Annotated in this window: 39 protein-coding genes, 1 tRNA gene and 3 pseudogenes; 10 read left to right on the top strand and 33 right to left on the bottom strand. The window is 54.1% G+C overall.

Annotation, left to right across the window (positions count from 1 at the left end; translation table 11 throughout):
- The 26 genes and pseudogenes from ACLJQD_RS22550 to tssH form a co-directional block, all read right to left on the bottom strand.
- The coding region (locus ACLJQD_RS22550) for a DUF6531 domain-containing protein (protein WP_410967631.1) at positions 1-3,865 on the bottom strand (3,865 nt) is incomplete at its 3' end.
- A 15-nt stretch (positions 3,866-3,880) separates the two neighbouring features.
- Entirely contained in the window at positions 3,881-4,339 is a 459-nt protein-coding gene (locus ACLJQD_RS22545) for a DcrB-related protein (RefSeq protein WP_000186513.1), read from the bottom strand.
- A gap of 59 nt (positions 4,340-4,398) precedes the next feature.
- Positions 4,399-6,633: a type VI secretion system Vgr family protein gene (locus ACLJQD_RS22540; RefSeq protein ID WP_017442160.1), complete on the bottom strand. Its 2,235-nt coding sequence runs from the start codon at positions 6,631-6,633 to the stop codon at positions 4,399-4,401.
- Positions 6,634-7,028: 395 nt separating this feature from the next.
- On the bottom strand, positions 7,029-7,550 hold the full coding sequence (locus tag ACLJQD_RS22535) for a DUF2778 domain-containing protein (protein WP_077907259.1): 522 nt from the start codon (positions 7,548-7,550) through the stop codon (positions 7,029-7,031).
- A 23-nt stretch (positions 7,551-7,573) separates the two neighbouring features.
- Entirely contained in the window at positions 7,574-7,990 is a 417-nt protein-coding gene (locus tag ACLJQD_RS22530) for a DUF2195 family protein (RefSeq protein ID WP_000759645.1), read from the bottom strand.
- Positions 7,987-8,109 (bottom strand): annotated as a pseudogene (locus ACLJQD_RS22525) (cytoplasmic protein); the annotation flags it as partial. The pseudogene ACLJQD_RS22525 and the gene ACLJQD_RS22530, both read right to left, overlap by 4 nt.
- An 8-nt stretch (positions 8,110-8,117) precedes the next feature.
- Positions 8,118-8,579, bottom strand: a complete 462-nt coding sequence (locus ACLJQD_RS22520; RefSeq protein ID WP_023218482.1) for a hypothetical protein — start codon at positions 8,577-8,579, stop codon at positions 8,118-8,120.
- Complete coding sequence (locus ACLJQD_RS22515) at positions 8,564-9,034, bottom strand: glucosaminidase domain-containing protein (RefSeq protein ID WP_000501517.1); 471 nt, start codon at positions 9,032-9,034, stop codon at positions 8,564-8,566. Before ACLJQD_RS22515 ends, ACLJQD_RS22520 begins: the two co-directional genes overlap by 16 nt.
- Before the next feature lie 42 nt (positions 9,035-9,076).
- Positions 9,077-9,844 (bottom strand): TagF domain-containing protein, encoded by a 768-nt coding sequence (locus ACLJQD_RS22510; RefSeq protein ID WP_001254130.1) that lies wholly within the window; start codon positions 9,842-9,844, stop codon positions 9,077-9,079.
- Positions 9,844-13,713 (bottom strand): Type VI secretion protein IcmF, encoded by a 3,870-nt coding sequence (gene icmF, locus ACLJQD_RS22505; RefSeq protein ID WP_017442158.1) that lies wholly within the window; start codon positions 13,711-13,713, stop codon positions 9,844-9,846. The genes ACLJQD_RS22510 and icmF overlap by 1 nt, the downstream gene beginning before the upstream one ends.
- Positions 13,714-13,746: 33 nt before the next feature.
- A complete protein-coding gene (sciR, locus tag ACLJQD_RS22500) occupies positions 13,747-14,178 on the bottom strand; it encodes a Shiga-like toxin A subunit SciR (RefSeq protein ID WP_077907262.1) in 432 nt (143 codons plus the stop codon).
- Positions 14,179-14,379: 201 nt separating this feature from the next.
- Positions 14,380-15,153, bottom strand: a complete 774-nt coding sequence (locus ACLJQD_RS22495; RefSeq protein ID WP_017442156.1) for a Rap1a/Tai family immunity protein — start codon at positions 15,151-15,153, stop codon at positions 14,380-14,382.
- Positions 15,154-15,157: 4 nt separating this feature from the next.
- Positions 15,158-16,462: a type VI secretion system protein TssL, long form gene (gene tssL / locus ACLJQD_RS22490; RefSeq protein ID WP_000132483.1), complete on the bottom strand. Its 1,305-nt coding sequence runs from the start codon at positions 16,460-16,462 to the stop codon at positions 15,158-15,160.
- Positions 16,459-17,802 (bottom strand): type VI secretion system baseplate subunit TssK, encoded by a 1,344-nt coding sequence (tssK, locus tag ACLJQD_RS22485; RefSeq protein ID WP_017442155.1) that lies wholly within the window; start codon positions 17,800-17,802, stop codon positions 16,459-16,461. The genes tssL and tssK overlap by 4 nt, the downstream gene beginning before the upstream one ends.
- Positions 17,803-17,805: 3 nt before the next feature.
- Complete coding sequence (gene tssJ / locus ACLJQD_RS22480) at positions 17,806-18,342, bottom strand: type VI secretion system lipoprotein TssJ (protein ID WP_001007104.1); 537 nt, start codon at positions 18,340-18,342, stop codon at positions 17,806-17,808.
- 66 nt (positions 18,343-18,408) lie between these two features.
- On the bottom strand, positions 18,409-18,894 hold the full coding sequence (locus tag ACLJQD_RS22475) for an Hcp family type VI secretion system effector (protein WP_000119443.1): 486 nt from the start codon (positions 18,892-18,894) through the stop codon (positions 18,409-18,411).
- A gap of 142 nt (positions 18,895-19,036) precedes the next feature.
- Positions 19,037-19,420 (bottom strand): type VI secretion system amidase immunity protein Tai4, encoded by a 384-nt coding sequence (locus ACLJQD_RS22470; RefSeq protein WP_000379146.1) that lies wholly within the window; start codon positions 19,418-19,420, stop codon positions 19,037-19,039.
- The gene (locus tag ACLJQD_RS22465; protein WP_001081550.1) at positions 19,405-19,890 is read right to left on the bottom strand and encodes a type VI secretion system amidase effector protein Tae4; all 486 of its coding nucleotides are present in this window, start codon (positions 19,888-19,890) and stop codon (positions 19,405-19,407) included. The genes ACLJQD_RS22470 and ACLJQD_RS22465 overlap by 16 nt, the downstream gene beginning before the upstream one ends.
- Before the next feature lie 42 nt (positions 19,891-19,932).
- Positions 19,933-20,127 (bottom strand): annotated as a pseudogene (locus ACLJQD_RS22460) (type VI secretion system lipoprotein TssJ); the annotation flags it as partial.
- Between the two features lie 67 nt (positions 20,128-20,194).
- Complete coding sequence (locus tag ACLJQD_RS22455) at positions 20,195-20,680, bottom strand: Hcp family type VI secretion system effector (protein ID WP_000312802.1); 486 nt, start codon at positions 20,678-20,680, stop codon at positions 20,195-20,197.
- A 253-nt stretch (positions 20,681-20,933) separates the two neighbouring features.
- Positions 20,934-21,380 (bottom strand): STY0301 family protein, encoded by a 447-nt coding sequence (locus ACLJQD_RS22450; RefSeq protein WP_020437319.1) that lies wholly within the window; start codon positions 21,378-21,380, stop codon positions 20,934-20,936.
- 12 nt (positions 21,381-21,392) lie between these two features.
- Positions 21,393-21,551 carry a BPSL0067 family protein gene (locus tag ACLJQD_RS22445; protein WP_223229060.1) on the bottom strand — a complete coding sequence of 53 codons (159 nt, stop codon included), beginning with the start codon at positions 21,549-21,551 and terminating at the stop codon, positions 21,393-21,395.
- 14 nt (positions 21,552-21,565) lie between these two features.
- Positions 21,566-23,074: a type VI secretion system contractile sheath large subunit gene (gene tssC, locus ACLJQD_RS22440; protein ID WP_000013884.1), complete on the bottom strand. Its 1,509-nt coding sequence runs from the start codon at positions 23,072-23,074 to the stop codon at positions 21,566-21,568.
- 23 nt (positions 23,075-23,097) lie between these two features.
- Positions 23,098-23,640, bottom strand: a complete 543-nt coding sequence (gene tssB / locus ACLJQD_RS22435) for a type VI secretion system contractile sheath small subunit (protein ID WP_000996815.1) — start codon at positions 23,638-23,640, stop codon at positions 23,098-23,100.
- A 61-nt stretch (positions 23,641-23,701) separates the two neighbouring features.
- Positions 23,702-23,992, bottom strand: coding sequence for a hypothetical protein (locus ACLJQD_RS22430; RefSeq protein ID WP_000175471.1), 291 nt, complete (start codon positions 23,990-23,992; stop codon positions 23,702-23,704).
- Positions 23,993-24,077: 85 nt separating this feature from the next.
- On the bottom strand, positions 24,078-26,741 hold the full coding sequence (gene tssH, locus ACLJQD_RS22425; RefSeq protein ID WP_017442154.1) for a type VI secretion system ATPase TssH: 2,664 nt from the start codon (positions 26,739-26,741) through the stop codon (positions 24,078-24,080).
- A gap of 367 nt (positions 26,742-27,108) precedes the next feature.
- Between tssH and tagK the strand changes: the two genes are divergently transcribed.
- From tagK to ACLJQD_RS22395, 6 genes are read left to right on the top strand one after another with little or no spacing between them, the layout of a single operon-like run.
- Positions 27,109-28,011 carry a type VI secretion system-associated protein TagK gene (tagK, locus tag ACLJQD_RS22420; RefSeq protein ID WP_017442153.1) on the top strand — a complete coding sequence of 301 codons (903 nt, stop codon included), beginning with the start codon at positions 27,109-27,111 and terminating at the stop codon, positions 28,009-28,011.
- A complete protein-coding gene (locus ACLJQD_RS22415) occupies positions 27,998-28,822 on the top strand; it encodes a type VI secretion system accessory protein TagJ (RefSeq protein WP_017442152.1) in 825 nt (274 codons plus the stop codon). Before tagK ends, ACLJQD_RS22415 begins: the two co-directional genes overlap by 14 nt.
- Positions 28,819-29,313, top strand: a complete 495-nt coding sequence (gene tssE / locus ACLJQD_RS22410) for a type VI secretion system baseplate subunit TssE (RefSeq protein ID WP_000108007.1) — start codon at positions 28,819-28,821, stop codon at positions 29,311-29,313. The genes ACLJQD_RS22415 and tssE overlap by 4 nt, the downstream gene beginning before the upstream one ends.
- 15 nt (positions 29,314-29,328) lie before the next feature.
- On the top strand, positions 29,329-31,212 hold the full coding sequence (gene tssF / locus ACLJQD_RS22405) for a type VI secretion system baseplate subunit TssF (protein ID WP_000371508.1): 1,884 nt from the start codon (positions 29,329-29,331) through the stop codon (positions 31,210-31,212).
- A complete protein-coding gene (tssG, locus tag ACLJQD_RS22400; RefSeq protein ID WP_000145239.1) occupies positions 31,209-32,204 on the top strand; it encodes a type VI secretion system baseplate subunit TssG in 996 nt (331 codons plus the stop codon). The genes tssF and tssG overlap by 4 nt, the downstream gene beginning before the upstream one ends.
- 10 nt (positions 32,205-32,214) lie before the next feature.
- On the top strand, positions 32,215-33,270 hold the full coding sequence (locus ACLJQD_RS22395; protein ID WP_000367619.1) for an ImpA family type VI secretion system protein: 1,056 nt from the start codon (positions 32,215-32,217) through the stop codon (positions 33,268-33,270).
- Positions 33,271-33,590: 320 nt separating this feature from the next.
- Here ACLJQD_RS22395 and ACLJQD_RS22390 read toward each other — a convergent pair.
- Together ACLJQD_RS22390 and dnaQ are read right to left on the bottom strand one after the other, a co-directional pair.
- Positions 33,591-33,667 (bottom strand) — tRNA-Asp (locus ACLJQD_RS22390).
- Positions 33,668-33,800: 133 nt separating this feature from the next.
- Entirely contained in the window at positions 33,801-34,532 is a 732-nt protein-coding gene (gene dnaQ, locus ACLJQD_RS22385) for a DNA polymerase III subunit epsilon (RefSeq protein ID WP_001670675.1), read from the bottom strand.
- A gap of 63 nt (positions 34,533-34,595) precedes the next feature.
- Here dnaQ and rnhA point away from each other — a divergent pair, with 63 nt between their 5' ends.
- Positions 34,596-35,063, top strand: a complete 468-nt coding sequence (gene rnhA / locus ACLJQD_RS22380; protein ID WP_000917872.1) for a ribonuclease HI — start codon at positions 34,596-34,598, stop codon at positions 35,061-35,063.
- Here rnhA and ACLJQD_RS22375 read toward each other — a convergent pair.
- Entirely contained in the window at positions 35,060-35,782 is a 723-nt protein-coding gene (locus ACLJQD_RS22375) for a class I SAM-dependent methyltransferase (RefSeq protein ID WP_000801238.1), read from the bottom strand. The genes rnhA and ACLJQD_RS22375 overlap by 4 nt on opposite strands.
- Before the next feature lie 34 nt (positions 35,783-35,816).
- On the opposite strand from ACLJQD_RS22375, the gene gloB reads away from it, so the two are divergent.
- Both gloB and mltD read left to right on the top strand, forming a co-directional pair.
- Positions 35,817-36,572 (top strand): hydroxyacylglutathione hydrolase, encoded by a 756-nt coding sequence (gene gloB, locus ACLJQD_RS22370; protein ID WP_001052773.1) that lies wholly within the window; start codon positions 35,817-35,819, stop codon positions 36,570-36,572.
- A gap of 71 nt (positions 36,573-36,643) precedes the next feature.
- A complete protein-coding gene (mltD, locus tag ACLJQD_RS22365) occupies positions 36,644-38,011 on the top strand; it encodes a murein transglycosylase D (RefSeq protein WP_000644706.1) in 1,368 nt (455 codons plus the stop codon).
- 55 nt (positions 38,012-38,066) lie between these two features.
- Here the strand turns inward: mltD and ACLJQD_RS22360 are convergent, their stop codons facing one another.
- The 3 genes from ACLJQD_RS22360 to ACLJQD_RS22350 all read right to left on the bottom strand — a co-directional run bounded on the left by ACLJQD_RS22360 (position 38,067) and on the right by ACLJQD_RS22350 (position 41,022).
- The gene (locus ACLJQD_RS22360; RefSeq protein WP_000207236.1) at positions 38,067-38,837 is read right to left on the bottom strand and encodes a class I SAM-dependent methyltransferase; all 771 of its coding nucleotides are present in this window, start codon (positions 38,835-38,837) and stop codon (positions 38,067-38,069) included.
- A 77-nt stretch (positions 38,838-38,914) separates the two neighbouring features.
- Positions 38,915-39,715, bottom strand: coding sequence for an endonuclease/exonuclease/phosphatase family protein (locus tag ACLJQD_RS22355; RefSeq protein ID WP_001230970.1), 801 nt, complete (start codon positions 39,713-39,715; stop codon positions 38,915-38,917).
- Positions 39,716-39,846: 131 nt separating this feature from the next.
- Positions 39,847-41,022 carry an MFS transporter gene (locus ACLJQD_RS22350; RefSeq protein WP_017442150.1) on the bottom strand — a complete coding sequence of 392 codons (1,176 nt, stop codon included), beginning with the start codon at positions 41,020-41,022 and terminating at the stop codon, positions 39,847-39,849.
- 104 nt (positions 41,023-41,126) lie between these two features.
- Here ACLJQD_RS22350 and yafC point away from each other — a divergent pair, with 104 nt between their 5' ends.
- The gene (yafC, locus tag ACLJQD_RS22345; protein ID WP_000648525.1) at positions 41,127-42,041 is read left to right on the top strand and encodes a DNA-binding transcriptional regulator YafC; all 915 of its coding nucleotides are present in this window, start codon (positions 41,127-41,129) and stop codon (positions 42,039-42,041) included.
- A 20-nt stretch (positions 42,042-42,061) separates the two neighbouring features.
- Here the strand turns inward: yafC and dkgB are convergent.
- A pseudogene (gene dkgB, locus ACLJQD_RS22340) lies at positions 42,062-42,865 on the bottom strand (2,5-didehydrogluconate reductase DkgB).
- Between the last annotated feature and the right edge of the window lie 240 nt (positions 42,866-43,105).

Below are 43,105 nucleotides of genomic sequence, written 5' to 3'. Positions count from 1 at the left end.
TTCCTTCCGCGTCCCGTTCGTGCTTCTCCACCCGCCTGCCCGGCGCGTCGTACACGTACCCGTAACGCCGTACGGTGCTCCCCCGGATGACCGCCACTTCCGTCAGCCGGTGCTCCGCGTCCCAGCGGTAGTGCTGCGTGCCGTTGCGGCCCCGCTTTTCAACCACCCGGCCATATTCATCGTAACGGTAATGCAGCCCACGGTATGACGTTATCCGGTTGAACGGCACCACGCTGCCTGCACCCGCCTGCGCGGTCTCTCCCTGCCGCCTGTCCAGCAGGTTCGCCGCCGCGTCGTACTGCCAGCTGTCCAGGTATGCCTCATTCCGGCACGCCGTGATGCGCCCCGTCGTGTCGTAAAAATAATCCGTCACCCCCTGCCGGCTGTGCCGCTTTTTCAGCAGCTCGTCCTGGCCGCTGTACGCATATTCCCGGTCAATAAACGTCTCCGGCACCACACCGCGCATTCCTTTACAGGTCAGTTTCCGCGTTAACCGGCCCGTCCGGTCGTACATCCGCCGCGTGTCCAGCCGCCCCTGGCTCCGCTGCACCTCACGGTGCAGGTGGTCGCGCGTGAACTCGCTGATGACATCACGCCCCAGGTTGATTTGCTGAAGATGGCCGCTCCCGTAGTACAGGTACCGCAGCGTCCGCCCGTCCGGCATCTGCGTTTCTGTGCGGTTGCCCTGAACATCGTACCGGTGCTGCAGCACGCCCTGCGCCGTCTCCTCGCTCAGCAGGTTACCCGCACTGTCGTAGCTGAACCGGATAACTTCCGGCTCTCCGCCTTCCGCCGCATCATGCCGCCTGCGGCGGATTTCCAGCAGACGGTCCGCCGCGTCGTACCGGTATTCCGTGCGCGTCTCCGGCGTGGTTTTCGCCGTCAGCCTCCCCGCCGCATCACGCTCCAGACCGTGACGGATTTCTCCCCCGCGCTCCCCGCCGTATATCACCGCCGTCACCGCATTCAGCGCGTTATACCCGTATGCCCGGCGGCTGCCGCCGGGGTCCGTCTGTTCCGTCACCCGGTCCAGAACATCGTACCGGAACCGGTAGCTTTCCCCGTTCTCGTTCGTGAGCGTGGTCAGCCGCCCGTAAGCGTCGTACTCATACGCCGTCCTGCGCCCCGTCGCATCCGTCTGCCTGCGCACCCGCCCCTGACCGTCCCGCTGCCAGCGTGTTATCTGCCCTGCCGGGCTGGTGTATTTCACCAGCCGTCCCGCCGCATCCGGCTGGTAACGCTCCGTACGCCCGTCCGCGAACATGACCTCCGTCAGATGTCCGTTGCCGTCATAGCTGTAACGCGTACTGTTACTCTCCGCGTCCGTCACCCTTTCCAGCCGCGTGCGTTCATCATAAAACCATGCCGTCTGCGAGCCAGAACAGTCCGTGTGGCGCATAAGCTGCCCGTCTTCGTTCCACTGCAGGTATTTATCCCCGCCCCGCGCGTCGGTTATCCGCACCACCTGACCGTGCCGGTCATACCCGTATACCGTGCGCTGGTGCAGCGGGTCGATGACCGCCTGCAGGTTGCCCCGCTCATCATACTCATAACGCCACGCCGCTCCCGCGGCATCCACCTCCGTTTCCGGCTGGTGCCACACCGGATGCCACTGCGTCTGCTCAACCCGGCCCAGCGGGTCATGCGTCTCCGTCAGGTGGCCGAGACGGTCATAGACATAACGCCATTTGCCGCCCTGCGCGTCCGTCATCCCCAGCAGTAACCGCTCTTCATCGCTCCAGCGGAAAGTGGTCATCTGCCCGGCCTCGTCCCGGTACGCCGTCACCAGGCCCTGCGCATCCCACCAGTGGCAGCGCGTACGCCCCAGACTATCCGTCACGCACAGCGAACGTTCTGCCAGATTCCAGTCCAGACGGTACTGCTCGCCGCTGTCCGTATGATGGCCCGTCACCCGCCACGCCGCATCGTCCGGGCCTTCAAACCACGCCCAGGTGTAGTAATACCGTTCGCCGCCCGGCTCCCGGTGCATCGTCATGCAGTCGTTGTCGTCGTACGCAAACTCGCGCTGATACTGACCTGCGTTGTCCACCACCCCGTTCAGCCGCCCCGCCTCATCGTAGCGGTAACGCCGCAGCAGCTCCGGCTCCCCTTCCGGGTAATGGCGGAAGATGCGCGTCACGCGCTGCGGGTGCGCTGCCAGCTCATAGTGCAGCCGGATGCAGGGGCGCTGCCGATCGCCGCTGATTTCCACCAGACGCCCGTGGTTGTCGTAGGTCAGGTGCTGGCAGTTACTGTTGCGGTCGCCCAGCATTTTCAGCCGCCGACGCTGTGGGCTGAACGGGTCCGCTTCAAACAGCCTGTACACGCCGTCATCACTGCTGATAAGCCAGTGGCCCTGTTCGCTGCGCCGCACTGCCAGCCCCTCGCCGGGGCTGTAAAAACCACTCCCCGGCTCCACCGCCTGCAGGTCAATTCGCCGTCCCATCGGGGCCACATACGTCATGCAGTTTTCATCCGGGTTGTCCGGCGTACGCTCCAGGCACACTTCATACAGCACGCTCCAGCCCCGCCCGAACATCCCCTCCGTCCGTTCATCACGGCTGCTGTAGGTCCGCTGCCACTCCAGCGGGAAGTGGCCGGGCAGACTGAAATCAACGTCATCATCGCCTGCCAGGTACTTGGCTCCGGTGGCGGCGTTTACCGGGCGGTTCAGCGCACTCCCCGCCTTCTGAACCATCATGTTAATGCCCAATCCCATCATAAAGCAGGCACTTTTAGCTGACGCCCGTCCGGGCTGCATGAACGTCAGCGCAATGGTGGTCACCAGGGTTATTTGTGACTTACCGCTTTTGATATCCCGTACCACCAGAAGCGGCCCGCCGATACGTACATCACCGGATACATGTACGCCGTTCTCAGGCTCATCCACCACTTTTGCCTCGCAGGTACAGCGTACCCCGCTGCGCGCCGCAGGCTGGCTGTTGATACGCACATCCCGCGTCCCTTCGGCGATATATTCTGCTGCGGGCGGCTCATCGTCGCCTTTGAACAGGTTCGACACGCTGCCGATAAGCGCGCTTGCCGCCTGAAAACCGGTTTCCAGCACATCGAAAGTGTTCATCGCCCCCAGTACCGTCCCCACCGGGTCATCCGTCAGCGCCTGCAGTTTCTGCGCCATAAACTGGGTGAATGAAGAGGGATGTTTGTGGCAGTCGATTTTATCATCCTGTTTCGGGTCAGACCCCGGATATGCCGTTGCCACCGTGGGCTGCCACATCTCTGAAATAAAGTGGCCCGTGTCGGAAAGCATATCGCCCGCCTCTGCCAGAGCATCATTTCCCAGCGAGGCCCATCCTTCCGCTGATCCCATCCGGCTCACCACGGAAACGACGCCCTTAGCCATATTCTCTGCCCGGCCTTTTACTGCATCCAGATATTCCCCGGCCACATCCCACATTGATTTGGCGTCCTGCCTGCGTTTTTCTTCTTCTGCCTCTGCCTGCGCCTGCGCATCCAGGGTTTCCACATCATGGCGTGATAATGCCGTTGCCGCCGCCCGCGCCGCCCGTTTGCTGTTAATCCGGGTGTCGCCTGAGCCGGTCAGGATATATCCCTCAATTTTCGGCGGAAAAAGGCTGTTGGCTATGTCTTCACAGGCTTTACTGATTTTCTCCCCGGCGCCACTCAGCAACATCGTCGCGCCGACCACGGTCCCCACAAGTAATACGGCGCTGCATCCCAGCGTTGCCACCGTAGCCCCCGTCGCCAGCGCCACAACAGCCAGTGCCGCAAAATCAATAACCGCATTGATGGCGAATTCCAGCGCACTGCCCACCAGATCTGCCAGAAAGGACGTATGCAGCAGCGCGTCGCCTTCCCTTGCCGCCCAGAATGCTTCTCCCATACCACACTCCCTGTGTTATTGTCCGGTTGCCGTGTTTTCCGGGTCCAACCTGAAACGCAGATTCTTTTTGATATCCGCCCAGCGCCCCCTATCCGCTTCGGTTAACGCTGTTGAGCGGGCATAGGTCAGGGCCATCATTACCCGGCTGCTCTGTAGCACAAATACCGCCTGGTACTGGTATACATGCTCATTACCCCGGATGAACTGACTCTGTATTTCCAGCCCCTCCATTTTCCCGTCAATACCCAGCCGGACAACCTGTGCTGGCGTATAACGCAGTTCCTTAACCTGCTTTTCCAGTTTTTTCATCTGTTGTTCAACCTGGGACGCCAGTTCATCACCGTCCTGCATTTTGCCGCGGCTGATAATCAGCGCCGCATCCGGATCGCTCAGGCGGATCATATTGAGGGTGCTGTCCTGGGATATATTACCGGAGAAACTCAAGATGGCTTCGTTGATATAATAGTTCGTCATGATTATATAAAATCCTTTTTGGTCTGAAAGTGTTGATAAGTCCGGCACTAAAATAAAAACTATTCTTTGGGTGGAAAAGTTTCCTTAATTACTGCTGCCATTGCTGTTTTTTCTGACTCACCAAATGTTCCCACTTTGGGTTCTCTTTTATCCATATTTAAATCCAGCTGCCCTTTTATAGTATTAATCTGACCATCGGCATCTGTTGCAGTAATATTGAACGTTTTACAGGTTACGTAAAATTCCCCCTTACTGCTCATGTACAGAACGGTGTCACCACAACTCAGGGTAATAGAATCACCCGCTGCCAGATATAACTCTTTTACCGTCTGAATGGTTTTATTTCCTCCGGCCAGAGAGGTATCGTCATACTGAACTTTATGATCGCGGACAGCGCCAATAGTGGCTATTTCTGACTGATCAATGACCTTAACCCGATTATTCCCCACCCAGTGACTTTCATTATTATTAACTTCAATACGCTGATCTTTTTCAGCATGTAGCCAGACCTCTTCACTACCGGGTTTATCTTCAAAACGCAGGGCGTTGGCATTGGTCGGTCCGCCGCCGATAGTGTGGCTGTATATCCCGCTCTGTGTTGCCGCGCCCGGCAGTCCCCACGGTGGCATGGTGTCCTGGTTGTAGGTACGCCCCACGATGATCGGCAGATCCGGATCGCCGTTTTTGAAATCCACCAGCACTTCCTGGCCGATACGCGGGATCTGGATCATCCCGAAGCCTTTGCCCGCCCACGGGTAGCTGACGCGTATCCAGCAGGAGCTGTTTTCATCCATTTTGCCGTAGCGATCCCAGCCAAACTGTACCTTTACCCGCCCGTACTGATCCGTCCAGATTTCCTGGCCCGCCGGGCCGGTGACGATGGCGCTCTGCGGCCCTTTGGTGTGGGGTTTGCTCACCGTCCGCTGCGGGCGGAACACCTCACGGGTCGGGTGCAGTTCAAAACGGGTGGAAAAGGTAAAGTGCTGGTCCTGCCCGCTGTGCTGCGCGTTGTCCTGCACAAACAGCAAGGTCTGCATCAGCAGGTATTCCTGATTGACTTCGGCAGTGGGATAGTTTTCCAGCGTGAAGGTATAACCGGTCATGAGTGTGCGGATATTCCCTCCCCCCAGCACCCGACTGCCGGGGCTGCGCTGCGCTTCCATACGAATGCGCGTCAGCATCTCGCCTTCACTATTGTCGAAGTAGTCTCCCGGCCACTCATAATGCTCGTAGGTGGCATGACCGGTTTCACGCGGGTTTGCCACGGTGTTTGCCAGCAATGAACGTGGCTTCGTAAAATCGAAATCATCCAGCACCCACTGGCCAGTCCGCAGACTCTCGTTTGCCGTGATAGTGTGGATAAACTCCTTGTCCAGCTTCAGCCCTTCCTGGTGCCACTCGACCAGCGGCGAGTCCGGACATGCTTTGTGGGCGCTGATGGCATCCGCCAGCACCAGCGTGTGGCTGTCCTCGCTGTGCTCAAACCACCAATAGATGCCCCACTCCTGCATCAGTCGCTGAAGAAAATCAAAATCAGTTTCACCGTACTGCACCTGCCAGGTGCGTACCGGGTAGCTTTCCACCAGCCGCTTTTCCACCGGGTAGGGGTATTCCGCCAGCACTTCATCCAGAATATCCACCACGGTTTTATTCTGGAATGCTTTGTAGTCGCTGGTATGGGTCAGCAGTTTCAGCCACGGCTCCATACGCAGCTCATAGGTAACCGAACGCCCTTCATGGCCCACCACCCGCGCCGCCGTGACCAGCCCGCTGATATGTCGTTTACCGCCACCATCCAGTTCGATGTTGACGCACAGATCTTTGCCCACCATCGGTTTGAGCGGCAGGTTGGCCGCCGGGGAGACATAGCCCAGATTCAGGGTATCGGGCGTTTTTAGCTGTACCACATAGCTAAACAGTTCACTTAATGTTTCGCCGCCGTCCAGGCTGGCGAACAGTAATGCGCCCGGCGGTACGGCGCTGCCGCTGACCGTCACATTATGCGCCCCCGGCCCGCCTGCAACAGCAGAGACGATGGCCGATACCGCATCCTGCGCCATACCTGCGGCGGCGGCGGCCTGCGCCGCTGCCACCGCGGCTTTCACCAGCCCTGATGGCTCCGGCAATGCGCCAAACAGCGATCCCGCAGCCTGTTCCACAGCGGCTTCCGCCGCATCTGCCACGCTTCCGGCGACTGAATCTGCGGTGACACCGCCACTTTCTCCGGTTATCGGCGGCGTGGTTGTCGTCAGCCCTCCTATACCGGATTTATTATTTGTGGATACAAAACTCATGGTAGTGACTCCTTTAATACCGGATTAAAATAAATAGACTCACCGTCAGGAAACAGTGCCCCGCACTTTATAATGCAACCAGCCTGTTATATTTAAATATTTACCAGAAGAACAGGGTATATTGCTGACAAGAGCCATGAAAATAAAAACACAAAAATTAGCACATAACATAAATACTGAATTACATAAATAAGGAAATGAATATAACAATATTATGATTTTATTTTTATTACGCTTACCAGATTCACATTGCATTTTATAGAAATTTGATTAATAACCAGCACACCGCCAGTCATATACTTTATCATCGTGCTCATTACTTATCTGGCCACCATTGTAATGATTGTCAACCACAGCACGTCCAGACACGATAATTTCATCCGGTTTTAACGGTATTATTGTTTTGTTCCACCATTCGTTTGCTGACCAGAAACATACTTAACATTAACCGTAAATGTCTTTTCACCATTTTCTTTTTCCGTCTCCTGTTTCAGAATACGGAAAAACACCGGTTCCACTTCAATACAACCATGACTGTAACCTTTGGTGGAATCATGGATATAAAAACCACCCCGCTTGCCCCCACAGGCTTTTCGGGTCTTCTCATCCGCTGATTCCAGCCGGATACGGTTATATCCCCAGTTCGCCCAGTATATCTCACATGTTCCGGCAGCCTGGCCTCGCGGAATGGTACTCCAGCCCCATGATGGTCCCAGATCACAATCCGCAGCATTTCTTATCGGTGCCTCCCCCTGAAACTGAATAAACAATTTATAATTCCCTTCCGGTATCGCCGCATCCGGCACACACTGTTTATCTGGCCACTGTAAATCCGGTAACCCCGTGGTCGCCTTAAACATCCCGATACCAGGCCATGTCAGCTTTTGCCCGTCAAAAGTCAGTCTTACTGCCATCATCTTCTCCCTGACTATTCTGTGTATTACAGCGGTGGTGTACAACGTATCATTAGCGCCAGCTTCTGATCCCGTACAGACTGGTTATCCACCGATAATACAAAGCTGAAAGGATAACGTCCCTGCATCTTCGCCAGTGAGATATTCCCCTCCTGAAGGGAATATGCACTTCCGCGTCCGTAACCCTCAACATCCTGCGCCAGTAAGCTGGTATAGCTGATTAATGCTGAGAAACAGCCACATTCACCGGTACTTTTTTTCAGTGTGACCGTTGTTTTCAGAATGGTAAGGTTATCCATTTCCTGACGATGAACGGGATGGATATCCACACACTCCGCCAGCGGGTTATCAATGTTTACATCTGTTCCGCCCCAGGCAAATACGGGCAGGAACATTCCTGCACAGGCAGACATAAACAGAACCTCTACAGCGTACTTTTTCACAGCATCTGACCTCTATTTTTTTCATCCACCAGTCGCAGCGCATCCACATACCGCCCTTCACTGTTCTGCTGCCAGAACCAGCCTTGCCCTGGCAGGTAACGTATGCCCGGTAGATCCAACTATCCCGCTATTCATCTGTACAGCCCAGCCCCCGGCGCTGTACCACTTCACTGGCAAATGTCGCGCCAGTTTTTTTCATTATTTCTTGTTGTATTTTTTGCAACTGCGGAAATATAACTCTCTCACATTTATTTATTTCCCATATATCACCAGTTTGAGAACTTACTGAAAACAGTCCCCAATAATCGATTGCTCCGGCAGTCGGTGTATCATAGCCAAGGCTAAAATCATAATATCCCGGATGGGGAGGATTTCCGTGTTTATCCTGCAAATCACCGTCAACAAAAACGCCATCCAGCGATAAATCATATTTTTGATATTTAAGTGCAATAATGAGTAGTTTTTCTGCCTGTGCTTTCGTCATTCCACCGCGATTTATATCTGACAAATTAAATTCAGATACAACCACTTGGGCATAACAGAACTCAGATATAAAGAGAAAAAAAACAAGCATTATTTTACGGGGCATGCTATTCTCCGTCCGACCATAATAATTATTCCAGCAGTTATCCTGGCGTAATTATCCGTACCACCAGTAATATGAGATCCTGAATTAAACCCAGCAGCTACCAGAGCTTCAGAGAAGGCCAGAGCATCTTTTTTCCCCCGAACAGCGTCACCATACTTGACAGCAAAAGATCGCGCACAAACTGAAAACGAAGAAAAAATAGCCACCCAAGTTTTGTTACTATCCTTTGGATGAACCCGACCTGACTGAAATGATGCAGGAGCCTGGAGAGAAAAGTAATTATTATATTCCCTGGCAATACGACCTGTACCATATTGACTTTCGGCAGCAGCAAGACCCAGTATATTCTCTACCGGTACGTCAAGCTCTTTTGCAATTATCTCACAAACCTTCATGTGCTCCTGGACAAATCTTACCGCACCCACGTTATTACACGCTTTATCATAAGCACCCATTTCTTCATTCCTTAGCAGGTGTTTTTAAAACCACCATGTTCATTATTTCTCCACCAGTCGCAGCGCATCCACATACCGCCCTTCACTGTTCTGCTGCCAGAACCAGCCTTGCCCCGGTGTTGCCTGCCCCAGCGTCTTACCCGGCCAGCCCGGCCACGGCAGATAACGCACGCCCGGCAGTTCTACTACCGGTGCTTCATCCGGCAGCCCGGTCAGTTCCCGGCTGCGCTGCGATGTTCGTCGTAACCCGCGCAGCCACTGCGCCCACCACGGCCCCGGCTGCCACATCGCCCATAGCTGGTCCACCTGCTCCGTCAGCCGCCCGCGCCGCATCGTGTCCGGCGTGATATGCTGCGCCGCCAGCCTCGCCAGCCAGTACAGCCAGCCCTGCGTCTCCTGCAAACTCTCGTCCAGCCACTCCCGACCGCAGCGCTGGTAAATCACCAGCGGCCACGGGCGTCCCACGCTATCCCGTGACGCCATCAGCACTCCGGTCAGCCAGTCAGTCGTCCCCCCCATCGGCAAAAATCCCGGCGACATCACAAAGCTCCACGGCAGCGGATGGTGTTCCGGCGCGGGCATATCATGTTCGCCACGCGGCGACAGGTGCATCCAGCCGTCACGCTCTTCATCGGTCGTCTGGCCTTCCGGCAACACGATATGCCGCCCGCTGCCCACCCATGTCTGGCGGTTCAGCCAGTCCTGCCATATTCGTCCCTCTTCAGCGCCCACCCGCCAGCGCACATAGTCGCGCTGGTCCGGCAGCCTGCCGAACATCGCCGGGGCTGATACCACCGCTGGCCGGCGCATTACAACGCCCTCGCCGGACAACTGAAGTTCTGCAACAGCTCCCGGCTGACCGGGTTAAAATCCCGCCCGGCGGTGATTTCCAGCACCACCCGGCGACCGTCAAAATCATATTCCACCAGTTGACGCCCCCGCACCGCCGTTTCCTGTACCATTCCGGCGTCCAGCAGATGAAACAGCGCCCACGGCCCGCCGGTCAGTAGCGTTGAGGTGTCCTGGCGAATACGCGGGCTGGCGGTGATTTCCGCCATCGAGCCGTTGCGCGGTCCCGGCCACGTCACTTTCAGGGGCCGGTCCGGACCATGGGCGTAGCGCAGCACCTGGCCGTCGATATCAATCACCAGTTCCGTGATGGCCGGGTCCATATCCACCACGCTAATCTGCATCGACCAGGAAAATTTTTTCCCGCCCTCGCTGTTAAAAAACACGCTGCGGATCTGCTTCGCCTGCTGAAACGGCGTCAGATCCGGCCCCTGCAACGTCATGTTGCCTTCGGTCGGTTTGTAGCGCCACGGGTCGCTGGCGGTGTCCGCCAGCGGAGCCAGTTGTTTGCTCCAGAAAGCATCCAGTACGCCGCCGCTGGCGAAGATGCGGTTAAAGTCCTCGGCGCTGACCTCCTGCGGACTGTCGGCGAACGGATAGCGCCCGTCGATGGCGTCACGGCAGTCGTCGCCCATCATCGCCTCCATCTGGGTGTTCAGCACGTCGCCGGTCCCGGCGTTGATTTTGCGCGTTCCCTGCTTCGTCAGATCCAGCAGGATGTTTTTCAGCGGCGCAGGCAGTTTCGCCGCCTCCAGTTGCAACTTGTCTGCGGCAGTAATGCGCGCTGGCAACGTCCCCGCCGCCAGCGCGCTATCAGCAATGGTCAGTTGGGTGTAATACTCGTTGAGCATGGTCAGCAGCGAAGCGATCTGCATCGTCCCACCGCCGCTCTGTCCGCCGTCCGTCCGCCCGGCAATGACCTCGCGCAGCGCGGCGAAACGGTCATCCACCAGCGTTTTTTCCAGCCGTTCTTCCGGGTGAATATCCTGGAACAGTTTTGCCGTCTGTACCACTTTCCCCGCGTTACCGGACGCGCGCTGCGCCAGCTGTTTCTGTCTGGCCTGCGGGTCCGGCGGCGGCACCAGCGTGGTCTGCTCCACCACCGCTTTTCCCAGCCGCATCAGCGGTGAGTCCGGCGACGCCAGGGTGCGCAGCACCTGTAAATCATAGGCCAGGCCGGAACTGCCCTCTTCCCCGGCACTGTTGATACTATGGATACTGTCCAGAAAATCCTGCCAGCGGCGGGCATATTCCGTCAGGTACAAACGGCGGACTTCGCGGGCGACAGACTGCTCCTGCCCCGGTATCTGGCTGCGCAGGCTGTCAGTCAGCTTTTTTGGCGTACTCTCCCGGCCCATCACCCAGCCATCGTTCGCCGTCGCCGCCGCCACAAATTCCGGTAATCGTTTGTCGAACAGCTCCCGGTAACCTTCACGGGTAAAAATACCCGGCACGCCCCGATCCAGCGGCGCGCCGTTGCTACGCACAAACACCGTTCCCGCATCCGCGCCGACGGCGCGTACCAGCGTGAACTCCTGCGGCGCTTCGCTCTCCATTGCCGCCAGCGCCCGCGCATAGATACGCTCGGTACTGGTGTGACCGTCGAGGAATGCCCGCGCCTGACGGATCAGCGCCTCATTTTTCTCATACGGTGAATGCACCACCCGGCTGCCGTCAAACAGCGCTTCGATATGCGTCAGCACGGCGGCGCGCCCGCCGAACCCGGCCACGCTGTCGCTGTTCCCCAGATCGTTAATCACCCACGACTGGATCTCCGCCGCGTTGTATTTATCTTCGTGATCTTTATCCAGATTCAGTAGCAGATAGATGCGCAGGGCATCATACGCAGCTTTACTGTCCTGACGGGCAATGGCGTCCGCCAGCACATACTCCATCCGTTTCACCAGCGGCGGCAGCAGCAGTTGATCCAGCAGGCGGTTGTACAGCGACGCCACGCTGTCGGTTACCGGCGGTACGCTGTACAGGCCGTAGCGCCAGGTCAGCGGCGGCGCGTCCGGGTCCAGTTCCGGCCAGGCGGACAGTTCCCTTGCGCTGTCCAGCAGTGCCGGGACGGGAGCCATCGCCGGTTTACCGGTGTAGGCTTTCACTTCACCGTCCAGCCGGGTCGCGCGGGCGCTGATTTCATTCATATAGTCGCCGTTGGTCTGCTGGCTGGTCTGCATCCCCTGCCACAACAGGAATGCCAGCACCAGTACCAGCAGGTGCCCGCCGAGGCGCAGCAGGCGGTAACGCCAGGCCCACTGGAGGTTTGGCTCCACCAGGTGCGCTTCACGGAAAATAAACTGTGTTAGCAGATCATGCAGAAAGTAGCTGCGGTTGCCGTCCGGCAGAGCGTGTGGGAGAGAGGCGGAGGATTCGCCACGGGCGGTTTTTATCGCCCGGACAAAGCGCTGCCAGATACTCAACTGGTCGGCCACGGCGTCGGCCTGCGCCTGCGCGGCGCTGGTGAAAAACACCCCGCGCAGCGTGTTATTCAGTTGCGTGGCATCGAATTTTGAATCGAGGAAGATCTGTTCAATAGCCTCCAGCAACGGCTCGCCGAGGGCGGCGAACTCACGCGGGAAGGTATACAGCCGCTGGCGGCTTTTAAGGTCGTACTCTTCCTGTAACCGGGTATCCAGTCCCTGATCCAGCCGCAGCGTCAGGCACGCCAGCTCCTGCGCGCAGGCGGCATGCAGCGCCTGCGGGTCGCCCGCTTTTCGCCTGCGGCTGTACGGCAACGTGAAGCCCCAGATTTGTGCGCGAAGATGGCTGGTCAGCGTGCGAAAATACTCGCTGAACCCCGGCAACAAATCCATTTTGGTGACCACCAGATAGACCGGAAAGCGAATCCCCAGGGTCTCGCGCAGTTCTGCCAGTCGCGCCCGCAGAGCGGCGCAGGCCGCCAGGCGTTCCGCCGGTGACTGTGCGGTTAAATCCGCCACGTTTAGCGTCAGGATCACGCCGTTAAGCGGCGCGCCGGGGCGATGTTTACGCAGCAGACTGAGAAAGCCCTGCCACTCTCCGGCGTTACGCTGCGCGGCGCTCGCTTCGCCGCCGTCATCGTGGCGGGCGTAACGTCCGGCGGTATCAATCAACACCGCTTCGTTGGTAAACCACCAGTCGCAGTGTAGCGTGCCGCCACCCGGCACTGTCAGGATACGCGAGGTCTGCTCCATTTGCTCCGCCAGCGGGAACTGCAATCCGGTGTTCAGCAGGGCCGTGGTTTTGCCGTCGCCGGGACTGCCGACCACCATGAACCACGGCAGCTCATACAGAAAGCGTTTACCCTCGAAAATTTTACGCCAGCCGGGCATGTCCACGCGCAACTGCCGCAGTTGCCGGATGGCCTGCGTGACAATATGGTTGACGGTGCGCAGGTCGGCTTTGATCTCGCCAGCCACCGGTACCTCTTCCCCGCGCGGATGCAGGAAGCGACGCAGCAGTTGTTCATCCATACGTAGCGCACGCCACAGCCGGTACAGGCCGTACAGCGCGTACATCAGCAGGATGAAACCAATTAATGTCAGGCGGACCCACAGCGGCGCAAACGGATGGACATCGCCCAGGGCCAGCAGCGGTGTGACGAAGCCAATCGCCAGGCACAGGACACTGATGCCGATGATACTCATCGACCAGTTGACCAGCCACAGTACCAGCAACATCAGCAACAGGGCAATGGTCACTACCCGGCTCCCCACGGAGGCCAGCGGGCGCAGGGTATCAAATGATACCAGCGGCCCGACAAACCAGACCAGCAGCACCAAAACCAGAACGCCCACAACCGCCAGCGCGCGCCGGGAAAAAAGCAGACTAAGAAATTTTTGCATTATGTTTCGACTCGCCACCCAATAATCAATATTTTAAAATTCCCTGGATAAAGTAATATAACCATTAAATTTTACAGAACACTCATCAGCATTCATGAAGCTGGATGCAATGAAAATATCTTTTTCTTTATCTTTGTTAATATAGGTATATTTTGCCACGATAGATTTAACCTGGTTCTCATAGTAACTATCGAAATAGGATTTCTTATCTAATATTGCCACTTTATTTTTGGCCTTATCTTTTTCATAATCCATCCTGGCCAGAGATTCTGCATAGACCTTAGATACAGGCGAGATATCAAGAATCTCTACCTTTGTTTTATCCTTTATAATAGTAGCGACATCTATATTCAGGTCATTTTTTATGGCATCAAATAATGATGACTCCATTGATGCTCCAACCGTAGCACACCCATAATCGTGCGCATAAGAAATGGCAGGAATACCCACCAACAGACAGACCATTATCTTAAACATATCAATCCTTTACTACCAAGACTTTACCACCAATACTTATCTGAACTGGCAGCGATAACATTATCACAGGGTATACCTGTCATACTTCAGGCTGCATGTGCGTTGGCTTTACTCTCTTACCCCAGTCACGAACCAATGTATGCTCCCGGGGATTTATTTCCTTGCCGCCTTGATGCAACTTGAATGATTTTATATCTTACAGGGGTACTCTATTAATTTATTTATGATAAGTTCAGCCGCGCGAGAATTCAGTTCCTCATTGGTTTTATTTTTAAGAGAAACATAGACTAATTCATTTAATGTTAGCGTCTTAAATAAAGCGTATCCACACCACAGTTTGTTCTCTGTCGCATCCTCCACGCCGAGCAGATAGACACCCGCCCTGAGTTTATCCCGTTGATTACCAGACACCCAAAATTTAAAAAAGTCATTACCTGAAAGATTAAGCGCATCCGGAGTCAGGGATAAAATGGGAGATGACCGGGAAGCAATTTTTATGGAGGAGTCTGTCCTCTGACAGGGAAAATTTTTAACTAATGCTTCCTCTATTAGTATTGAAGCCCTTACATCAGGCTTTTTCACTGCGTGCTGTTCAAACCAGGTCAGCACAGTATGGTTTATTGTTATACTGTCAACCTGACCATATCCACACCAGGCTTTACCTTCTGTCGCATCCTCCACCCCCAGCATATACATCAGTGCATTGTCTTTTTTCTGTACGTTGTCAGTGGCATAAAATTTCAGGAAATCCTGAGTACTGAGGTTGACATTATCGGGGGAAATGAATCCTGCGTTAATCGGGGATCCGGCAAAAGCGCCACCGGATAACAGGCAACATAAGATGATCAAAAAAACACGAACAGATCGTGTTATGTGATATGTCGCTGAGATCCGATAATAATCCCCCGTCACGCCACATACTGCCGAATGATGAGACACATCATAGGTTGATTTTTTCATCATTCATTCACTCCACTACCAGAATTTCCACCCGACGGTTTTTCGCCCGCCCGGCTTTACTGCCGTTATCCGCCACCGGCACCGTATCGCCCTTGCCGACGATATGTACCCGTCCGGCAGGTACGCCGCCGGAGGTCAGTAACGCCGCAACTTCCGCCGCCCGTTTTTCCGATAGCACCAGGTTGGATGGGAATTCAGCCGAATGAATGGGCTGGCTGTCAGTGTGACCCGTTACAGTGACTGCGCCGCCCACGCGGGCGATTTCCCGCGCCGCTTTGTTAATCACTGGCCGGATTGCGTCACTCACCGTTTTCTGTCCCGGCACAAACATGGCGTCGCCACGGAAGACCACCCTACTGTGCTGGTCATCTTCGTCCACGGTCAGCAGGCCACGGGCGATTTCGTTTGCCAGCAGGATTTTCAGCCGCAGCTTATGAACCGGCACGGGCGGCGGCGGCAGTTTTATACCAATCGCATCAATATGCTGTTGTACGGTGACGGTCTGCACATCCATCCGGTGGCTGTAAAGGCCAAACAGCGTCAGCATCGCCAACAGGGCTATCCCGGCGCTCAGCCAGACCGGCACCCGGCGCATCCGCCGCAGTCGTCCGCTTATCGCCCCCTGAAAGTCAGGCGAGAGCGCGGGCATAACCGGATCGCGACGCTGTGAAAGCTGTGTCAGCAGTTGCTGGCGAATATTGTCCAGTTGCTTACGCCCGTCTGGCTGCACGCTGTAGCGGCCTTCAAATCCCAGCCCCAGCAGGTGGTAGATAACCTCCAGTACGTTGCCATGTTCCTGGAAGCTGGCCGCCAGACGCCCGATGATCTGGAAAAGTTTTATCCCGCCTTCGCTTTCACCATGAAATGTTACCAGCAGGCTTTTTCCGGCCCAGACGCCGCGCCGTCCCCAGGTTGTGTTATTGGCGGCTTCATCAAGCGCCGTACACAGGCAGTAACGTACCGCCAGTACGTGCTCGCGCCGCAGGTTCGCCTGATCGCATAATGTCTGGTACAGATGCATCTCGCGTACCAACAGATTACGGTAAGGCTCTACCAGGGCCGCATCCAGTTTAGCGGGCATGGCTGCGAGAGCGCACAATAAAGGCCGGGCAGCGGCGAGCAACGGGTTAGCCGCCGCGCTGATTTCAGCCAGCCGGAGTTTGCTGTCCGGACCGTCTTCAACGATGACATTGAGTTCCGTGCGCTGGCTGGTGTGTACCGGCGTTTCATATTCACTGTCCTTATGTTCCGGCGTGGTGGACAAAAAGGACATCATGTCCGCCGCTGGCGGCGTCAGGGTACTGTCTGTCATTTATCGCGCACTCCCCACAGTTCTGTCTCCAGCCCCGGAAATTCCCCGGCGGTATGCATGGCCATCCCGCCGTAACGGGCAATGTGTTCCCACAATGCTCCCTCGCGGCGGATGTCGTAATAGATGTATCCGGCCTGAAACGGGATTTGGCGCGGTGGTACAGGCAGAACCTGCAAAGCCAGCCCCGGCAGATGCGAGCGGATCAGTTCCGGCAGGCGATCGGATGGCCCGATTTTGGTCTGGGCGGCAAAATGTTGCAGTAGCACATCGGTCGGCATTGAAGCCTTTATCGCCAGTACCAGCGTGCTGAACTCGGCAAGATCGGAAGGGGCCACCACCGCATTCAGGATGCCGTAAGTCCCCTCTTTCAGCTCGATGCGCTGCGCGCCCCGGATCAGTACCGCGTTCAGCAGGAACTGCACCTCATCAACCAGCGATTTCAACCCGGCATAGGGCGTCAGGTGTTTGTACTCTTTGTATTCAGCGGGCCGTCGCGTTTGTGGACGCACATAGGTGGAGAGTTCCCCGGCCAGTTCGGACAGGTAGCGATACAACACTTCCGGGGCCAGCGGGGTTTTCGCCAGGTGAGTCAGCAGCGGCTCAAAGCGATTGAGAATTTGCAGCAGCAGGTAATCGGAGACCTCTGCTGCTTCATGGCCGTGGTTGTCGCTGCCGGTCAGCCGTTCCGCCAGCGAATCGGCCCGCATCCGGATGAGATCGTTGATCCACGACAGCCAGGTACACATCAGTGAACTGGCCTGATAATTAATGATGGGCGGGATCAGGTCGTGGTCGATATCTATCCGCCCGTCAGGATTCAGCCCGATGATGCGGGTCAGCGGCAGGCCAATCCAGGCGCCCGTCACCGCCTTTTCCGGCAGCAGCCGCAGGCGCAGGTGACTGAGCTGTAATAACTGCGCGCCACGTCCCAGCGAGTTGGCGTCGCGGATGTCGTGTTCGTGTACCGAGAAACGCGCCAGTGATTCCGGGTTATTGTCAAACGTAGTTTCTTCGCTGTTCGGCGCGCGTACCGGTACCGCCAGACAAATCTGCTGGTTCAGGTGCTCCGGCAGGATGGTCAGCGGCGGCGGCAGCGGGGTGTGGTCCGGTGCGTTAAACGGCGTGCCGTCAGGAAAAATCCCTGATGCCTCTTTCAGTATCAGTTTACCGATGTTCAGCGCTTCGCCATCAATATTGTAGTGGCTGAATCCCCAAAAAAAGGGGGTCAGCGGCAGGCTGCGGTAATGCATGACGTGTTCCAGATAACGCTCTTGCTGCTGAAACATCTGCGGCAGTAAAAATTGTCCTTCACTCCAGACTACGCGGTCATTCCAGCTCATAATTCATTTATCCCGTTCCGTAATTACAATGGCGCTTTGTTCCAATTCCGCCTCCAACTGCACGTTTCCTTTCCCCGGTATGAAGTTGCTGTACCAGGCTTTTTCCGGGGCTTCCGGGATTTTGTAGGTTACCCGCCAGACCGATTTGGCCAGGTTACGGTATCCGGCCAGTACGCCGATTGCCGTGGTCTGCGCATTCAGCGGGCGACGCAGTTTTTTCTCTTCGCCGGGACGCAAAATAAAGCTGTCGCGACGCACTAAATCGTCGGTAAGGACGGATTTGTCGTTGTCATGGAGCGACCAGTAATCAGCTGTCGTGAAAGCGGCGTCATTTTTCAGTTCATAAACACGTATCTCAATGGGCGCGGCCTTCTTCTGATTGTCAGGATTCACCTTATCGGAGGCTTTCACGCTCAGGTCGAGTCGCTGTGATTCGAGGTCAGGTAACGCATCGCTACTGCCGCATCCGGAAAGCAGGAGCAGTGCAAAAGGCATAGCTACCGCACATAACCACCGAGTGGGGTTACGCCATTCATTCACTGTAAATTCCTTTAAAATCAAAATAATAAATCCGGCCAGATATAAATCTGGCCGGAAAAACAGCCGTTAAATTTCTTTGTTGGCCTTGAAGTCGTAGCCTGCGGTAATGGTGCCGCCGCTGCCACCCTGCTGGTTCTGCACCACGTATTCCTGCTTCACGGTGCTGAAGGAGAGTTCAATTGATTCGCGAGACGCAATTTCCCCTCCCTGGCTTCCGCTGGGCGATACCATTGCAATAATCAGATCTGTGAAAGTGTACTTGAGGTACTCCAGCGGATTGCCGCCAGCCTTACGCATAACCAGAATGGCCTGCGGAATGTGCTTACCGGAAGAGCAGTATTTGAACAGGTTCGGGCTGGCGCGATCGATGTAATGTTCAAATGAAAGATTAGTGACGGAGACCTTACCGGAACCGAGACCGCTACCGGCGTGCATGGTGGATTCCTGATGAATATTCCAGCGCCAGCTCAGTACTTCAATTTCATTTTTGTGTTTGTCATCCATTGACTCGCCGTCAATGCCGTCAATTTTCAGAAAAATGTCATAAGACATATCTACTATCCTTTTAACTACCTAAATTAAGCCCTGATTTATCTGCTTTATTAGGTGAACAGATTAACTATTCCTGTACAGCTCTTTCTTACCCATAAATTCATCAGAGCAAGAAAACGTATGCTTTTAATATCTTTGAATTTTACTTCTCGACACGCCTTTTAATTAATTCATTTAATTCCCTGTCATGGATAAAATCTATGCACTTCATGGTATTAAAATCTGATGATATCGAACCGTTATATTTCAACCCTGAATATTTTTTCGCAATCTCATCAATTTCATGGTAAATCTCCACAGATTGTTTACCATATTCAAGGTAAGCACTGGCCGTAGCTCTGGCATCGTTTTTAACGACATCATCTTTGTATACTAATGCCAGACAATGACTCAGCGCCCAATTTTTTAAGAGTTCCGACTGTGAATATTGTGTGGTCAATGCTTCTTGTGCAAAGGATGGCTGCCATACCAGCATTCCACTTATGCTGAAAGTAACTAATATTAACCATTTCACGGCAGTATCCACAGAGTCCCAACTTCAGGAACAAATGGTCCATTATCTGGGTCATTTAATAAGTGGCACTGATCTGAACAGATACTGCCATTCCATAATGTAACGTGTCCTCTGGCATTGCTCCAGCCATGCCCTTTTACTACGATAATTCCTTTCTTCCCTATAAAGTCACTCTGTTTCGGATTATTAACAATAAGATCAGGCTTGCCCATAGTATGAGTAAGATAATCAATCATATCATTCACGCGATAAATATAGAATTTATTATCGGCACCACTAACCTTTGCATACGGAGAGTTACGGGCTATTGGGAATCCTGTCGCATTCAAAACATAGCTCATTCGAATAGGGCAGGCATTTTGAAAATAACCACCAGTTATATTTTTCCCAACGTTTCCACCAATAATGCTACCCACATCAGCGACGGAATGATTCACCTTCCTAAAAGCTAACCACGCTTCATTGAATGAAGGTCTGTTCATTTTGCTTACCCTCTAAAAATTCTGTGTAGGTCATTAATTCTCAACACGTATCTTCATGGACGCCGCTTTCTTCTGATTGTCAGAATTCACCTTGTAAAACGCTTTCACGCTCAGGCCAGGCCGCTGCGATTAGGGGTCAGGTAGCGAATCGCTACTGCCGCATCCGGAAAGCAGGAGCAGTGCAAAAGGCATAGCTACCGCACATAACCACCCAGTGGGGTTACGCCATTTATTCACTGTAAATTCCTTTAAAATCAAAACAATAAAACCAGCCAGACATAACATCTGGCCGGAAAAACAGCCGTTAAATTTCTTTGTTGGCCTTGAAGTCGTAGCCTGCGGTGATGGTGCCGCCGCTGCCGCCCTGCTGGTTCTGCACCACGTATTCCTGCTTCACGGTGCTGAAGGAGAGCTCCACCGTTTCACGGGAGGCGATTTCACCATCGTGGCTGCCGCTCGGGGAAACCACGGCGACAATCAGGTCGGTGAAGGTATACTTGAGGTACTCCAGCGGATTGCCGCCAGCCTTACGCATAACCAGAATGGCCTGCGGAATGTGCTTGCCGGAGGCGCAGTATTTGAACAGGTTCGGGCTGGCGCGATCGATATAGTGATCAAAATCCAGGTTGGTGACGGAGACCTTACCGGAGCCGAGGCCGCTACCGGCGTGCATGGTGGATTCCTGATGAATATTCCAGCGCCAGCTCAGTACTTCAATTTCATTTTTGTGTTTGTCATCCATTGACTCGCCATCAATGCCGTCAATTTTTAAAAAAATGTCATAAGCCATTTTTATATCCTTATTAAGTTTTACTTAAAATAAACCTGATTTTATCTATATCTTTTTGTTTATAGATAAATCATTGCCGTACAGAATCCTTCTCCAATAACTTCAGGAGAACAGAAGACTGTATATTTTTCCGGTACCGATAATGTATTTAGTTATTTTATGAATTTGCATTATTTAATGCATATGAATAATGCTTCATAACTTCCGATAATAAAAACCATAACCTGTACTGAAATTTTCACGTCTCAAATCGCTAATTACAGATAAAAGATATAGACTGGTCTTCTGGCGATCCCTCAAAATTATGAGTCTTACAGCGAGTAGAAGAAGCAGGTATTGGTTGCGTCAACCATATCTGTTCATGACCATAAATACACGAAACCCAATAGCGATCGGTTTCTTTATCGCTAACACGTTCTGTTTCCCATACAGACCAATTTTCACCGTTTACTTTTTTAGTCTCTGGTTTGAGATCCATCAGGTTTTCAGGTTTACCCTGCGTTACCCCAATACTACTTAACCATAAACGCGACATATATCGAGGAGAAAGCTGCCACGGCGCTGGGACATCAGACTTCAGGCTCACAGCAGAAGACTGAGTATCAATAACAGCCGGACAACTGACTTCCCAAGCCACAGCATATTGTGAAAAGAGCAGAACAATACCAGGTAACAGATGAAAAGTTGAGCTTATGGTCATAATATGTATTTCCTACTCAATAATATAAAAAGCTTCGGCATTGTTACTGGCATCCGGATATGTGCCATCACTACGTATCCCACCTTTACGAGACCGTGGGCGAGACGAAATTCTTTTCTTCATATCCCTCTTTATATTCTCTATCTTCTCTGATTTCACTCGCTTAAACATTCACAAAATATATATCAGGCATTGCCCTGCTTCACTGACGGCAGTTTTGTCACCAGGCGCAGCGATCCCGTCAGCCCTTCAAGCTGGAAATGCGGACGCAGGAAGAATTTCGCGTCGTAATAACCTGGATTGCCTTCGACCTCTTCCACCACTACTTCAGCGGCAGCCAGCGGACGACGGGCTTTAGTTTCTTGCGAGGAGTTCACCGGATCGGCGTCGACATAATTCATGATCCACTCGTTCAGCCAGCGCTGCATATCCTCACGCTCTTTAAAGGAACCGATTTTGTCGCGGACGATACATTTGAGGAAGTGCGCGAAGCGCGAGCAGGCGAACAGGTACGGCAGACGGGCGGACAGGTTGGCGTTGGCCGTCGCGTCCGGATCGTAGTATTCCTGTGGTTTTTGCAGCGACTGTGCGCCGATAAAGGCGGCATAGTCTGAGTTTTTACGGTGGATCAACGGGATAAAACCGTTTTTCGCCAGTTCAGCCTCGCGGCGGTCAGAGATGGCGATTTCGGTCGGGCATTTCATGTCCACGCCGCCATCGTCAGTCGGGAAGGTATGGCAGGGAAGATTTTCCACCGCACCGCCTGATTCCACACCGCGAATCAACGTACACCAGCCGTAGTGTTTGAAGGAACGGTTGATGTTTACGCCCATCGCGTAGGCCGCGTTGCTCCAGACGTATTTGGTATGGTCAGAACCATCCGCATCTTCTTCAAAATCAAACTCGTCTACCGGGTTAGTTTTTGCGCCATACGGCAGGCGGGCAAGAAAACGCGGCATCGTCAGGCCAATATAACGGGAGTCTTCGCTAGCCCGCAGCGAGTTCCACGGCGCATATTCCAGGTTCTGGGTGACGATTTTGGTCAGGTCGCGGGGATTCGCCAGCTCCTGCCAGGAGTCCATTTGCAGTACCGAGGGGGAAGCCCCGGCAATAAACGGCGCATGGGCCGACGCGGCGACTTTGGCGATAGAGCCAAGCAGATCCACATCGGGCGGTGTATGGTCGAAGTAGTAATCCGCAATGATACAGCCATAAGGTTCGCCGCCTAACTGGCCGTATTCGGCTTCATACAGTTTCTTGAACATCGGGCTTTGATCCCAGGCGATGCCCTTGTAACGCTTCATGTTGCGCCGCAATTCATCTTTTGACAGATTCATGAAGCGAATTTTCAGCTTTTCGTCGGTCTCGGTGTTGTAAACCAGATGCTCCATACCGCGCCACGAGGATTCCAGCTTCTGCCAGTCGGGATGTTGCAGGATCAGTTTGATCTGTTCGGTCAGTTTAAAGTCGATCTGCGCAATAATAGCGCTGATGCTTTTATAGGCGTCATCGCTGACGGTGATCGTGTTCGCCAGCGCCTGTTGCGCCAGCGTCTGCACCGCGGCTTCCACGGCTTTTGCCGCCTGGGTAGTCTTGGGTCGGAAGGCCTGATTCAGCAACGCATCAAATTCACCGGATGCGGAGACGGTATCCTGAGCAACCGCGTCGGTTGCCTGCATATTACTGTTTGCCATGAAAATTCCTTAAAAATTCGACGTTATTCCGCTGATTCATTATCCGCTGACACACCTTGCTGGGTAGCGGCCGGTTTCGGCGCATTCGCCAGCGTTTTCAGCAGAGTCGGGTCCTGCAACAGTTTATTGACCAGATTTTCCGCCCCGGCCTTGCCATCCATGTAGGTCTGGAGGTTCGCCAGTTGAGTGCGGGCTTCCAGTAACTGGTTCAGGGCGTCCACCTTGCGGGCAATCTGTGCCGGCGAAAAGTCGTCCATATTTTCCAGCGTGATATCGACCATCAACTGACCTTCACCCGTCAGCGTATTCGGCACAGCGAACGCCACGCGCGGCGCAATGGCTTTCATGCGCTCATTGAAGTTATCAATATCAATATCGAGGAATTTGCGATCCGTCACCGGCGGCAGTTCTTCACGCGGTTTCCCGGCCAGATCGGCCAGCACCGCCATCACGAACGGCAGCTCGATTTTTTTCTCAGAGCCGTAAATCTCTACGTCATATTCAATCTGCACGCGCGGCGCGCGGTTGCGCGCGATGAATTTCTGCGCGCTATTGTTGATAGCCATACTCTTTCATTTCCTTATCAATCTACCGACGACCGCCCGGACAGCGGTGCAACGGCACAGTTTAAAAATCATACTCAGAGAGTTTTTTTATAATCTCTTTGTTTTCTTTGTACTTTTCCCGTAACCCAGGAAGTGCTTTTTTCGCCGGAGGGCACCAGGTATTAATGCCCTTTTCTATGTCTTTTTTATCCTCTTCCGGTAAAGAACTGTCCCATTCGCCGGCCAGATGCTGGCACATCTCTGCATTGCTCAGAAAATGCTGCACATCCTGTGGTAAAGGCGGTTCGCCATGAACACTGAAAGCGAACATCATTAGCAAAGGAGTCAATAACGCCGGGTAACGTAATGTCATATTTAATGCCCATCAATTGACCAGTGGGGTTTATCTGTATTTCCGCCGACAAACTTAGTCACGCCATAAACCCACTGCGCACCACTTAACTCTTTTGGCATATTCCCTCTTGCGAGGTTGTCTCAAAAACAATCTGCTCATCACCATTAACGCCGATATCAATCTGCCTGATAGCGGCTTTTTCCGTCATGGCCTGCAACCAGTAGCGCGACAGTTGTGGCAGGATGTGCTGTTCGATGTAGCCAATCAGCAACCGCGCGCCCGTTTCATGCATTGGACAGCACGCCACAATATGTGCGACCAGTTCCTCGCTATACGTCAGCGTCACGCCGTGCTGTTCACCCATCCGCGCCACCAGCCGGTCAAGGTGCAGACGGGCAATCACGCCACGCGACGTTTCGTCCAGCGGCAGGTAAGGGATCACCGTCACGCGGCCCAGAAATGCCGCCGGGAAATGCTTGCGTAATTCCGGCATTAGCGCCTCTTTAAGCCCCGTAGCATCGGGCATTAAAGCCGGATCTTCACACATCTGGCTGATGAGGTCGGAACCCACGTTGGTGGTGAGTAATAGCGTGGTGTTTTTGAAATCGACATGTGTTCCCTCACCGTCCTCCATCTCGCCCTTGTCAAACACCTGATAGAAGAGTTCATGGACGTCATGGTGCGCTTTTTCGATCTCGTCGAGCAGCACTACGCTCCAGGGGTGGCGACGCACCGCTTCCGTCAGCACACCACCCTCGCCATAGCCCACATAGCCGGGGGGCGCGCCTTTCAGCGTGGAAACGGTGTGAGCCTCCTGGAACTCGCTCATATTGATGGTAATCAGGTTCTGCTCACCGCCGTAGATAGCCTCCGCCAGCGCCAGCGCGGTTTCGGTTTTACCGACACCGGACGGCCCGGCCAGCATAAACACGCCCACCGGTTTGCGTGGATCGCCCAGTCCCGCCCTGGCGGTCTGAATACGTTCACCAATCTGCGCCAGCGCGCCGTCTTGCCCGGTAACGCGTTGCGCCAGTCGGGCAGGCAGTTCCAGCACCTGGCTGGCCTCATCTTTCACCATGCGCCCGGCAGGAATACCGGTCCAGTCGGCGACAATCGCCGCGACCACCGCCGCGCTGACTTCCGGGAACACCACCGGCGCGTCGCCCTGCCACTCCCTTAGCGCCGTTTCGGCCTGTTGCAGCGTGGTTTTGTCATCAGCATCAGACTCTGCGACACGCAGTTCCTGCAACGTATGTACCAGTTCCAGCTCCCGCTGCCAGCGAGATTCGGATGCAGTCAGTTCATCGTTGAGCGAGAAAATTCGCGCCGTCAGCGCATCGCGCCGCTCATCTGACTGAATCCCCATTTTTTCCTGCTTCTGCAACAGCGACCGTTCCATTTCCGCCGCTTTTAGCTGCTGGCGCAGGAACTGTACGCTGGCAGGCGGCGTGTGCAGCGTCAGCGCCACGCGGGCCGCGGCGGTATCCAGCAGGCTGATGGCCTTATCCGGCAACTGCCGGGCGGGAATGTAGCGGTGAGAAAGCTGTACCGCCGCACGTACCGCCTCATCCAGAATCAGTACGTTGTGGTGTTTTTCCAGCGTATCCACCAGACCACGCACCATTTCCATTGCGGGGATCTCTTCCGGTTCGGCAATCTGCAACACCTGAAAACGCCGGGTCAGCGCCGGATCTTTCTCAATATGGCGCTTGTATTCGCTCCAGGTGGTGGCGCCGATAGTCCGCAGGGTGCCGCGCGCCAGCGCCGGTTTCAGCAGGTTAGCGGCATCGCCCGTGCCGGATGCGCCGCCCGCGCCCACCAGAGTGTGAACTTCATCGACAAACAGAATAACCGGCTGCGGCGAGCGCCCGGCCTCTTCCAGTAACCCTTTCAGACGCGATTCAAACTCGCCTTTCATGCTGGCTCCGGCCAACAGAGCGCCAACGTCCAGCGCCAGCAGCCGTACTTCCCGCAGCGCGGGCGGCACTTCCCCCTGCGCAATCGCGAGGGCAAAACCTTCGACGACCGCCGTCTTTCCGACGCCCGCCTCACCAGTCAGTAGTGGATTATTCTGGCGACGGCGCAGCAGAATATCCGTCATGGTGCGGATTTCATGCTCACGCCCCGTCACCGGGTCGATTTTGCCGTCGCGCGCCTGTGCCGTCATGTCCTGACAGTATTTCGCCAGCGCGGATTTACCGTCCTGCCCGCCGTTGGGAATCGCCTGACTGCTTTCACCGGGAATGGCTGATGCCAGGCCGGAGCCGTCGTAAGGGCGCTCCTGCGCTTCCGGCGATGTTTCGATCAACGAGGGCAGTATTTCAGTCAGTTCATCAACCGGAAGCGTGGCCAGCGGCGCGCAGATACTGCTCAGTACCCGACGCAGTTCTGGCGTGGTCAACAAGGCCAGCAGCAACCAGCCGCTGCGAATTTTGTTATCGCCGTAACGGACGCTCGCCAGCATCCAGGCCTTTTCAACGCTGAGATCGATATGGTGAGAAAAATCACTAATGGCGCTGGCCCCGGCGGGCAGCATATCCAGTTGCCGGAGTAACGCTTTCTCCACATCAGAAAGAGGGATCTGGTAATGCCGAAGAACGTGGAGAATATCGTTATCGGGCTGCTGTGTTAACTGGTGCAGCCAGTGAGTCAGCTCAACCCAGGGATTAGAGCGTAGTTTGCAAAATGCCGTTGCCGATTCCAGCGACCGGAATAGTGGGCCGGCCAGTTTTCCATACAACGCACTGCGTGAAACAGGAGTTTCCATGTGTTATGCCTTGTGACATAAAAATTCATAAAAATAATGCATCAATGCATATAAATATATAAACAATTCTTTATTGATAGCCTCGAAAAAATATCGAAACAAAACAATGATACAGATCAGGGACTAATTAGCAACTAAGCCGTTAATATTAAATAATCAATGAACAGCAAGATAAAAATCGCAATTGCAGAATTAAAAGAAATAATATTTCAAAAAAGACATCTATGCATACAACAATGCATTCACGACGAAAATAATAAAAAGGGTGTCATCAATAATGACTCTCTATGAATTTAGTTAAAGTTATTTATGAATTAAAACTCCCTAAACGTTTCCTCCAGAAAAATAAATACATTTAAGGGACATAATGAAACAAGACATGTGGGAATTACGGAAAATACAGTCGCAGGGTATAACGGATAACGCACAGTATCCCGCAGGGACATACATCGTATTTACTGCCGCCGCCCCCTACATTCCGCTTTTTGAGCAACATGGGAAAGACGATATCGCGCTCAGTCTTGTTCGCCACGAAGAGGCGTGGTGGATTGTTAATCACTCTGCTGAACTGTGCTGTGCCGTCAATGAGCAGGTGATGGAACCTCATCACCGTATGCGGCTGAATGATGGAGATACGATTGAATGGGGTCTGTCATCCTGGTGCCTTGCCCGCACCAATGATGAGTCCCGTCCCGATGTTTCGTTTCCTCAGTTGGTTCAGTCATCTGAATCCGTTGCTGAGTACCTGGATCTGGACTGGTTTAAACAACAACAGCTCAATCCGCAGAACCCGTTCGATATTATTCCCGTCCGGGAAACCGCGCCCTCTTACACCGGCCATGAAGCGGATAGCACGCTACACCAGCTTTACCAGGAATATCAGCAGGCATTGCGGCCCTCCGGGCAGGAAAAGCCCCTCCGTCCTAAACCGTTTCCCCGAAATGAAGACGCTGTCACCCAGGATTTGACGTCGTTATACGATAAAAAGGGCGACACCGACACGTTACAGGATATGGTGGCAGGCGCGCCCGGTATTGATGCCATTCTGGATACGCTGGACACGACCGGTGAGGGTGAAATGCACTGGCTGGCGATGGAATCAATGCCCGATATCCTGCAACTGCTCTCGCCGGAACAGGCGGGGAAAACCGCACATAGCGAGATACTGCCCGATCTGACCCGCCGCGAGCATCGTATTATTGGCATCGACAGCCACTACCGAATCACTCCGACACAGAAAAATGGAAATACCGCCCATGAAAAAAACTGACACGCTTCCTGCTACCCTGTCCGCGCTGATACAGGAATACTCTATTGCGGAGGGGATTCAGATGGCGGAGCAGCAGGTTCGGGAAAATCCGGCGAAGGCGCTCTGCCGCCACAGCCTGTTTCAGTTGCTGTGTGTGGCCGGAGACTGGTCGCGGGCGCTACATCAGCTTCAGCTATGCGCCAGGATGGAGGCCAATTATACCCAGGAGGCCCGGCTGTACCGGGAGCTGGTTCGCTGCGAAATGTTCCGCCACACCGTTTTTCAGGGTGAACAACGACCCGGTTTTCTTCTGCCGCAGCCCGTTTGGGTGGAGTCACTTCTGGCGGCACTCGCCTGTCATGACGATACCGGTGAGGTTGATAAACACCGTAATACCGCACTGGAAGCCATAACAGACACGGGCGGGCAGTGGAACGGCGGCGCATTTGACTGGGCGAGCGACAGCGATTCCCGCCTTGGCCCGGTACTTGAGCTGGTCACCGGCGGCGTGTATATCTGGCTGCCGTTTTCGCAAATATGCTCGCTGGAATCGCCGCAACCGGCGCGCCTGACCGATCTGCTGTGGAAACCCGTTAATATCACCCTGGTGAATGGCGATACGCACGGCGCCTGGCTCTTTACCCGTTACAGCGGTTCGGAAAGTGCATCTGACGCCCTGCGTCTGTGCCGGGAAACCGCCTGGCAGGATGGCCCCGGCGAAACCACCGTGCGGGCGCTGGGGCAGAAAGTGTGGCTGACCAGCCACGGCGATATCAGCCTGCTGGACATGGCCCATTGTACCTTTCATGCTCAGGAAAACGATGGCGCATGAGCACGTCCCGTTTTACACCCGCTAACCATCTGCTGCCCACCCTATTTGATCGGCTGTGTGACAATGCCCCGTATCAGAAAATTGACCGGGATATCAGCGTCACGCCGGTACAACTGAAGGAGATCATTCGTCGGGATCTCTCCTTTTTGCTCAATACCATTAGCCACGAGGGTGACATCGACGCCCGGCGCTATCCGCAGGCGGCGGCGTCAGTGCTCAACTATGGCCTGCCGCCGCTGGCGGGCAGCTTTATGTATGAGCATAAGTGGGACGATATCAGCGAGGCGATCCGGCGCGCCATTATCCGTTTCGAACCCCGGCTGAACGCCGCCACACTCAGGGTCACGCCATTGCTCGATAAAACCCGGCAGGGTAGCTATAACACACTACAGTTTGAAATTCGCGGACAAATTCTGACGCAGCCGTATCCCACGGAGTTTCTGGTACGCAGCGCGCTGGATATGGAGCTGAGCCGCATTACGTTCTTTTAATACAGGGCATTATTCATGGATCCACGGCTACTGGAGTATTACAACCGCGAACTCAGCTACCTGCGGGAGACCGGTGCTGAGTTCGCCACCCTCCATCCCAAAATTGCCGCCCGACTGGGGATGCAGGGAACCGATATTGCCGACCCGTATGTGGAACGCATGATCGAGGCGTTCAGCTTTCTGAGCGCCCGTACTCAGCTAAAAATTGACGCCGAGTTTCCCCGCTTCACACAGCGATTACTGGAAGTCGTCAGCCCCAATTACGTCACCCCCACGCCATCGATGGCAGTGGTAAAGCTGTATCCCGATACGCAGGAAGGCGACCTGGCGAAAGGGGTCACCGTGCCGCGCGATACCGCGTTCGTTTCCCCCATCCCGGAAGGCGAAAATACCGCCTGCCAGTTTCGCAGCAGCCAGGACGTCACGCTGTGGCCGCTGTCCATCGAGGAGGTACGCCTGACCGCCGCGCCGCCGGATATGCCCGCCCTGCACCGCTATCTGCCGCCTAATATTCATGTCGCCGGGGCATTGCGCATCACCCTGCGAACCTTCGGGGAACTGACTTTCAGCGAGCTGGCCGGTCCGGCACGGCTGCCCTTTTACCTCTGCGGCGAAGAACGCATTGCGTCACACCTGTTTGAGCTGCTACATACCAGCGCCGTCGCCACACTGGCCGGAGAACCCGGTCACTTTGACGGCGAACTGAATGTGAATCTTCAACACCCGGTGGCGCACGAAGGGCTGGAGCCAGGGCAGGGGCTGCTGCCGCTCGCCTGGAACGTGTTTCATGGGCATAATCTACTGCATGAATTTTTCGCCTGTCCGGAACGGTTTTACTTCTTCACCCCGACCGGATTGTCTGCCGGGTTACAAAAGGTGCAGGGCAATGTGGCGGAAATTGTCATACTGCTTAACCGCCTGCCGCCGGACTGGCTGATTCATCAGACGGACGCTGCACAGTTCAGCCTGTTCTGTACGCCGGTGATCAACCTGTTTCCTCGCACCACCACCCGGATTGAAGTCACTCACAGCGTGACGGAACAGCATCTGGTGGTGGATCGTACCCGTCCGCTGGATTACGAGGTGTTTTCTGTTCAGGAAGTCGAAGGCCTGGAAGCGGAAACCACACGGAAGATGATTTTTCGTCCGCTGTATCACACCCGTAATAATGACGAAGGCAACCACGGGCGTTATTTTTCACTGCGTCGTGAACCGCGCCGCTCGTCAGAAAACGCCCGCCGCTATGGCACCCGAACCCCCTATACCGGCTCGGAAGTCTTCCTCTCGCTGGTTGATCAGCATGAAGCGCCCTACCCGGAAAATCTGCGCCATATCACCGTCACGGCAATGGTGACTAACCGCGATCTGCCCTGCCTTATTCCACGTAATGGCCGGGATGATCTGACCGTAGATGCGGCGATTCCGGTGGCGGGCGTGGGTCTTATCAGACCGCCGCGCCCGCCGCAGCCGCCGCTGGCTGAACGCGAAATGGCCTGGCGGCTGATCCGGCAGTTGTCGTTTAATTATCTGCCGCTGGCCGATCTGGATCACCGCACCGGCGGCCAGGCGCTGCGCGATCTGCTGAATCTGTTTATCCCGGCTCACGACAGCCCGCAGTCGCGCCAGGTGCGCAGCCTGATTGGCTGCAAAACCACCCCGGTGACCCGCCGCCTGCCCGGCTCCGGCCTGTTGGTCTATGGCCGGGGCGTCAGTTGCGAACTGACCGTGGACGAAGAAGGATTTTCCGGTATCAGTCCTTACCTGTTCGGTCTGGTGCTGGAACACTATATTGCCCGCCATGTTTCCATTAATACCTTCTCGCAGATGACGCTGCACTCGATGCAACGCGGGCATGTCATGACCTGGCCGGTCAGAACCGGGCAACGGGGGAGCGTATGACCGGCGCTCTCGACCAGGCGCAGAAAACCCCCTGGCGTTACGGATTCCTGAACCTGATGCGGCGCGTGGATGCCCAGCTCTGTGATACTCCGGCAGGCAGTATCTGGCAGCCACGGATGGAAAAATTCCGTCTGGGACAGACGCCGACGATGACCTTTGCACCACGGGAAATCGCCCAGGTCAGCTGGCAGGATGGACGCCTGCACCTGAGCCTGTACAGCCTCGGACTATGGGGGCCAAACGGCCCGTTGCCGCTGCACTATACCGAGCTGGCACTGAACCGCTCAGAGAGCCGTCACGATCCGACGCTGGTTCATTTTTCCAATATTTTTCACCACCGCTGGCTGACGCAGTTCTGGCAGGCATGGCGCAGCGCCCAGTCCGCTGGTGGCGGGCTGGACAAACCGGAACACGACCGTTTTGCGTTTTATATCGCCAGTCTCAGCGGGCAGGATCTACGGGAAAGCGCCGAAAGCCCGCTGTCAGATCATGTTCGCCTGGCAGCCTCCGCCCATCTGGTACGCGAATCGCGCAATCCTGACGGGCTGGCCGCCACGCTGGCGCACTATTTCAGCGTACCTTTTGCGGTGAAAGAGTTCGCCCTGCACTGGATAACGGTGGCGAACGATGAAATCACCCGTCTGGGCACGCCTGCGCAGTCTTCGGTGCTGGGCAACGGGGCGCTTATCGGCCAGGCCGTACCGGATATGCAGTACAAATTCCGGCTAATTATCGGCCCGCTCACGCTGGAGGATTACCTGCGTTTTCTGCCCGGCGGCAACAATCTGCCCGTGCTGACAGAACTGGTGCGTACGTTCATCGGTTTTGAATATTGCTGGGAAATTGAGCTGCAGTTGAAGCCTCATGCCGCACCGCCTGCGGTGATCGGCGGCGCGCAGCGGCTTGGCTGGACGGCCTGGGCAGGTAAAGCCATGCATGACCGTCCGGTGACCGGCATGATTTTTGAACCTGAACACGGCTTAACCCACTGAGAGTAATGATATGGATATGTCCCTGACTAAACCGGTAAGCGCGGAACAACCCTGCGGCCCCGATCCGGAGTACGATCCGGAGTACCTGCTGCTGTTCAGCCGCGCCGCCCCCCAGGCGGAGGCGCAATATGGTGATTTTGTCAGTACGCCGGAAGCCGTGAACTGGCCGGAAATTGAGCGTGATGCGCGCCGTCTGCTCACGCGCAGTAAGGATATCCGGGTGTTGATCCTGCTGCTGCGCAGTCGCATCCAGCAGGCTGGCGCACAGGGACTGGCGGAAATGCTCACGCAACTGGCAGAACTGAGCGTAATCTGGTCTGATGCACTCCATCCGCAGCTGCTTACCGGCGAAGGCGCATCCGCAGAGTCTATTGAAGATGCGGCGCTGGCGCGCAGTAATGCCCTGGCGGCGCTGCTGGATCACGAAGGCGTGATGGCAGACATTCGCGGTATCACGCTGTCAAACAGTGCCGCCCTGCGCCTGCAGGTACGGGATGTCGAGCGCGCGTTATCCGCTCCCCGCCCGGCTGATGCGTTGGCCCCCGAATCTGTCCGCCAGCAACTGGCCGACCTCGAAGCCCGTGGGGCATTACCGCTGGCGGCGTTTCGCGAAGCGCAGGAAAGCGCAGAACGCCTGCAAGTGTGGGCGCGTGAGACATTAGGCGATCTGGCTCCAGATTTTTCACGCCTGCGGCAGTTGTTAGCGCTGCTGCCTGACGTGGTACAGACAACCACACCGGAAATCCCTCCGTCGCCAGCGCCAGTGCCAGACCCCGCAGGCACGGTTATGGATAATGCCGTTCCGGCACGGGCAGAGGATGTGCCGCCTGTCAACGCGCCACCCGGTATATCCCTCCCACACAATGCTGAACCGGGGCCAATTCGCGATCGTAATGATGCGCTGGAGCGCCTGCGGTGCATTCGTCGCTGGTTTGAGAGCAGTGAACCCAGCAGCCCAACCATCCCACTGTTACGCCAGGCTGAAAGACTGGTGGGAAAACGGTTCTCGGAGGTGATCAATGAGATCCCGGTGGAGTTGCTGGAGAAGTGGGATGCCCTGGAGTGATGATGCGCATGTCTGGCGGTTCTCCGTAATTATCTGAGTGACATCAACATTACGCAGTCTGCTACTGCGCTGAACATGTCCCGATCCCGGTTAAGCACCGCCATGAGGCCGCGCCATAAATGTCAGTGGGATCAAAATAGCCATGACAGTGAAAGAAGTGGCGGTAATATCCTGTTCGTCATCCAGGCGTAGGCCCATTTGCGTCAGATTCCACGATAGGCGGTGGCACTGCTGAAGACGAAAAAAAACCGCATCCTTTTTACAGTGATACGGTTTTTTTTACTTCACAGGATGTATAAAAACACCCTGAGATTTGTATCTGGCGGAACGGACGGGACTCGAACCCGCGACCCCCTGCGTGACAGGCAGGTATTCTAACCAACTGAACTACCGCTCCGTGATGTTCCCGCTGGGAACGAGGCGAATATTACGGTTTGCGGTGTCGCCCGTCAACGCTTTTTCTCACCTTTTGAATCAGTTGCTGCAAAAATCGCCCGAAGGATGATTTTTATAGCCTAAAAAGGAATAAATTACGCCCGCCAAAGGCAACTTCCGCCCTTTTTCTGCACCAGATCAAGCCGCGATTCATGCGCAGCCAGCTCTTCCTCAGAGGCAAAAACGACCCGTAACCGGCTGGCCTGGCGAACGATTCGCTGAATGGTCGCCTCACCTTGCTGCCGTTGCGTCTCTCCTTCCATCGCAAACGTCATGGACGTTTGTCCGCCCGTCATCGCCAGATACACTTCGGCAAGGATCTGGGCATCGAGCAATGCGCCGTGCAAAGTACGTTTGCTATTATCTATCTCATAACGCGAACACAGCGCATCAAGGCTGTTACGCTTGCCGGGGAACATTTTCCGCGCCAACGCCAGGCTGTCGGTAACTTTGCAGAAAGTATTGGTTTTAGGAATATCGCGTTTAAGCAGACCAAACTCATAATCCATAAAGCCGATATCGAACGATGCGTTATGGATGACCAGCTCCGCACCGCGGATATAATCAAGAAACTCATCGACCACATCAGCAAAAACCGGCTTATCCAGCAGAAACTCATCGGCAATACCGTGTACGCCAAACGCTTCCGGATCCACCAGCCGATCCGGCTTCAGGTAAACATGAAAATTGTTGCCGGTCAGACGACGGTTTATCACCTCAACCGCACCGATCTCAATAATCTTGTGACCTTCATAGTGCGCGCCTATCTGGTTCATACCGGTGGTTTCGGTATCGAGGACAATCTGTCGTGTAATTGCAGTGCTCATATCGGTCATTTATGTCAGACTTGCGTTTTGTTATCGATTTCAATTACAGGAAGTCTACCAGAGATGCTTAAACAGGTAGAAATTTTCACCGATGGCTCTTGCCTGGGGAATCCAGGGCCTGGTGGTTATGGCGCTATCTTACGCTATCGCGGTCATGAAAAAACGTTTAGTGAAGGTTACACGCTGACCACCAATAACCGTATGGAACTGATGGCGGCGATCGTCGCGCTTGAAGCGTTAAAAGAACATTGCGAAGTGACATTGAGCACCGACAGCCAATATGTGCGGCAAGGAATTACCCAATGGATTCATAACTGGAAGAAACGCGGCTGGAAAACAGCGGAAAAGAAACCCGTAAAAAATGTCGATCTCTGGAAACGTCTCGATGCTGCGTTAGGCCAGCATCAGATCAAATGGGTATGGGTCAAAGGCCATGCAGGCCATCCCGAAAACGAGCGTTGTGATGAACTGGCGCGCGCCGCGGCAATGAATCCCACGCAGGAAGATAGTGGCTACCAGGCGGAAGCTTAGCCATCCGGTTTGCGATATTGCCGGGTGGCGCCAACGGTCTGGCGGATAGGGGTTTTACTTTTATTATGTCGCAGCGGATTAAGCGTAAGCGGAATGGTCCGCTTACGGGCCACAATAAGCTGTAAACAGCCCAGCGCCGGGATATGCGTATTTAAAAGCCGCCCCCCCTGCTTTTTCCAGGGTAAGACATGAAAACGGCTATAATGTAGCACTTCAAAATTGAGTAAAGACAGCCAGTCCAGTTGCCGCATAAGGGTAAACATCCGACTATTATAGGGCGGTGTTTTACGTAAAACGGGTACCAGTTTACGTAACCCCATCAAACTCAGTGGGTTAAATCCACTGATGACCAGCCAACCGTCATCAATCAATACACGGTCGGCTTCCCGTAATAAACGGTGCGGGTCGGTACACCACGGCAAAGTATGCGCCAGCAGACAAACATCGACGGATTTATCTGCAAAAGGAAGGTGTAGCGGATCGGCCAGAACCTGCATCGGTGAGCCCTGCGATGAAACATTCACCTGATGAGAGACCGCGCACGCTTCGGAATTGATTTCTGCGCTTAAATTACCGATTTTAAGCAAATGGAAACCATACATTTTTGCAAACCACGGATTTAGCTGCTGTTCCAGCGCCTCACGGTAGTAATTGCCCCAGGGCAACTCACCCCAACATCCGGGCGCAACGACAGTTTGAGAGAGCCTTGCCGGTTTCATCGCAACCTTCCGCTAATTATTTGAGAGGTAATATATGAATCTTAACAGTATTCCCGCGTTTCAGGACAATTACATCTGGGTGCTGACCAATGATGAAGGCCGCTGTGTGATTGTTGATCCCGGCGAAGCGGCCCCCGTCTTAAAGGCCATTGCTGAACATAAGTGGATGCCGGAGGCGATTTTTCTGACGCATCACCATCACGATCATGTTGGCGGAGTCAAAGAGCTGTTGCAACACTTCCCGCAAATGACGGTTTATGGACCGGCGGAAACACAAGACAAGGGAGCAACCCATCTTGTTGGCGATGGCGATACTATTCGCGTTTTAGGCGAGAAATTTACTCTTTTTGCCACGCCGGGCCACACGTTAGGACACGTCTGTTACTTTAGCCACCCTTACTTATTCTGCGGCGACACGCTGTTTTCCGGCGGCTGTGGTCGACTGTTTGAAGGCACGCCATCACAGATGTATCAGTCACTTATGAAAATTAATTCTCTGCCTGACGACACGCTCATTTGCTGCGCTCACGAATACACTTTAGCTAACATTAAGTTCGCATTGAGCATACTTCCGCACGATTCGTTCATAAATGAATATTATCGTAAAGTTAAAGAGTTACGTGTAAAAAAACAAATGACATTACCCGTTATTCTTAAAAATGAGCGTAAGATTAATCTTTTTTTAAGAACTGAAGATATTGATTTAATTAACGAAATAAACAAAGAAACAATATTGCAACAACCAGAAGCGCGTTTTGCATGGTTAAGGTCAAAGAAAGACACGTTCTGATAATTCTTACTTGTCATTCGCTAACTTCGCCGTTATGATCGGTCGTCTTTTAAGCAACTATTGACACACACATGAAGGCAAAAGCGATATTACTCGCCTCTGTCCTGCTTGTGGGGTGCCAGACGTCTCAGAACACTGGCAACGTCCAACAGCACGCACAGAGCCTTTCTGCAGCTGGTCAAGGGGAAGCAGGAAAGTTTACGAGTCAGGCACGATGGATGGACGACGGAACGTCTATCGCGCCAGATCAGGACTTGTGGGCTTTCATTGGCGACGAGCTAAAGATGGGAATTCCGGAAAACAGCCGGATTCGCGAACAGAAACAGAAGTATTTACGCAATAAGAGCTATCTCCACGATGTAACTTTACGGGCAGAGCCGTATATGTACTGGATAGCGGGGCAGGTTAAGAAACGTAACATGCCTATGGAGCTGGTACTACTACCCATAGTGGAGAGCGCTTTTGATCCTCACGCAACGTCTGGCGCCAATGCCGCAGGCATCTGGCAGATCATACCGAGCACAGGGCGCAATTATGGTTTAAAGCAGACCCGTAATTATGACGCGCGTCGCGATGTTGTAGCCTCTACGACCGCCGCGTTAGACATGATGCAGCGTCTGAACAAAATGTTTGACGGCGACTGGCTGTTAACCGTTGCAGCGTATAACAGCGGCGAAGGCCGTGTTATGCGGGCAATTAAAGCAAACAAAGCGCGTGGAAAACCGACGGATTTCTGGTCGCTTTCTTTGCCCAGAGAAACGAAACTCTACGTACCTAAGATGCTGGCATTGAGTGAAATTCTCAAAAACAGCAAACGCTACGGCGTACGTCTGCCAACAACAGATGAAAGCCGAGCGCTGGCACGAGTTCGTTTAAACAGTCCAGTTGAAATGGCCCAGGTTGCGGATATGGCGGGCATGTCTATCAGCAAGCTGAAGACGTTTAATGCCGGTGTAAAAGGGTCTACCTTAGGCGTAAGCGGTCCGCAATATGTTATGGTGCCCAAAAAGCATGCCGAGCAGTTGCGTGAGTCGCTGGCTTCCGGTGAGATTGACGCCGTTCAGTCCCAACTGATCGCCGACAATACGCCGTTGAATAGCCGTAGCTATAAGGTGCGCTCTGGCGATACGCTTTCCGGTATTGCTTCGCGGCTTGGCGTAAGCACGAAGGACTTGCAGCAGTGGAACAACCTGCGTGGTTCGCGCCTGAAAATCGGGCAAAGCCTGACCGTAGGCGCTGGCAGCAGCGCACAACGACTGGCAAACAATAGCGATAGCATTACCTATCGTGTCCGTAAAGGCGATTCGCTTTCCAGTATCGCCAGACGTCACGGGGTAAATATCAAAGATGTGATGCGCTGGAACCATGATACGGATAATCTACAACCGGGCGATCAGCTTACGTTGTTTGTGAAGGACAATAGCACGCCAGACTCCTGATATTGTCCGACGAAAAAGCCAAAAGGCGCCGCTTCCCCCGGCGCCTTTTAAATTGCTATACCGCTTTATGCGCTTCCAGCATGATAGTATCGCTGCTAAACGAGCCGTCATCCTGCAACTCAAAATAACGCTTCACCTCTACCGGGGCGCTCGCCTGATATAATCGAATCGCCTCAACCAACGGCGCTGGCGTACGCATCCGCGTTACCCATGAGCGAAACTCCAGCGATAAACGATCGGTTATCACGGTATTCGTTACCAGCATCGCGTTATTGACCATCGCCAGCCATTCGCCACTGGAATAGTTACGGACATGCGACGTGTCGCGTAACGCCTCCACCGTTTGCAGCCAGATATCGCGTACAGGATGTCCAGGCGACATGACATCCATGATAATCAGCACGCCGCCGGGTTTTAATACACGATAAACCTCACGCAATGCCTGACCAACGTCGTGCCAGTGATGCGCGGAATAGCGGCTAATCACCACCTCAAACGATGCATCTTCAAAGGGCAGTTTTTCGGCATAGCCTTGCCGGAGAGTAATATTACTTAAATGTCTTTCTTCCGCCGCTCCAGCGACAACCTCAAGCATGCTGGCGGATAAATCGTATGCCACGACCGAGTTGGCATGTTGCGCAGCGACAAAACTCGCGTGTCCAGCTCCACATCCCATATCCAGTACGTTCGCGTGGGAAAAATCAGACAGCCTTTGCGCCAGCCGCGCTAAGTCACGACCCGATGCGTGAACGGCGCTATGTAAATAGGCGTTCGCCTGTGAACCAAACTGCTTTTCAACATTGTCATGATGGGAATGCGTTGTCATGGTAGTGCCCTTCTGTTATGAGAAAAATAGAGGGCAGCACCCGAAGAGGCCTGCCCCACGGCAGACCTGACGCACCTTTATTGCTCAGGTTTGCCGGGACTGAATTCAACGAGTAGCGGATTGTGATCGGAAGCGCGCGTCACCAGTACGGAGGCTTCATTCACGTTTAACCCACGATAAAAAACAAAATCCAGCGGTCGTCCAAACGCACGACGGCGCTGATCGTCAGTGAAACGCACCTGGCGCAGCGACATCTCACGTGCAAAGCGGTACAACGCATTCATACGTGGGCGGCTCCAGGCATTAAAATCCCCCGCCATAATGACAGGGCCGCTATGGTGCGCAATCTGGTCGCCGATCGGAAGTAACTGCTTACTGTATACGTCCACGCCCAGACTAAAATTTACCGCATGAACATTTACTACCATTAATAAACGGGTATCCGGCAAGGGATATACCGTCACCAGGGCTGATTTCGCCAAACGTAAAATTGGTTCTCTTTCCCGTAAAGGGCAGCAGTAAACAGGATGGGCGGCAGAAAGCGTCATGACGCCAGACGGATGCTGAGGTAATACAAAAGCGGGAACCTGGTCGGCGGCAAGATAGTTAGCGGTGGCAAACTGTACCAGTTCAGGCGTCGTCTGTGCCTCCTGCAACAGGACCAGATGCGCATCTTTGCCGTAGTTCTTCAGCACCGATAACCATTCGGCTCGCTGCTGCTTGAATATATTCCACACGAGGATACGGATCCGCTCTTCACTGCTTAGCGGTTCCCCGGCGGGCAATGCCTGGCCAATGCTCGCAAACGACCCTGGCGGCAAAATCCGCTCGGCGGGCTGTCCGGCAACATAGCGCATCGCATAGGTGTTTTTTCGCACTTTTGACTTTCAAACCTCTGTAACGTCAACCAGTCCTCAACCGGACTGGTTCTTCTGTTATAGGGATTTTAGCACTCACTTTCAACGAACAATTGCAGTTTGTTTTGTAAGTAGGCGCTTACATCAATAATTTACTCCAGAGCAATGCGTACAGGTTTATCAAGACGTCCGCTGACACCCATCAGCAGGAAAGCCACCAGAACAATGAGGGCGCCAATCCACGGCGTCTGCGCCAAACCGTAATGCGCCACCGTTTGCCCGCCAATCACGGAGCCCAGCGCAATACCAATGTTAAACGCCGCAATGTTCAGACCTGACGCCACATCTACCGCATTAGGCGTGAATTGTTCCGCTTTCTGTACCACGTAGACCTGCAACCCTGGTACGTTACCGAAAGCAAAGATCCCCATCACCAGAATGGTAGCCAGCGCGGCATACTGCGTGGAAGCCGTCACCTGGAAGACCATCAGCAGAACAAACAGCGCGGCGAAAATGAATTTCAGAGCCGGCACGGCACCATGCTTATCCGCCAGTTTACCGCCCCAGATATTGCCGATAGCCACAGATACGCCATAACCCAGTAGGATCCAGCTTACTGCTGCCGGGGAGAATCCCGCCAGATCCTGCATCATCGGCGCCAGGAAGGTGAATGCCGTGAATACCCCGCCGTAGCCAAGCGCCGTAACGGCGTAAATCAGCAACAGACGAGGATGAGTCAGTACTTTCACCTGGTCACGAATGCTGGCGGCCGCCCGACCGGGAATGTTGGCCGGGATCAGCAGTTGACTGCTCATCAGCGCAATCACCCCTAACAGTGATACCGCAAGGAAGGTCTCACGCCAGCCAAAATGCTGACCGATAAATGTGCCCAGCGGCACGCCCGTGACCAGCGCTACCGTTAAACCACCAAACATAATAGCGATCGCAGAAGCCGCTTTCTCTTTTGGCACCAGACTTGTCGCGATGGTAGATCCAATAGAGAAGAACACGCCGTGCGCCAGGCCCGTCAGCAGACGGGCGACGATTAATGTCATATAGCCCGGTGCCTGCCATGCCAGCAAATTCCCCGCCGTAAACAAGACCATCAGCGCGACCAGTAACTGTTTACGCGGCAGGCGTCCGGTCAGCGCGGTCAGCACCGGCGCGCCAATAGCCACACCCAGCGCATAGATTGAAACCAGCATTCCGGCGGAAGGTAACGAAACAGCCAGTTGTTGTGCAATGGTCGGCACCAGGCCGACAATCACAAACTCAGTCGTACCGATAGCGAAAGCACTTATTGTCAGTGCAAATAAAGCGAGAGGCATACATAACTCCATAACAGCAGTAATCAGATGACACGCAGTATGCCTGGATGTTTTAATGACAAAAATAGCCAAAATATCAATTTAATTTTGCTTCAGGAGCAAAAATGAAAGCCACCTCCGAAGAACTCGCAATTTTTGTCGCTGTCGTGGAAAGCGGCAGCTTCAGCCGGGCGGCAGAGCAGCTTGGACAGGCCAATTCCGCTGTCAGCCGGGCAGTTAAAAAGCTGGAGATGAAGCTCGGCGTCAGTCTGCTTAATCGTACGACCCGACAGCTGAGCCTGACTGAAGAAGGAGAGCGATACTTCAGGCGTGTGCAGCAGATACTGCAAGAAATGGCCGCCGCAGAAACGGAAATCATGGAGTCGCGTAATACCCCACGCGGCTTACTGCGTATCGATGCGGCAACGCCGGTAATGCTGCATTTCCTGATGCCGCTGATTAAACCTTTTCGTGAACGGTATCCGGAAATAACGTTGTCTCTTGTCTCCTCAGAAACGTTCATCAATCTTATTGAACGAAAAGTGGATGTTGCGATACGCGCAGGCACGTTGACAGATTCAAGTCTGCGCGCGCGCCCGTTATTTACCAGCTATCGCAAGATTATCGCTTCACCTGACTATATTGCCCGCTTTGGCAAGCCTGAGAGCGTTGAAGAGTTAAAACGGCATCTGTGCCTGGGGTTTTCTGAACCCATCTCGCTCAATACCTGGCCAATAGCCTGTAGCGATGGGCAGCTCCATGAGATCGAATGTGGGATTTCTTCCAACAGCGGAGAAACGTTAAAACAGCTTTGCCTGAACGGTAACGGCATTGCATGTCTTTCAGATTATATGATTGATAAAGAGATCGCGCGGGGAGAACTGGTGGAACTGCTGGCCGATAAACGTCTGCCGGTAGAAATGCCTTTCAGCGCCGTTTACTACAGCGATCGCGCCGTCAGCACACGCATTCGGGCATTTATCGACTTTTTGAGCGAATATATAAGAACAGCTCCCGCAGGAGCTGTGAAAGAGGGTTAAAGGTACAAAGGATCGGGTAATTAATCCCAGGCAGGAGCCAGTCCTTCCGGGCTAACCAGACGATCGTTGCGGTCCAGTGCCGCGATCGCATTTTTATCTTCGGCATCCAGATGCAGGTCCTGCGCCAGCAGGTTGCTTGCCAGGTTTTCACGCCTGGTGGATGAAGGGATCACCGAGTAACCTTCACCCATTGCCCATGCCAGAATAACCTGCGCCGGGGTCGCATTATGTTTAGCCGCAATGCGCGCAATCACTTCATCTTTCAGCGCTTTACCGTATGCCAGCGTCATGTAAGAGGTGATATGGATACCGTGCGCTTTCGCCCAGTCAACCACCTTACGATTCTGCAGATACGGAGATAGCTCAATCTGGTTGGTGGCGATATGGTCTGCGCCCACCGCGGCAATAGCCTTTTTCATCAACGGAATGGTGAAGTTTGAAATGCCAATTTCGCGAGTCAGCCCTTGTTTTTTAGCTTCCAGCAATGCCTGCATAAATTCTTCGACAGACACAGCATCACCCGGAGATGGTCAGCGGATCAGCGTCAGATCGACATAATCGGTACGCAGTTTTTTCAGGCTCTCTTTCAGGCTTGGGATTAGCTTGTCTTTGCTAAGGTTTTCAATCCAGATCTTGGTGGTGATGTACAGCTCATTACGCGGTACACCGCTCTCAGCAATCGCCTGTCCAACAGCCGCTTCATTATCATAGATTTGCGCAGTGTCGACAGCACGGTAGCCCAGTTCAAGCGCCGTTTTCACAGAAGCGATAACCACGTCGTCTTTCAGGCGAAAAGTACCTAAACCGAATGCAGGGATAGTCATAGAATTCCTCTTTTTAATCACTATGTTCGTTAACTGAGGGGATTATGACCTTCAGCGCTTTGCAGAAAAAGAGCGAGACATGCAGAGGATTTTTGCGAATTGAGCAATAATTAAATGACATGCAAAGAAAAAGCCCTGAGCTAATGCTCAGGGCTCTTAATAAGTGGCGGAACGGACGGGACTCGAACCCGCGACCCCCTGCGTGACAGGCAGGTATTCTAACCAACTGAACTACCGCTC

This window comes from Salmonella sp. SAL04214 (assembly GCF_046550615.1).
GTDB classification, from domain to species: Bacteria; Pseudomonadota; Gammaproteobacteria; order Enterobacterales; family Enterobacteriaceae; genus Salmonella; species Salmonella enterica.
The sequence above is the reverse complement of the archived record's forward strand: the minus strand, read 5'-3'. Positions and strand labels throughout refer to the sequence as shown.

Coding starts and splice junctions, on each gene's coding strand:
- yafC (WP_000648525.1), top strand. CDS start 41,127: ATGAAAGCCACCTCCGAAGAACTCGCAATTTTTGTCGCTGTCGTGGAA.
- tssG (WP_000145239.1), top strand. CDS start 31,209: ATGACCGGCGCTCTCGACCAGGCGCAGAAAACCCCCTGGCGTTACGGA.
- ACLJQD_RS22545 (WP_000186513.1), bottom strand. CDS start 4,339: ATGACGAACTATTATATCAACGAAGCCATCTTGAGTTTCTCCGGTAAT.
- tssF (WP_000371508.1), top strand. CDS start 29,329: ATGGATCCACGGCTACTGGAGTATTACAACCGCGAACTCAGCTACCTG.
- gloB (WP_001052773.1), top strand. CDS start 35,817: ATGAATCTTAACAGTATTCCCGCGTTTCAGGACAATTACATCTGGGTG.
- ACLJQD_RS22475 (WP_000119443.1), bottom strand. CDS start 18,894: ATGTCTTATGACATTTTTCTGAAAATTGACGGCATTGACGGCGAGTCA.
- ACLJQD_RS22520 (WP_023218482.1), bottom strand. CDS start 8,579: ATGCCCCGTAAAATAATGCTTGTTTTTTTTCTCTTTATATCTGAGTTC.
- mltD (WP_000644706.1), top strand. CDS start 36,644: ATGAAGGCAAAAGCGATATTACTCGCCTCTGTCCTGCTTGTGGGGTGC.
- ACLJQD_RS22350 (WP_017442150.1), bottom strand. CDS start 41,022: ATGCCTCTCGCTTTATTTGCACTGACAATAAGTGCTTTCGCTATCGGT.
- rnhA (WP_000917872.1), top strand. CDS start 34,596: ATGCTTAAACAGGTAGAAATTTTCACCGATGGCTCTTGCCTGGGGAAT.
- dnaQ (WP_001670675.1), bottom strand. CDS start 34,532: ATGAGCACTGCAATTACACGACAGATTGTCCTCGATACCGAAACCACC.
- ACLJQD_RS22450 (WP_020437319.1), bottom strand. CDS start 21,380: ATGACCATAAGCTCAACTTTTCATCTGTTACCTGGTATTGTTCTGCTC.
- ACLJQD_RS22430 (WP_000175471.1), bottom strand. CDS start 23,992: ATGACATTACGTTACCCGGCGTTATTGACTCCTTTGCTAATGATGTTC.
- tssL (WP_000132483.1), bottom strand. CDS start 16,462: ATGACAGACAGTACCCTGACGCCGCCAGCGGCGGACATGATGTCCTTT.
- ACLJQD_RS22360 (WP_000207236.1), bottom strand. CDS start 38,837: ATGACAACGCATTCCCATCATGACAATGTTGAAAAGCAGTTTGGTTCA.
- tssC (WP_000013884.1), bottom strand. CDS start 23,074: ATGGCAAACAGTAATATGCAGGCAACCGACGCGGTTGCTCAGGATACC.
- ACLJQD_RS22395 (WP_000367619.1), top strand. CDS start 32,215: ATGGATATGTCCCTGACTAAACCGGTAAGCGCGGAACAACCCTGCGGC.
- ACLJQD_RS22455 (WP_000312802.1), bottom strand. CDS start 20,680: ATGGCTTATGACATTTTTTTAAAAATTGACGGCATTGATGGCGAGTCA.
- tssK (WP_017442155.1), bottom strand. CDS start 17,802: ATGAGCTGGAATGACCGCGTAGTCTGGAGTGAAGGACAATTTTTACTG.
- ACLJQD_RS22535 (WP_077907259.1), bottom strand. CDS start 7,550: ATGATGGCAGTAAGACTGACTTTTGACGGGCAAAAGCTGACATGGCCT.
- ACLJQD_RS22540 (WP_017442160.1), bottom strand. CDS start 6,633: ATGAGTTTTGTATCCACAAATAATAAATCCGGTATAGGAGGGCTGACG.
- icmF (WP_017442158.1), bottom strand. CDS start 13,713: ATGCAAAAATTTCTTAGTCTGCTTTTTTCCCGGCGCGCGCTGGCGGTT.
- ACLJQD_RS22515 (WP_000501517.1), bottom strand. CDS start 9,034: ATGGGTGCTTATGATAAAGCGTGTAATAACGTGGGTGCGGTAAGATTT.
- tssE (WP_000108007.1), top strand. CDS start 28,819: ATGAGCACGTCCCGTTTTACACCCGCTAACCATCTGCTGCCCACCCTA.
- tssH (WP_017442154.1), bottom strand. CDS start 26,741: ATGGAAACTCCTGTTTCACGCAGTGCGTTGTATGGAAAACTGGCCGGC.
- ACLJQD_RS22415 (WP_017442152.1), top strand. CDS start 27,998: ATGAAAAAAACTGACACGCTTCCTGCTACCCTGTCCGCGCTGATACAG.
- ACLJQD_RS22510 (WP_001254130.1), bottom strand. CDS start 9,844: ATGCGCCGGCCAGCGGTGGTATCAGCCCCGGCGATGTTCGGCAGGCTG.
- ACLJQD_RS22375 (WP_000801238.1), bottom strand. CDS start 35,782: ATGAAACCGGCAAGGCTCTCTCAAACTGTCGTTGCGCCCGGATGTTGG.
- sciR (WP_077907262.1), bottom strand. CDS start 14,178: ATGGTCTGTCTGTTGGTGGGTATTCCTGCCATTTCTTATGCGCACGAT.
- ACLJQD_RS22495 (WP_017442156.1), bottom strand. CDS start 15,153: ATGATGAAAAAATCAACCTATGATGTGTCTCATCATTCGGCAGTATGT.
- tssB (WP_000996815.1), bottom strand. CDS start 23,640: ATGGCTATCAACAATAGCGCGCAGAAATTCATCGCGCGCAACCGCGCG.
- tagK (WP_017442153.1), top strand. CDS start 27,109: ATGAAACAAGACATGTGGGAATTACGGAAAATACAGTCGCAGGGTATA.
- ACLJQD_RS22445 (WP_223229060.1), bottom strand. CDS start 21,551: ATGTTTAAGCGAGTGAAATCAGAGAAGATAGAGAATATAAAGAGGGAT.
- ACLJQD_RS22465 (WP_001081550.1), bottom strand. CDS start 19,890: ATGAACAGACCTTCATTCAATGAAGCGTGGTTAGCTTTTAGGAAGGTG.